This window comes from Endozoicomonas sp. ALE010, assembly GCF_049310165.1.
In the GTDB taxonomy this organism is placed as follows: Bacteria; Pseudomonadota; Gammaproteobacteria; order Pseudomonadales; family Endozoicomonadaceae; genus Endozoicomonas.
Map to the genome: position 1 here is coordinate 1 of NZ_JBLYNV010000010.1, position 57,671 is coordinate 57,671.

At 50.0% G+C, this 57,671-nt stretch carries 45 protein-coding genes, 1 pseudogene and 1 riboswitch (1 of these 47 running past the window's edge); of the genes and pseudogenes, 28 read left to right on the forward strand and 18 right to left on the reverse strand.

Annotation, left to right across the window (positions count from 1 at the left end; all coding sequences use genetic code 11):
* Window positions 1–131: 131 nt before the first annotated feature.
* The 6 genes from ACO6UY_RS06425 to aroQ all read right to left on the reverse strand — a co-directional run bounded on the left by ACO6UY_RS06425 (window position 132) and on the right by aroQ (window position 9,787).
* Complete coding sequence (locus tag ACO6UY_RS06425; protein WP_422465593.1) at window positions 132–1,385, reverse strand: MFS transporter; 1,254 nt, start codon at window positions 1,383–1,385, stop codon at window positions 132–134.
* A gap of 174 nt (window positions 1,386–1,559) precedes the next feature.
* A complete protein-coding gene (locus tag ACO6UY_RS06430; protein WP_422489408.1) occupies window positions 1,560–4,664 on the reverse strand; it encodes a hypothetical protein in 3,105 nt (1,034 codons plus the stop codon).
* Between the two features lie 199 nt (window positions 4,665–4,863).
* The gene (locus ACO6UY_RS06435; protein WP_422460687.1) at window positions 4,864–6,777 is read right to left on the reverse strand and encodes a hypothetical protein; all 1,914 of its coding nucleotides are present in this window, start codon (window positions 6,775–6,777) and stop codon (window positions 4,864–4,866) included.
* 30 nt (window positions 6,778–6,807) lie between these two features.
* Window positions 6,808–7,530, reverse strand: a complete 723-nt coding sequence (locus ACO6UY_RS06440) for an epoxyqueuosine reductase QueH (protein ID WP_422446100.1) — start codon at window positions 7,528–7,530, stop codon at window positions 6,808–6,810.
* 97 nt (window positions 7,531–7,627) lie between these two features.
* A complete protein-coding gene (locus tag ACO6UY_RS06445) occupies window positions 7,628–8,875 on the reverse strand; it encodes a hypothetical protein (RefSeq protein WP_422446098.1) in 1,248 nt (415 codons plus the stop codon).
* 102 nt (window positions 8,876–8,977) lie between these two features.
* Complete coding sequence (gene aroQ / locus ACO6UY_RS06450) at window positions 8,978–9,787, reverse strand: gamma subclass chorismate mutase AroQ (RefSeq protein ID WP_422489410.1); 810 nt, start codon at window positions 9,785–9,787, stop codon at window positions 8,978–8,980.
* Between the two features lie 192 nt (window positions 9,788–9,979).
* Here aroQ and ACO6UY_RS06455 point away from each other — a divergent pair, with 192 nt between their 5' ends.
* A complete protein-coding gene (locus tag ACO6UY_RS06455; RefSeq protein WP_422460690.1) occupies window positions 9,980–10,927 on the forward strand; it encodes a 1-aminocyclopropane-1-carboxylate deaminase/D-cysteine desulfhydrase in 948 nt (315 codons plus the stop codon).
* Window positions 10,928–10,943: 16 nt separating this feature from the next.
* Complete coding sequence (aceK, locus tag ACO6UY_RS06460) at window positions 10,944–12,749, forward strand: bifunctional isocitrate dehydrogenase kinase/phosphatase (RefSeq protein ID WP_422460692.1); 1,806 nt, start codon at window positions 10,944–10,946, stop codon at window positions 12,747–12,749.
* Between the two features lie 19 nt (window positions 12,750–12,768).
* On the opposite strand, the gene ACO6UY_RS06465 is transcribed toward aceK, so the two are convergent.
* Complete coding sequence (locus tag ACO6UY_RS06465; RefSeq protein ID WP_422446090.1) at window positions 12,769–13,341, reverse strand: PhnA domain-containing protein; 573 nt, start codon at window positions 13,339–13,341, stop codon at window positions 12,769–12,771.
* Window positions 13,342–13,490: 149 nt separating this feature from the next.
* On the reverse strand, window positions 13,491–14,495 hold the full coding sequence (locus ACO6UY_RS06470) for a DUF1853 family protein (protein WP_422489412.1): 1,005 nt from the start codon (window positions 14,493–14,495) through the stop codon (window positions 13,491–13,493).
* A gap of 148 nt (window positions 14,496–14,643) precedes the next feature.
* On the opposite strand from ACO6UY_RS06470, the gene ACO6UY_RS06475 reads away from it, so the two are divergent.
* From ACO6UY_RS06475 to pepN, 7 genes are all read left to right on the forward strand, one after another.
* On the forward strand, window positions 14,644–17,121 hold the full coding sequence (locus ACO6UY_RS06475) for a ShET2/EspL2 family type III secretion system effector toxin (RefSeq protein ID WP_422489414.1): 2,478 nt from the start codon (window positions 14,644–14,646) through the stop codon (window positions 17,119–17,121).
* A 91-nt stretch (window positions 17,122–17,212) separates the two neighbouring features.
* Complete coding sequence (locus ACO6UY_RS06480) at window positions 17,213–19,729, forward strand: ShET2/EspL2 family type III secretion system effector toxin (RefSeq protein ID WP_422460698.1); 2,517 nt, start codon at window positions 17,213–17,215, stop codon at window positions 19,727–19,729.
* Window positions 19,730–19,910: 181 nt separating this feature from the next.
* Window positions 19,911–20,795, forward strand: a complete 885-nt coding sequence (locus ACO6UY_RS06485) for an NAD(+) kinase (RefSeq protein WP_422489416.1) — start codon at window positions 19,911–19,913, stop codon at window positions 20,793–20,795.
* A 21-nt stretch (window positions 20,796–20,816) separates the two neighbouring features.
* A complete protein-coding gene (locus tag ACO6UY_RS06490; protein WP_422489417.1) occupies window positions 20,817–21,698 on the forward strand; it encodes a rhomboid family intramembrane serine protease in 882 nt (293 codons plus the stop codon).
* A 15-nt stretch (window positions 21,699–21,713) separates the two neighbouring features.
* The gene (locus ACO6UY_RS06495; RefSeq protein ID WP_101747473.1) at window positions 21,714–21,983 is read left to right on the forward strand and encodes a YeaC family protein; all 270 of its coding nucleotides are present in this window, start codon (window positions 21,714–21,716) and stop codon (window positions 21,981–21,983) included.
* Between the two features lie 75 nt (window positions 21,984–22,058).
* Window positions 22,059–22,937, forward strand: coding sequence for a DUF2797 domain-containing protein (locus tag ACO6UY_RS06500; RefSeq protein WP_422446079.1), 879 nt, complete (start codon window positions 22,059–22,061; stop codon window positions 22,935–22,937).
* Between the two features lie 49 nt (window positions 22,938–22,986).
* Window positions 22,987–25,644, forward strand: coding sequence for an aminopeptidase N (gene pepN / locus ACO6UY_RS06505; protein ID WP_422460702.1), 2,658 nt, complete (start codon window positions 22,987–22,989; stop codon window positions 25,642–25,644).
* Window positions 25,645–25,774: 130 nt separating this feature from the next.
* Here pepN and ACO6UY_RS06510 read toward each other — a convergent pair whose 3' ends face one another.
* On the reverse strand, window positions 25,775–26,275 hold the full coding sequence (locus tag ACO6UY_RS06510; RefSeq protein WP_422446075.1) for a lipocalin-like domain-containing protein: 501 nt from the start codon (window positions 26,273–26,275) through the stop codon (window positions 25,775–25,777).
* A gap of 359 nt (window positions 26,276–26,634) precedes the next feature.
* Between ACO6UY_RS06510 and ACO6UY_RS06515 the strand changes: the two genes are divergently transcribed.
* The 4 genes from ACO6UY_RS06515 to ACO6UY_RS06530 all read left to right on the forward strand — a co-directional run bounded on the left by ACO6UY_RS06515 (window position 26,635) and on the right by ACO6UY_RS06530 (window position 32,457).
* Window positions 26,635–27,636: a YCF48-related protein gene (locus tag ACO6UY_RS06515; RefSeq protein WP_422489419.1), complete on the forward strand. Its 1,002-nt coding sequence runs from the start codon at window positions 26,635–26,637 to the stop codon at window positions 27,634–27,636.
* An 89-nt stretch (window positions 27,637–27,725) separates the two neighbouring features.
* On the forward strand, window positions 27,726–30,095 hold the full coding sequence (locus tag ACO6UY_RS06520) for an efflux RND transporter permease subunit (RefSeq protein ID WP_422460706.1): 2,370 nt from the start codon (window positions 27,726–27,728) through the stop codon (window positions 30,093–30,095).
* 181 nt (window positions 30,096–30,276) lie between these two features.
* The gene (locus ACO6UY_RS06525; RefSeq protein ID WP_422460708.1) at window positions 30,277–31,575 is read left to right on the forward strand and encodes an OmpP1/FadL family transporter; all 1,299 of its coding nucleotides are present in this window, start codon (window positions 30,277–30,279) and stop codon (window positions 31,573–31,575) included.
* 156 nt (window positions 31,576–31,731) lie between these two features.
* Window positions 31,732–32,457 carry a hypothetical protein gene (locus tag ACO6UY_RS06530; RefSeq protein WP_422446069.1) on the forward strand — a complete coding sequence of 242 codons (726 nt, stop codon included), beginning with the start codon at window positions 31,732–31,734 and terminating at the stop codon, window positions 32,455–32,457.
* Between the two features lie 47 nt (window positions 32,458–32,504).
* Here the strand turns inward: ACO6UY_RS06530 and ACO6UY_RS06535 are convergent, their stop codons facing one another.
* Complete coding sequence (locus ACO6UY_RS06535) at window positions 32,505–33,263, reverse strand: sulfite exporter TauE/SafE family protein (protein WP_422446067.1); 759 nt, start codon at window positions 33,261–33,263, stop codon at window positions 32,505–32,507.
* Between the two features lie 181 nt (window positions 33,264–33,444).
* Between ACO6UY_RS06535 and ahpC the strand changes: the two genes are divergently transcribed.
* From ahpC to ACO6UY_RS06565, 6 genes are all read left to right on the forward strand, one after another.
* Entirely contained in the window at window positions 33,445–34,014 is a 570-nt protein-coding gene (gene ahpC, locus ACO6UY_RS06540) for an alkyl hydroperoxide reductase subunit C (RefSeq protein ID WP_422446065.1), read from the forward strand.
* Window positions 34,015–34,207: 193 nt separating this feature from the next.
* Complete coding sequence (ahpF, locus tag ACO6UY_RS06545) at window positions 34,208–35,791, forward strand: alkyl hydroperoxide reductase subunit F (protein WP_422446063.1); 1,584 nt, start codon at window positions 34,208–34,210, stop codon at window positions 35,789–35,791.
* Between the two features lie 160 nt (window positions 35,792–35,951).
* Complete coding sequence (locus ACO6UY_RS06550; protein ID WP_422446061.1) at window positions 35,952–36,245, forward strand: DUF1016 N-terminal domain-containing protein; 294 nt, start codon at window positions 35,952–35,954, stop codon at window positions 36,243–36,245.
* Window positions 36,227–36,532 carry a PDDEXK nuclease domain-containing protein gene (locus tag ACO6UY_RS06555; RefSeq protein WP_422446059.1) on the forward strand — a complete coding sequence of 102 codons (306 nt, stop codon included), beginning with the start codon at window positions 36,227–36,229 and terminating at the stop codon, window positions 36,530–36,532. Before ACO6UY_RS06550 ends, ACO6UY_RS06555 begins: the two co-directional genes overlap by 19 nt.
* Entirely contained in the window at window positions 36,529–36,876 is a 348-nt protein-coding gene (locus ACO6UY_RS06560; RefSeq protein ID WP_422446057.1) for a hypothetical protein, read from the forward strand. Before ACO6UY_RS06555 ends, ACO6UY_RS06560 begins: the two co-directional genes overlap by 4 nt.
* 29 nt (window positions 36,877–36,905) lie before the next feature.
* Window positions 36,906–37,310 carry a hypothetical protein gene (locus ACO6UY_RS06565; RefSeq protein WP_422489420.1) on the forward strand — a complete coding sequence of 135 codons (405 nt, stop codon included), beginning with the start codon at window positions 36,906–36,908 and terminating at the stop codon, window positions 37,308–37,310.
* Between the two features lie 14 nt (window positions 37,311–37,324).
* Here ACO6UY_RS06565 and ACO6UY_RS06570 read toward each other — a convergent pair.
* Both ACO6UY_RS06570 and ACO6UY_RS06575 read right to left on the reverse strand, forming a co-directional pair.
* Window positions 37,325–37,456 (reverse strand): annotated as a pseudogene (locus tag ACO6UY_RS06570) (SDR family oxidoreductase); the annotation flags it as partial.
* Window positions 37,457–37,614: 158 nt separating this feature from the next.
* Window positions 37,615–37,947, reverse strand: coding sequence for an SDR family NAD(P)-dependent oxidoreductase (locus tag ACO6UY_RS06575; RefSeq protein WP_422446163.1), 333 nt, complete (start codon window positions 37,945–37,947; stop codon window positions 37,615–37,617).
* Window positions 37,948–38,060: 113 nt separating this feature from the next.
* On the opposite strand from ACO6UY_RS06575, the gene ACO6UY_RS06580 reads away from it, so the two are divergent.
* From ACO6UY_RS06580 to ACO6UY_RS06595, 4 genes are all read left to right on the forward strand, one after another.
* Window positions 38,061–39,122, forward strand: coding sequence for a homeobox domain-containing protein (locus ACO6UY_RS06580; protein ID WP_422446053.1), 1,062 nt, complete (start codon window positions 38,061–38,063; stop codon window positions 39,120–39,122).
* A gap of 101 nt (window positions 39,123–39,223) precedes the next feature.
* Window positions 39,224–40,249, forward strand: a complete 1,026-nt coding sequence (locus ACO6UY_RS06585) for a homeobox domain-containing protein (protein WP_422446051.1) — start codon at window positions 39,224–39,226, stop codon at window positions 40,247–40,249.
* 478 nt (window positions 40,250–40,727) lie between these two features.
* Window positions 40,728–42,296, forward strand: coding sequence for a long-chain-fatty-acid--CoA ligase (locus tag ACO6UY_RS06590; protein WP_422460714.1), 1,569 nt, complete (start codon window positions 40,728–40,730; stop codon window positions 42,294–42,296).
* A 228-nt stretch (window positions 42,297–42,524) separates the two neighbouring features.
* Complete coding sequence (locus ACO6UY_RS06595; protein ID WP_422446047.1) at window positions 42,525–44,741, forward strand: YgiQ family radical SAM protein; 2,217 nt, start codon at window positions 42,525–42,527, stop codon at window positions 44,739–44,741.
* Between the two features lie 306 nt (window positions 44,742–45,047).
* On the opposite strand, the gene ACO6UY_RS06600 is transcribed toward ACO6UY_RS06595, so the two are convergent.
* The 4 genes from ACO6UY_RS06600 to ACO6UY_RS06615 form a co-directional block, all read right to left on the reverse strand.
* Window positions 45,048–45,785 carry a hypothetical protein gene (locus tag ACO6UY_RS06600; protein ID WP_422446045.1) on the reverse strand — a complete coding sequence of 246 codons (738 nt, stop codon included), beginning with the start codon at window positions 45,783–45,785 and terminating at the stop codon, window positions 45,048–45,050.
* Between the two features lie 120 nt (window positions 45,786–45,905).
* Window positions 45,906–47,669, reverse strand: a complete 1,764-nt coding sequence (locus ACO6UY_RS06605; protein WP_422489421.1) for an RING finger protein — start codon at window positions 47,667–47,669, stop codon at window positions 45,906–45,908.
* 82 nt (window positions 47,670–47,751) lie between these two features.
* A complete protein-coding gene (locus ACO6UY_RS06610; RefSeq protein ID WP_422446041.1) occupies window positions 47,752–49,242 on the reverse strand; it encodes an ankyrin repeat domain-containing protein in 1,491 nt (496 codons plus the stop codon).
* A gap of 129 nt (window positions 49,243–49,371) precedes the next feature.
* A complete protein-coding gene (locus tag ACO6UY_RS06615; RefSeq protein ID WP_422489423.1) occupies window positions 49,372–51,837 on the reverse strand; it encodes an ATP-dependent helicase in 2,466 nt (821 codons plus the stop codon).
* Window positions 51,838–52,007: 170 nt separating this feature from the next.
* Here ACO6UY_RS06615 and ACO6UY_RS06620 point away from each other — a divergent pair, with 170 nt between their 5' ends.
* Complete coding sequence (locus ACO6UY_RS06620; RefSeq protein WP_422446037.1) at window positions 52,008–52,595, forward strand: thymidine kinase; 588 nt, start codon at window positions 52,008–52,010, stop codon at window positions 52,593–52,595.
* Between the two features lie 193 nt (window positions 52,596–52,788).
* Here the strand turns inward: ACO6UY_RS06620 and ACO6UY_RS06625 are convergent, their stop codons facing one another.
* On the reverse strand, window positions 52,789–53,394 hold the full coding sequence (locus ACO6UY_RS06625) for a MarC family protein (protein WP_269674865.1): 606 nt from the start codon (window positions 53,392–53,394) through the stop codon (window positions 52,789–52,791).
* A 354-nt stretch (window positions 53,395–53,748) separates the two neighbouring features.
* Between ACO6UY_RS06625 and ACO6UY_RS06630 the strand changes: the two genes are divergently transcribed.
* The 4 genes from ACO6UY_RS06630 to ACO6UY_RS06645 all read left to right on the forward strand — a co-directional run bounded on the left by ACO6UY_RS06630 (window position 53,749) and on the right by ACO6UY_RS06645 (window position 56,734).
* Entirely contained in the window at window positions 53,749–54,033 is a 285-nt protein-coding gene (locus ACO6UY_RS06630; RefSeq protein ID WP_422446035.1) for a hypothetical protein, read from the forward strand.
* Window positions 54,012–54,087, forward strand: a riboswitch (SAM riboswitch). (Overlaps the previous gene by 22 nt.)
* Window positions 54,088–54,136: 49 nt before the next feature.
* On the forward strand, window positions 54,137–55,189 hold the full coding sequence (locus tag ACO6UY_RS06635; protein WP_422465647.1) for a methionine ABC transporter ATP-binding protein: 1,053 nt from the start codon (window positions 54,137–54,139) through the stop codon (window positions 55,187–55,189).
* A complete protein-coding gene (locus ACO6UY_RS06640; RefSeq protein WP_422446033.1) occupies window positions 55,179–55,835 on the forward strand; it encodes a methionine ABC transporter permease in 657 nt (218 codons plus the stop codon). Before ACO6UY_RS06635 ends, ACO6UY_RS06640 begins: the two co-directional genes overlap by 11 nt.
* 74 nt (window positions 55,836–55,909) lie before the next feature.
* The gene (locus ACO6UY_RS06645) at window positions 55,910–56,734 is read left to right on the forward strand and encodes a MetQ/NlpA family ABC transporter substrate-binding protein (RefSeq protein ID WP_422446031.1); all 825 of its coding nucleotides are present in this window, start codon (window positions 55,910–55,912) and stop codon (window positions 56,732–56,734) included.
* 35 nt (window positions 56,735–56,769) lie between these two features.
* Here the strand turns inward: ACO6UY_RS06645 and ACO6UY_RS06650 are convergent, their stop codons facing one another.
* A protein-coding gene (locus tag ACO6UY_RS06650; RefSeq protein ID WP_422489425.1) for a hypothetical protein crosses the window boundary here: on the reverse strand, window positions 56,770–57,671 show its 3' portion. Its footprint extends 592 nt past the window's final position; 902 of the gene's 1,494 nt are visible here — the last part of the coding sequence; its start codon lies off the right edge, out of view; the stop codon is at window positions 56,770–56,772.

Below are 57,671 nucleotides of genomic sequence, written 5' to 3' on the forward strand. Positions count from 1 at the left end.
ATTTGGATTCATGGGCGACACTGGATTCATTGGCGACAGAGTCAGAACTGGTCAACAACGATGACTGGATGGAAGAGTTCCTACAAGGGCTATGTTGTGTTTAAGGGTTGAAAGTGATTAAAGGCAGTTCCTCAGCATGCCGGTTTAGCCGTATCTTCGCTTTCCAGGAACTCCTCGGCATCAGAACGCGGGTCAATCTGCGCAACAATGGGTGTTGTTCGGGGTACTGGAATAAAGTGCTGCTCTTCGCTGGTGTAGATCGCAGGACGGTAAGCCATCCGAATCAGGAAGAAAAGACCGGTAACGCCCATCACCGTGATGAAATACAGCATCAGGCCTTCAGGAATATGGCTCATAAACAGTGAAGCGAAGATCGGGCCGATACACGAACCAAGGCTGTAGGCCAGCAGAAGTCCCTGGGTGCCGGCAACAATATCATCCGGGTGCATATGATCACAGCCGTGGCTGATGGCCAGTGGATAGAGCGTGAAGGTAGCGCCGCCAAACAGAAACAGTGCTGGATAATACAGCCAGCTCTCGTGGGAACTGAGGATCAGGGCAAAGCAAATAGCACAGCCAGCCAGGGCAACCAGAACCAACATTTTACGCCGATCAATAATATCGGACAGGTAGCCTACTGGAAATTGCAGTGCCATGCCGCCAATCATGGTGATGGCCAGAAAGAGCGCTACGGTGTGATCATCACTGCCGCTGAGATCGGCCAGGTAGATGGGCAGCATTGAATACAAACCACCCAGTATCAGGCCACCGGCAAAACAGCCGAGTACTCCGGAGGGTGTCAGTTCAAACAGCTTTCTGAATCCCAGGGTAGAAGCCTCTTCAATTTCCGGTGTCGGGATTCGGGTCATGGCCGGTGGGAAGATCGATAATGACAGCAGAATCCCGATCAGGATAAACGGCATCAGACTACTGCTATCCAGGAAGCCAACAAACAGCTGTCCGATAGCGTTGGCACCATAGAGTGACACCATGTAGAAAGACAGCACTCTGCCCCGGTTGGCGCTGTCGCTTTCACAGAGCAGCCATGACTCAACCACAACAAATATGCCCGCCACCGCCATGCCATTAAGGAAGCGCAGTACCAGCCAGCTGGTGGTATTCTCCGACAGTGCCAGGCTCAGTACGGTGGCACAGAGCAACGCCATAAAGCAGGCAAACGAGCGAATATGACCTACCCGGCAAACAATACTTTCTGAGCGAAATGACCCGGCCAGTAATCCCAGATAGTAGGCGGTACCCATAAGGCCGGCCAGAAAGTCATTGCCATCTGTCGCATTGATTCTCAGGGGAATCAGAGTCGTCAGGTATCCGCTGGCCAAAGCGAAAATAAACATGCCTGACAGTGGCGCAACAAAACGTATCATAGTTTGTAGCCCGATAACGGTGTTAACCAAATGAGCGATCTATTCCGGGTTTTATCGGCCTGACAGGAAAGCGGAATAGAGCAGCTCGAAGGGATTGCAGATGTTCTCAGCAACGAACGGGTTAAGATAATATTAGGGTTCAGAATCCGTTATTTTGAGGAACTCTGCAACTGATCAAAGCATTGTACATGCCCACCCCGCTGGAGCATTTTCATGGGCACCAGGCTTCAATATCTTCTTTGGCACCAGCATTGGCCACTCTTTCAGGCGGCCATTGTCGGTGAAGTAGGGGCGCTTCTCGCCGACCACGGTGATACCACGTTTCTTCAGTACTTTCCGGGCTTCCTCCGAAGCCAGCGTTTCCTGCGTCAAGGTGCCCGGATTCATCCGTATACCTTCACTCTTCAGCCGCTGCACCTCTTGCGCCAGTGCCTTTTGCGTTGCCGGGCTCAGCAGTGATGGGTCATGTTCGTACTGCATCTTTTCCAGCAGCGTCATTCCCGCTGGAATCGCCACCTGCCCCAGATCATACCAGCTGTTATGAATGCCATAAGTGACCCCTTTGTTCTGATCAGCCTTACAGGCCAGGTGGTCGGGGTCTGAACAGACAATAATGCCAGCCTCCCGGGCTGTTTTGCGCCGAACATTGTCATTAATAATCTGGTTCATTCTCTGCATTGGCTCAGTTGTCAATTCAAAGTTTTCAGAGATCCCGGAGCCGCAATGGTCATTCAGACCATAGGCTTTGGTGTAGTCTTTTTTGCGATGATCCTGAAGTCGCGTGGTTATCCGCGCCAGATCAGCCGCACCGTGCATGGCGGCTTCCAGGTGACGTTGGAATTCACTCTTGTTGCCAGACTCGGAGGCAAACTCGCCAGTCAGCTTCGCTGGTAAATCAAGACGTGCAGCATCAAAGCCCGGGGGCTCAGTCACCGTGAATCCGGGAAAATCAGCCCCGACCCCAAAACAACGGATAATGTCCAGTCGATCCGCAAAGCGTAATATACGCAGATACCAGCGCACAGGGTCAGGCAGGTTCTGCTCGTCTTTACCCCTGTTATCGTTTTCCTTGCTGACCATCGCCTGGGCCATATTACCCAGCAGCGGTTCAGGGTAGTGCCCGGTCAGGTCCCGTATGAAATAGCCCGCAGACCTTGTTTCTTCCGCTGATTTGTCGACATCTTCGGCAGCGGCATCATGGTAGATAATCGCCAGTGCCAGAAGTTCTTTTTCTATTTTTTCCAGGCGACGCAGCTGAAATTTTTCCAGCAATTCCATATACCAGAGCCCATTATTCCTGGCCCGCAGAACATGACTGCAGCTGTGCAGCGGTTTCCACACGGTTGGCATGGTCTGTCTGCCAAGGCTCTTGATCACCCGTTCCGGTCCCGGGCGGCGGTAATAATGCTGCAACACCGTCAGGATGGTTTTTTCATTATCACCGACATGATCAGGCAGGACCGGCGGTTCGCTGAAAGCGTTCACCACAAACTGTAACGCTGTGGGTGTCTCAGCTGCCAATGATGTTGGCGATGCGCCGGAATCGTTCTGATGGAGCGATTGTTTCAGGCGTGCATTTTCACGCTGAGCCCTCTGGACATACGTTGGCCAATTCCGGTACAGAGGATATGTTTCCCGTTGCTCCCATAGATTATCAAGCCATTTGATAAAATCATTTGGAGAAAAATCATCAACAAGCATCCTGTCTTCACGATACTGCCTCTGCATATTGGATGTTAAAGATTTCATGAAGCTTTTGTTCAGGGAAGCTCCTGAGTAAAACAGGGCCAGTAAGTGAGACCGGATGGTGTCGAGAGCCGGGAAGCTGCAATCTCTCACATATTGTTGCACTGTTTTTTCCAGAGCGTCCTGCCGTTGCTGTTGACTAAGCCCCTGGCAAATGCGGTCAAATTCAACAACGGCACCCGGACAGAAGGTCAAAGGTATCTGTCTGAGATGGAGCAGAGTCAGGAAGTCAAATGGACTAAAGGCAGCCAGCATGCAATTCATTATGTCCAGAGGCATTGTGTTACTGTCAAAACGGTCCATCCAGTACATGAATGACACGCACCACTCTTTCGGCAGACTTGCCCCACTGTGCAAAAGCAGCTGAAACATCCGGTAAGCTTCTTCCTCCTGTTTCTTGATGTGCTTCTGCTTGGGATGTGAGTATCTGCACATTTCGGAATCCAGGAGCATTTCGAGCAAAGATTCAAAACTTCCTTTATGAAAAAAAGGCTGGTGGATTGGCAAACCACTCTGTTTTAATCCCAGAAGTTTCTCGTAACTGTAAACACGGGGATCACTCACCAGCTGGATGGCCTGTTGCAATTTGTGCTCAACATCTGGTGAGACGGTTAATTCCGAGCTCAGTGCCTGTGTCCGCAGAGACATTGGCAGCAGATTTAACATGGCTCTGAAATTTTCTGGGGGTATGCCCTGTGAAATCGCAAAATAATCCAGAGAATCCTCATTCGTGGCCAGGTGTTTACTGTCCAGCTCACCATCAAAATAGACCTGAACAGAACCTGTTCGGTGGCAATAAACAACCAGCGGCAATGATTCAAGCTCCAATGCCTCCTCACACTGACGCTTGTGCCGCAGGGTCTCGGCAATATTTATCTGTGCATCAAGGTATACAACGAAGCATTTGATGTCTTCTTTGCCATATTTGGTGAGCACCAGTTCCGGGTAATCCAGTTCAGGGGTGTCATTGCCGGGTTTTAATTTTGGTAAACTGAACGTTCCATCCTTTTGCAGATGTCCCGAGGTGAAACGATGAGGATACGCTCTCCAGGTGACTTGTTCGCCATGCTCTCGACGTCTATGAAACATTGTTGGCAGATCAGGCAGTAGCTTTGCTCGCAGTTGTGCCGGAGTCAAGCCAGGCTCCAGCAGCAGACGTTGAGTAAAAGCATCACATTTATAGACATACAGGCATTGTGGATCAACAATGCCTACCATCCATTGGCGATACCTCTTTGGTATGGGCTTGGTGGGCATCATTCCCCCCGGCAGGACGAGGGAGAAGGGTCTTGGTGACCCCTTACCTGAAAAGTACTGTTTTTCTGTATTTAAATAAATTCGCCGAAACGCCAGACGCCCACTCCTGGCGGCCCACTGTAGCACTTGTCGCTCAGGCTCCCTGGGATGAGGGGGTCGCCGCTTGCAGCTCGATTTGTCGGCGGTCCATTGGCCAGAGGCTGTTACGGACTGGGTGTCAGACTTTGGTTGAGGGTACAGGCTTGCGTAATTCCCTGTTCCGTAGTCAACATCCATGGCAATACTCCATTAAAACTTGTCCTTCATGAGAGTAATTGGTTGGTGAAAAGTTCCATCACGGCCCTATGGATCAGGCTTCTCTATCTTTCCAACGGTGTCATAACCGATTGAATTGGCTGAACAGGCCAACGAGTTAAGGAATGGAGCGAGTGGTAATTATGCGACAACTTCTAACCACAGAATTGACAGCAAACAATCAGTCAGACATCCGTAGTTCAGTGATCTTCGCTGTGTTACCGCCATGGATGGTCAACACATGGCCATTGATGCTAAAGGTGGCTGATATGATTGCACTATGATGGGAAGTGGTGGCTTTTTCTTCCCATGATCCATCGCTGTTCAGACCATAAACTTTCACTGTTCCATCGAAACTGGCAGTGACCACATGGCGGCCATCGACGCTAAAGGTTGCTAATCTAATATCGTTACCATTGGAGATGACGGCTTTTTCTCTCCATGATCCATTGTTCGTCAGGCCATAGATTTTCACCGTGCGATCTATGCTGCAGGTGATGACATGACGGCTATCGGGGCTGAATGTGGCATAGTAGACACTTTTGTTATGGGTAATGATGTTTTTTTCTTCCCATGATCCATCGTCCTTCTTGCCATAGATTTTCGCTTTGCCATCCGAACTGGAGGTCACCACATGGCGGCTATCGGCGCTGAATTTGGCTGAGTAGACTGTCTTGTCATGGGAAATGATGGCTTTTGCTTTCCATGATCCGTCTTTATCCTGGCCAGAGATTATCACCTTGCCATCGTCACTGGAGGTCATTAAAAAACAGCGACTATCGGGGCTGAATGTGACTGAGTTAACCTTTCCATTGCGGGAAATGATGGCTTTTTTTTCCCATGATCCATCGGCATCCAGTCTATGGATTGTTGCACTGCCCTTTTTTCTGGTGATCACCACATGGCGACTATCAGAGCTGAAGGTGACCGAGACAAAATGGGAAATAATGGCTATTTCCAGCCATGACCCATCGTCCTTCCTGGCATGGATTTTCGCCTTGCTATCCATGCTGGCGGTCACCACATAGCGGCTATCGGGGCTGAAGCTGGCTGTGTAGAGAAGGTCATCATGTGGAATGATGGCTTCTTCTGCCCATGACCCATCGTCTGTCAGGCCATAGATTTTTGCCCTCTTATCCCAACTGATGGTTACTACATAGCGACTATCTTTGCTGAAGGTGGCAAAATCGACCGTATCATCATGGGAAATAGTGGCTTTTTCTTCCCATGATCGTTCGTCCTTCTTGCCATAGATTTTCGCTGTGCCGTCGTTACTGTAGGTCAACACATGGCGGCTATCGGGGCTGAAGGTGGCTGAGCGTACCCAGTGACTGTGGGAAATAGTGGCTTTTTCTTCCCATGTTTGTTCGTCCTTCTTGCCATAAATTTTCGCATTGCCATCCATACTTGCGGTCACTACATAGCGGCTATTGGCACTGAAGGTGATTGATCTGACTTGCTTATCATGGGAGATAGTGCTTTTTGCTACCCATGATTCATCGCTCTCCTGGCCATAGATTTTACAGGCTCCAGAGTCACAGGCGATCACCAGGTGGCGTCCATCGGCGCTGAAGGCAGCTAAGTCCTTTAAACTATGACAGGGGATGCTGGCTAAAGTCTCTAATTTAAATGCTTTACATTGACACATCAGTTTAGTGAGAGTGGAAAAGAACAGAGCAGGAAAATAAAAACACGCCTGGCGATCCATAATTGACTTGACTAATGCCTTATCCTTTGTAAAACGGCTCAACCAATTCTCGAGTTGACCTTTATTTTTTGCAGTGAGGATTGTTTCCGTAATGGCCAGGTGTGATGAGGCAATCTGGCGATACCACGCCCTTATCATTGATGCATCTTTTTTGAGCGTGTTGTAAATGCATGAATTCACCTGTGTTAAACGGGCAATATCACGAGTCTGCAAATAGGTATAAATTTTGGCTTGTATTTCAAAGGGTAAATCGAGCAATAACGAAAGCTCATCCTTGTCACGAACAATGGCGTCCCTACGCGTGCTGATACCACTTCGTGTCCCATATTGAGATTGAACTGGTGTTGATGAAAGTGCATGACCGGAACTACTTTTTATGCAATCCATAAATAGTCGACATTATTTGGCGGATGGTTTTCACGAAGATTTAGCGATAATAGCACAGTCCTCTTTCCCGTCCTGCGCATTGTTACTCTGGCCGTAAAAATTCACCAGTCTTTTTATCCGGTTGCGTCCCTGGGCCATTCGGTAGCGGTTGGTGTCTCTCAGGCTGTATACGCAACCGCAGTATTCTTGTTGATAGAACGCTTCCCGTTTGGACAGCTCAATCATTCTCTGGCTGCCCCCCTGTTTACGCCAGTTGTAAGTCCAGTAGGAAACACCGGGGTAGTGCCCGGCAGAGCGGATGCCGCAGTCATTGATCTGTTCCATGTTCTTCCAGCGTGAAATACCCAGTGTGCTGGAGATCACCGTAAAGTGGTGTTCATAAGCATAAAGGGCGGTTCGTTCAAAGCGCATATCAAAACAGACGGTGCAGCGTTTGCCCCGTTCCGGCTCATTTTCCAGGCCCCGGGTGCGGGCAAACCAGTTGTCGGTATCATAATCAGCATCAATAAACGGAATATTGAGTTTGTCACAGAACCGTTTGTTTTCATCCTTGCGAAGCCGGTACTCCTCAGCGGGGTGGATGTTTGGGTTGTAAAAGAATACGGTCTGCTCAATACCCGATGCCTGAATCGCTTCCATCACTTCACCGGCGCAGGGGGCACAGCAGGAATGCAGCAGGATTTTTTCAGCACCATCAGGAATATTCAGAACAGGACGTTGATAATTTTCCAGGGAGAGAGGGGTGTTTTTCATGGCAGCCATACCAGTCTGACAGGTAGAGTGTTTACACAACCGGTAAGCATAGCAAAATATTGTCGTAAACCTGCTATCCAGCAGCAGAACCGATGGTTTAATCGCTCCTATTGGTAAACAGCATTTGTAATGCCCCCTGATGAGCCTCAAATAATTGATGGTAGTTTTGACAAAAGGCGTCTTCATTCGGTTCCACCAGTACCTCAATGGAAGGCGCTATACCTTTTGCCCAACCGGGTAGGTAGTACCCTTTGGCAGCACACAGTGCATGAATGATCATTTCTACAGTACCACCGGGTCCTCTGGCCGTTGGTGCCAAGTGCACATACCACCAGTGAATGCGAGGGATTACCGAAAGGTCGCCAGCCATCGCCTGATCAATTAAACCCTGAACATGCTGTAACCCCGGATTCAGTTGATCAGGATCCGTATGGATAATTAAAGCAGAGCGCTTATTCTTGCCAACATAATGCAAATAACAGTCACCAAAAAAATATTCAATTCCATAATTCTTGATTCTGGGGCTGGTCACTATTTGGGTTAGATAAACCTTATTCTCTCCTGCATTACCCACAACCACGCCATAATGTATATGATCAATTTCAAGGGGGTTTAGTTTATATTTGTCAGAGATGTGCTTGATAAACCTTTCTCCTGCCTTGGTTATGTGATTGATAAAGGATTTATTATAGGTCAGTTCAACCGCACGTTGTTTAGCACAGGAATAAGTAGAGTCTAGTGGGGTGTGGGTACAAATGGGATAATTACTCACTAATTGCAGATTATTACGAAGAAGGCCAAATTCTTCAGCACAGTCATTATTTCTGGTAATCTCAATGTGTTTACGAGTATTAATTGCTTTCTTAATTAACTCTTCAGCAGTGATTGTTCTTTTAATAATACTGTCTTTTACCCGATCAACAAATAATCTGAATTCTGAGTTAAAAACATCTGGATCACCATATGGAAGCCAATTATCTCTTTTAACCAGATGATTGGAATTTTCCGGCGGAATCATCAAAGGTGACAGCAATTGTTCATTTTTTACTGGCAAAACCTCAGTTTCTGGCGTTTTTTCAGGGATCTTGCTGGACTGCAGAGGATGGTCCAGGGGATTTTCCAGCCTTTTATCAGCAGTTACTGCTATTTTCCTAAGTGCGCCATTATCGGCTTGAGTGCATTGTTCAGGGGAATTACCGGTGGCATGCTGGATATTGACCATTAAATTTCGATTCGATAACTGTTTTACCGGTATTTTCTGATGTTCAACCGATGATGGCTGAGGGGGCAATAAAGATGACTTTGTCTGACTTGCAATAGGGGGGGGATGATTAATTGTGTTCACAACTTTGAATCCTTTGTTTTAGTGGTTATAAAAAATTTTCTGGATTTCAAGTCATCTTCGGCTTAAAAAATTCTTTTAATGTAAGCTGTCAATCAATCAGTTTTAAATCACACGTATCCTCTGAAGACATTCAAACATTTTTTCTTTGTCGTCTTCGGACAGGTGCGTTGCATTTACTAACCTGACAAAGTCTTGCTGCATGTTATTATCAAACTTTCCTCCATTGTAAAGATATGCGCTGATTTGACTCACGATCTGTTTACCAAGCTCTATCAGCCTGGGCCTGACCTCAGAATCCAGGTCACGGTATTTTTTATTTGCTGGCCTGGCAGAAGACCATTGATCAATATACCCCTGTTGAATAGCCTTGGCCGCATTCATCTGTGCCTGAAAAAAATGTTTCATGGAATCCGGGTCTAAACCAGCATTTTCAGCATCACACATGGCCTTCTTAAGCACCATTTTTTCTCTGGTCAAATCTTCAACAGCCCGATTCTCCCTGACCTTGAATAAGGCTACATCTTTCATATAAGTCAGCCGCCGGTTGATTAACTCAAAGATTCCATGTAATTGCTGATTTTTGTCTGGCAAAACCTCGGTTACTGGTGTTGTTTCAGGGGGGGTATCGGGCTGTAGAGTAAAGCCTGTAGAATTTACCAGCCTGTTTTGTTCAGTTATTGCAACTTTTTGAAACGTGCCATCACTGGCTTGGGCACATTGTTTCGGAGAATGCTTGATATTTACCATTAAATCTGGATCTGTTAGCGGTTTTACCGGTTTTTTTTTATCTTCAACCGATGATGGCGGAGGATATTTGGAATTTGTCGGACTTATCGTAGTGGATGCTTGATTAACCGGGTTCACAGATTCGAGTCCTTTGTTTAAGGGATGTAATAATTTTCTTTGATTCAAACCATTTTCAGGCTATCAGCAATACAGCTTAACAGGAGCTATCAATCAACAAACTAACTATGTTGTCAGTAACTCTAACGGACTGTCATTTATGAGGCAGGTTTCGGCGCACATTCAGTGAGATAAGCAGAATGAGCAAGCAGCAGTGCACAAGGCAGGAAATGGCTGGATTTTCATCGGTGGGGCAGGAATATGGTATTCGAATCTATTGAGCAATTGGCCAGGCGGGTTCCTGTTCAGCCAGTGAATACCGGGTGGCTATATGAACTGGGCGTATCCCTGGATATTTTGCGCCTGGATCAACTTGACCCCGAGATCAGCGGTAACAAGTGGTACAAGCTGAAACACAATCTTATTGCCGCGCAGCAGGAGGGCAAATCGGCCATTCTCAGCTTTGGTGGTGCCTGGTCCAACCATATTCATGCACTGGCTGCGGCGGGTCATCGGTTTGGCATGCCAACCATTGGCGTTATCAGGGGGGAGCCGGGGGAATCTCTGTCAGCAACCTTGACCGATGCGGTTAACTGGGGAATGCAATTACACTACCTGTCCAGAAGTGATTATCGTCGAAAGAATGAAGCCGGCTTTGTTCACCATCTTTTGCATCAATCAGGTTTGTCAGCCCGGGATGTGCATGTTGTACCGGAAGGCGGGAGTAATGTGTCCGGTGTGCAGGGTTGCCGCGAAATTCTGGCCGCAGGGGGCATCACTGCGGGGAGCTATGATGAGATCTGGCTGGCTTGTGGCACGGGGGCCACGCTGTCAGGGGTGGCGCTGGCTGCGGCAACAGAGATGCCACAGACGCAGGTGACCGGTGTCGCCGTCCTTAAAGGAGGCGATTTTCTGCGCGGTGATATTCATCACTACACCGGGCAGGCATTGGCTAACTGGACACTGTTGACGGACTATCATCATGGCGGTTACGCTCGCACTACCGAGGCGTTGCTGTCGTTTATCAAATCCTTTGAGATGGAGACGGCAATCCCTCTGGATCCGGTATACACCGGCAAGGTCATGTTTGCCATTAGGCATTCACTGGCGGAAAACCTGAAGCAAGGCCTTCCCTGCCGGGGCAGACGGCTGTTAATGGTTCATACCGGAGGGCTTCAGGGGCGGCGCGGAATTGATATAAAAATATAAGAGCAATGGTGCAGTGATGAATACTTCAATAGCCCGACAGATTGCCAGAATTGTTCTTGAAGGGTTCAGTGACTATCGAACACGCTTTACTGACATCACCCTGGGGGCTCGGGACCGTTTTCTGAAGGCGGACTGGAGTGCTGCACAAAATGCTGCCTCAGACCGGATTAACCTTTACCATGTTGCCGTCACTGATGTGATGACAACCCTGGCATCCCGGATTGAAGCGTCCTATCTCAGCGACAGTAGCTGCTGGCAGGATGTGCATGACGCTTACCTGGATTTGATCTCTTACCGGACCGACCCGGAACTGGCGGAAACCTTTTATAACTCCATCTACCGCAAGTTGTTCAGGGGCGAAGCGGTGAACCCCCGTCACTGTTTTATTCAGTCGGAATTTGATGGTTTTAAGGTGCACAGCGCCAGGGGCATTTATCGATCCTATGCTTTTAATGATAAAAGTAATGACCAAAGCCAGCAGCAGGGGCTGGTCAGCCAGGTTGGCCAGATACTGGATGATTTTCAGTTTGAACTGCCCTGGGAGTACCGGCGCAGGGATATTCGCAATATTATCCATGCGTTGCAGAAAGCTCAGCCATCATGGGTTCGGCGCAGTAATGTTCGGGTGGATGTGCTGAAGTGGGTCTTTTATCGGAATAAAGCCGCTTACCTGGTGGGAAGGCTGGTGGCCGGTGACGACCTGCAACCGTTTGTTCTGGCGGTTCTGAATAATGAACAGGGCGCGCTCTACGTTGACGCCCTGCTCTGTGAAAACGACAGCGTCAGTGTGCTGTTCAGCTTTACCCGCTCTTATTTCCTGGTTGATGCCCGGATTCCCTCCGAGTGTATTGAGTTTTTGCACACGCTGGTGCCTGAAAAAAAACGTGCCGAGCTTTATAACTCCATCGGTTTCTTCAAGCATGGTAAAAGTGTCTTCTATCGGGATTTTCTCCAGCATTTGCACCATTCTGCTGATCAGTTTGTCATTGCACCGGGTGTCAAGGGCATGGTGATGTCGGTGTTTATGCTGCCTTCCCTGGATATGGTGTTTAAAGTCATAAAAGATCATTTCGCCCCGCCCAAAGATATCAGCAAGGCCATGGTTAAAGACCGGTACTATCTGGTAAAAACCCATGACCGGGTAGGGCGGATGGCCGATACTCAGGAGTACTCCAATCTGATATTGCCCCGTTCCCGGTTCAGTGATGAGTTGTTGCAGGAGTTGCGGCAGGTAGCGCCCTCTACCGTTCTTGTCTATGACGATAAGGTGCTGATTCGCCATCTATATACTGAGCGGCGAATGATGCCCATGAATATCTATGTTGAACAGTTGGTTGACCATGGCAACGAGCAGGCACTGGAAGCGGTGCTTGATGAGTATGGCCGGGCGATCAAGCAACTGGCCGCTGCTAATATCTTCCCGGGCGATATGCTGCTGAAAAATTTCGGGGTCACTCGCCATGGTCGTGTGGTTTTCTACGATTACGATGAAATTATCTATCTGACCGAGTGCAATTTTCGCGAGATACCGGAGGCGCTCTATCCAGAGCAGGAAATGTCCGCTGAGCCCTGGTATTCCGTTTCACCGGGGGATATTTTTCCGGAAGAGTTTCCGGTGTTTCTGTTTCCTGATCTGGCCATCCGCAAACGTTTTACCCGTCTTCATGGTGATCTTTTTACCGCCAGCTACTGGCGCAGTGTTCAGCAGCAGATTTCCCAGGGGCAGGTGATGGATGTATTGCCATACACGCCATCACTGCAACTGAAAAAACACCATGTTGACCGGGCTGCGTCCCGTCAAAAAACAGCGCCTGTGGTTTAACAGGCGCTACTTATGGTGTTCACGCTTTTTTCAGGTACTTGGTCAACAGAACAATTCGGACACCATTGACACGGCCTTCGATCTGTTCAGGATTACCGGTCAAAGAGATATTGCGTACAGCTGTGCCGCGCTTGGCAGTAAAGCCAGCACCTTTGACCGGCAGATCCTTGATCAGCGTGACTGTATCGCCCGCATTCAATACACTGCCGTTGCTATCCAGTGTGGGGGCTGCTGATTCTTCACTGCTTAATCCGGACTCTGCCCACTCACGGGTCTCATCATCCAGATACATCATATCCACCAGGTCCCGGGCCCAGCCTTCCGATGACAGACGGTTGAGCAGACGAAATGCCATGACCTGAACGGCGGGAACCTGGCTCCACATACTGTCATTCAGACAGCGCCAGTGATGAGTATCCATGGTATTTGACTGGTTGATCTGCCCAAGGCAGTTATCACAAACCAGAAGGCAGTGGTCCGGATGGGATGCATCGCTCTTTGGCGGCACAGGGTAAACGCTCAGGTCATTTTTTGAACTGCACAGTTCACATTGAGCGCCGCTGCGCTCCATCAGAGTTTGTTCGGTAGTCATAGAAGGGAATATTTGACCAAATGGAGGGAAGGCTAGTATGCCTGTAATTTCAGAAATCTCCAATCAGGGACTTATCAAGTACTGCTGTAGAAATTTGCAATTTTCCTTTGAGGTATGAGTAATAAATCAGGTCAGTTCGCCATTGATTGTCACTCATCGGTTTTAGCCACTTTCATCGCTCTCTCAGGCCAGTCATCAGGCACAATAAACAAATGCATCTGCTGTTGCAGCGCCTGATGGATTGCCCTGATATACACCGGTCGTTTTTGCGGTTGCAGCTGGCGTATCAGCGCATCCTGATCGAGCAACTCTGCAACAGGGTTCTGATTCAACCACTGCACTTTCTGAGGTATCTGGAAGCGGATATCCCTGCTGATGGACCGGGTACCCAGAAGGAAATGGCTTTGGGTTAACCAATAACCTTTCAGGTGATTCTGGTTGCAATACTCCGGTGGCGGGCATTGCGCTGTTATATGCTGTTCTGCCTGAGTTATCAGTTGGATGTCGTTCAGTTGCGGTATGGCTGTTTTATCTGTGCGGTACAGGGGATAAAAAAGCCTTCCCTGTATCAGGATCTCTTTAGCAACCGGCTGGACAATACCCAGCGTTAATAATGTTTCCCGCCCTTCATGGCTATCACTCAACAGGGCTTGATGATGGAGCAGGCAATCCATCTTGCGATCCAGCCGGTCCCTGAGCCCGGGGCCGACCCAATGTTGCCATGAAGACCCCACGGCATTGTCAGCTTCACCAGGCATACCCAGATAAAATTTAACGGCCAGCTCCCGATGGATAAACCGGTTTTTCCGCTGGTAGATAAGGTCATATTCACCCAGTGTGGCAGGCTGACCATTTTTCTCACCATTCACCTGCAGGTTAGCGACGATGGTCTGGCTATCAGGCAGCTGGCTCAGCAGGAATTGCCATAAGGTTTCGTTGAAAATGCCGAGCAGGGGATTGCCTTTTTGGTTAACCAGACTTTCCAAAAGGGCCAGTTGCTGTTGATCAAGAATCACCGGGGCTGTTCCGGCCGGTAAGGGGGAGTCCAGAAATAGAGGACTGGCCGTACTATTAAATAATGGCGGGCTGTTTTGTACCCATTCTACTGCCTGTTGTAGAGTGCGATGTATGCTTTGATGTGAAAATCTGTTCATACTGACGTTTATATACTATTACATGGTTTCAATGTAATTGATGGGTTCTTTTTATCAATGGCCTCCAAACTCTGTTCGTCCTGAGGAGCAGAAGTACGCTAAGGGTGAGCGGAGATTGTACACATCAAAATCATCGAAATAATGTACTATGGATAATATCAGTCAGAATCCACCTTGTTCATCTGCTGAAATACCTCAGAAGGATTCTCAATCTGTCAAGACAATCCTCACTGGATTTTCGCGAGCTGTTAAGTCTGTTGATCCAAAAAACATTCCCGGTGAAAAGAAAAGTAAGTCAGTAAATGTTCCCCAACATGTATCTCTGATTAGCCGTAAAGTCGAACAACTTAACCATCAGGGACGCACTTACCTGTTGCAGGTGGATAAGCCCCTGGATAGTGGCAATACAACCACAGAGTCTTCGGCCCTGCCTGTTAATACCTCCGGGATTTTGCAATACGTATCAAAGGGCGACATGAGAAGATTCAACGGCAGGGCGAACAGTCTCTTTGATCATAAACCGATTGCTTGCAGGCATTTGGCCTATGCGTTTGCTACAGGCAAGTTTGGCACGAAAGATGGTGGCAAATTCACGTCCATTGATCGGCTTGATAAAATTTCCCGTCACAGCGGTATTAAAATGGATCAGGCCCTGAATGACACCACGGCTCATGGATATAAAACTGCACAGGAAGGTTATTACTTTGACCGGGCTGGCTTAGGCCAGGCACTTTATGCGGCTTGTCAACAGCAGCTGGTCGATAGCGAACAAAATAAAACCTATCTGTTTTCGTCACCGAACCATTTGATGGCTCTAAAGATAAACTGGTCGCCTGAGCGACCGGAAATAAAACTGGCCTTTTATGATCCCAACGACACCCTGAGAGTCCGACGACTCATCGTCCCTGACCTGCAAACCCTTAAGGCAATTAAAATAGAGCACCTTTTCCCGGATTCTTATTCAATCAAATTATATTACCCCGAGCCTTCTTTGGGGGGATGTTTAACTACGACAACGGTTGAGAGCCGGGCCGGTAACTCGTTGGTCAGGATTCTGGCGGATATGAATTCGTCCATCCTGTTTTTAATGCTCAGGAATGGACATTTTTCTTCGAAAACGGTGGATCAATTCATGGGGCAACTGAACCGGCTTGATCCATATAATCAAAAGATTGCCCTGATGGCGAAATCCGACAGTGGTTTTTCCGGGCTCTACGTAGCACTGCAAAATGGCCATGGTGAGTGTGTGGCGAGTTACCTGGATCGGGTCCTGGCCAGCTCCCTGAGCGACGAGGTCAAACTGAATCTGCTGATGGCGAAGTCCCCCAAGGGTTTTTCCGGGTTCTGTGTGGCGTTGCAAAACGGCCATGGTGAGTGCGTCAGGATTTACTGGGATCGGGTGATGGCCAGCCCCTTCAGCGAGGAGGTCAAACAGGGCTTGCTGAGGGCGAAATCCGACTGGGGTTTCGCCGGGCTCTGCCTGGCATTGCAAAACGGCCACGGGGAGTGCGTGAGGAGTTACTGTGATCGGGTGATGGCCAGCCCATTCAGCGACGAGGTCAAACTGGATCTGCTGATGGCGAAATCCGATAGTGGTTTTTCCGGGCTCTACGTAGCACTGCAGAATGGCCATGGTGAGTGCGTCAGGATTTACTGGGATCGGGTGATGGCCAGCCCCTTCAGCGAGGAGGTCAAACAGGACCTACTGATGGCGAAATCCGACAGGGGGTTTCCCGGGCTCTGCATAGCACTGCAAAACGGCCATGGTGAGTGCGTCAGGATTTACTGGGATCGGGTGATGGCCAGTCCCTTCAGTGACGAGGTCAAACTGGACCTGCTGATGGCGAAATCTGACAGGGGTTTCCCAGGGCTCTACGTAGCACTGGAAAAAGGCCATGGTGAGTGCGTCAGGATTTACTGGGATCGGGTGATGGCCAGCTCCTTTAGCGAGGAGGTCAAACAGGACCTGCTGATGGCGAAATCCGAGTGTGGTTTTCCAGGGCTCTGCGTGGCACTTAAAACTGGCCACGGGGAGTGCGTGAAGAGTTACCTGGATCGAGTCCTGGCTAGCTCCTTCAGCGACGAAGTCAAACAGGGCTTGCTGCGGGCGAAATCAGGCAGTGGTTTTCCCGGGCTCTATGTAGCACTGGAAAGTGGCCATGGTGAGTGCGTCAGGATTTACTGGGATCGAGTGATGGCCAGCCCCTTCAGCGAGGAGTTCAAACAGGACTTGCTGAGGGCGAAATCCGACAGTGGTTTTCCCGGGCTCTCCATAGCACTGCAAAATGGCCATAGTGAGTGCGTCAGGATTTACTGGGATCGGCTGATGGCCAGCCCCTTTAGCGACGAGGTCAAACTGAATCTGCTGATAGGGAAATCCGACAAGGGTTTTCCGGGGTTGTTTAAGGCGCTGCTAAATGGCCATGAGGCGTGCGCCAGGGATTACCTGAGTCTGGTTATGGCCAGTCTCTTCAGCGATGAGGTCAAACAAAACCTGCTGATGGCGACCCGGGGCAATGGTATTTCCGGACTCTACGTGGTGTGGGAAAATGGCAAACGGGAATGCTTCAGGACCTATGTTACAGAGGTTATCTATAGCAGCTTCAGTAACCTTGTTCAGTCTTGATAATGGTTTCGAAGCTTTATTGTGGCTGTTCAGGATGAGTTCTGCACTGTAAATACTGCTTTATTGGCCTTAATGTCTACCCTGAGAGCCTATGTATAGTATCAGGCAGAATCCTCCTCGCTCATCTGCTGGAACACCACAGAAGGATTCTCAATCTGTCAATGAAGCGACAATCCTCAATGGATTTTCGCGAGCTATTAAGTCCGTTGATCCAAAAAACATTCCCGGTGAAAAGAAAAGCAAGTCTGCCAATGTTCCCCAACATGCATCTCTGATTAGCCGTAAAATTGAACAACTTAACCATCAGGGACGCACTTACCTGTTTCAGGTGGATAAGCCCCTGGATAGTGGCAATACACCCATAGAATCCTCGACAGAGGCCCTGGCTGTTAATCCCTCCGGGATTTTGCAATACCTGTCAAAGGGCGACCTGAGAAGGTTCAACGGCAGGGCGAACAATCTCTTTGATCATAAACCGATTACTTGCAGGCATTTGGCCTATGCGTTTGCTACAGGCAAGTTTGGCACGAAAGAGGTTGGCAAATTCACGTCCATTGATCGGCTTGATAAAATTTCCCGTCACAGCGGTATTAAAATGGATCAGGCCCTGAATGACACTGCGGCTGATGGCTATAAAACGGCACAGGAAGGTTATTACTTTGACCGGGCTGGCTTGGGCCAGGCACTTTATGCAGCTTGTCAACAGCAGCTGGTCGATAGTGAACAAAATAAAACCTATCTGTTTTCGTCAATGAACCATTTGATGGCTCTAAAGATAAACTGGTCGCCTGAGCGACCGGAAATAAAGCTGGCCTGTTATGATCCCAACGACACCCTGAGAGTCCAACGGCTTATCGTCCCTGACCTGCAAACCCTGAAGGCGATTAAAATAGAGCACCTGTTCCCGAATTCTCATTCAATCAAATTATATTTCCCCAAGCTTTCCTTTGGTGGATGTTTAACCACGACAACGGTTGAGAGCCGGGCCGGTAACTCGTTGGTCAGGATTCTGGCGGATATGAATTCGTCCATCCTGTTTTTAATGCTCAGGAATGGACATTTTTCGTCGCCAATGGTGGATCAATTCATGGGGCAACTGAACCGGCTTGATCCATATCATCAAAAAATTGTCCTGATGGCTAAAAATGACAATGGTGTGCCAGGGCTGAGCATGGCATCACACAGGGGGAATGTTGAGTGTGTCAGGAAATACCTGGATTGGGTCCTGGCCAGCGCCTTGAGCGACGAGGTCAAACAGGATCTGTTGATGGCGAAATCCGACAGTGGTTTTCCCTGGCTCTGCGTGGCAATGCAAAGTGGCCACGGGGAGTGTGTGAAGAGTTACCTGGATCGGGTGATGGCCAGCTCCCTGAGCAACGAGATCAAACAGAATCTGCTGATGGTGAAATCCCCCAAGGGTTATCCCGGGCTTTTCGGGGCGCTGCAAAACGGCCACGAAGAGTGTGTGAAGAGTTATCTGGATCGGGTGATGGCCAGCTCCCTGAGCGACGAGGTCAAACAGAATCTGCTGATGACGAAATCCCCCGGGGGGTATCCCGGGCTCTTCATGGCACTGGAAAATGGCCAGGCGGAGTGTGTGCAGAGTTACCTGGACCGGGTCCTGGCCAGCTCCTTAAGCGACGAGATCAAACAGAATCTGCTGATGGCGAAGTCTCCCAGGGGGTTTTCCGGGCTCTGTGTGGCGTTGCAAAACGGCCAGGGGGAGTGCGTCAGGATTTACTGGGATCGGGTGATGGCCAGCCCCTTCAGCGAGGAGGTCAAACAGAACCTGCTGATGGCGAAGTCCGACTGTGGTTTTCCCGGGCTCTACGTAGCACTGGCAAAAGGCCATAGTGAGTGCGTCCGGATTTACTGGGATCGGGTGATGGCCAGCCCCTTTAGCGAGGAGGTCAAGCAGAACCTGCTGATGGCGAAATCTGACTGTGGTTTTCCCGGGCTCTGCGCGGCACTTAAAAATGGCCACGGGGAGTGCGTGAAGAGTTACCTGGATCGAGTCCTGGCCAGCGCCTTCAGCAACGAGGTCAAACAGGACCTGCTGAGGGCGAAATCCGACAGTGGTTTTCCCGGGCTCTATGTAGCACTGGAAAATGGCCATGCTGAGTGCGTCAGGATTTACTGTGATCTGGTGATGGCCAGCCCCTTCAGCGAGGAGTTCAAACAGGACTTGCTGAGGGCGAAATCCGACAGTGGTTTTCCCGGGCTTTACATTGCACTGCAAAATGGCCATGGTGAGTGCGTCAGGATTTACCTGGATCGGGTGATGGCCAGCCCCTTCAGCGATGAGTTCAAACTGAATCTGCTAATGGCGACATCCGACACGGGATTTTCGGGGTTGTTCAAGGCGCTGAAAAATGGCCAGGAGGCGTGCGCCAGGGATTACCTGAGTCTGGTTATGGCCAGTCCCTTCTGCGATGAGGTCAAACAAAACCTGCTTATGGCGACCCTGGGCAACGGTATCTCCGGACTCTACGTGGTCTGGGAAAATGGCAAACGGGAATGCTTCAGGACCTATGTTACAGAGGTTATCTATAGCAGCTTCAGTAATGATTCAAAACAATCAATGATATCGTCGACTCAGGCTAACTGAATGACCTTGCCCCGGATTCTGATTGCTTCAAATTATATTATCCCGGGCCTTCTTTGGGTGGAGCACCACTCTACTTGTCTTTTGTAGAACCTGTTGAAGAGTATGATGTATGCTTTGATGTAAAAATCTGTTCATGACTAACGTATACTAACTCACATTCTAAGGCGACATCACTGAGTTTATGGAACACTTCAAAATTGTCGGAGTAACCGGCCGCCAGGGGCGTATTCAGGTGGAGGATACTCTGAGACATCTGGCAGACTTTCTGCAGCAGCGGGGGGTGACCGTAGTTCTGGATGAACAGCTGGACGGTCTTTTGCCAGGTCACTCCTTTTCCATGATCAGCCGTGAGCAAATGGGGCAGCAGTGTGACCTGGTGATCGTGGTGGGTGGTGATGGCAGTATGCTGGGCGCTGCCCGGACACTGGCGCTGTACGATATTCCCGTGATCGGTATCAACCGCGGGCGGTTGGGATTTTTGACCGATATCTCCCCGGATGAGCTGGATGACCAGCTGGCAGAAGTGCTTGAGGGACGCTACCTGGCCGAGAGTCGTTTTCTTCTTGAGGCCCGCGTTCGCCGCCAGGGCAAGGTGATCGGCCAGGGGGATGCGCTGAATGATGTAGTGCTGCACCCCGGTAAGTCGACCCGAATCATTGAGTTTGAACTGTATATCGATGGGCAGTTCGTCTATAAGCAGCGGGCTGATGGACTGATTATTGCCACGCCAACCGGTTCAACCGCCTACGCGCTGTCCGGCGGTGGTCCCATTATGCACCCGAGGCTGGATGCCATTGTTCTGGTGCCCATGTACCCCCACATGTTAACCAACCGTCCCCTGGTGGCGGATGGCGATAGCGAGCTGAAACTGGTGATTCGCCATGAAAACACCATATCCCCGCAGATCAGCTGTGATGGACAGATTCATATCACCTCGGCACCGGGGGATGAAATCACGATTCATAAGAAGTCTCAGCGTTTAAAACTGCTGCACCCTCTGAACCATAATTTTTATGAGTCCTGTCGTTCCAAGTTGCGTTGGAACTATCAGGAAGAGCGCTGTTAATTCAAGGACTTTTGTCACATTATGCATAGGGCATTGGAACTCCCCGGAGACATCGACCTGAGCGACCTATCCTACTTTCTCTATGCCCGGGGGATTCCCCATAAGGTCACAGAAGAGTCAGGCAAACAGGTGGTCTGGACTGAGAATGAGGAAAAGTCCCGTATTGTCACCAGCCTTTACCAGCAGTGGCAGTCCGGTGATTTAAAAGTGCTGGCAGCGCCCCCCAGGGCCGGTGTGAATGTGGGTGCTTTGCTAAAGAGTATTCCCTGGCAGAGCGTACCGGTCACCTTGCTGTTTATGGTGGCCTGTATGGTGGTCGTGCTGATCACCCGGGCCGGTGCCAACTGGCAGGCAATAGCCTGGTTCTCCTTTATTCCCTTCGAGGTGGCTAATGGTTATCTCTACTTTGGCAGTTTTGGCATGGGGCTTGAGCGGGGGGAGTACTGGCGGTTGATCAGTCCGATCTTTCTTCATTTTGGCCTGAGCCATCTGGCGTTCAATATGCTGGCTCTGTATATTTTTGGCAGTCGGCTGGAGACTCGTCAGGGGGGCATTCATCTACTGGCCATCATCGTCTTTACTGCGGTGATTTCCAATGTTACCCAGTACTTCTGGGCTGGGGATGATACTATTTTTGGCGGCTTTTCCGGTGTGGTGTATGGCCTGATGGGGTATTGCATGACCCGGGAAAAGGTAGACCGGAACTGGCAGTTTGGACTCCCGCCGTTTTACTACGGCTTTATGCTGACCTGGCTGGTGGTGGGTTATACCGGCGTTCTGGGCAGTATTGGCTTTGGTAATATGGCCAATGCCGCACATACCGGCGGCCTTGTGGCAGGTTGTCTGCTGGGTGCCATTGCCGGTTTGCTGTTTAAAGAAAGACGCTTTATAGAAAAGGATTGAAAAGGATTCGATACCATGCAGTTAGATGCTTTTCTGGAGAAGATGACGCCTGCTATCCATCAGGCATTGAAGCTGGCCCTGGAACTTGGTAAGTGGCCTGATGGACGGGCCATGACCGAAGAAGAACGGGATGTCAGCCTGCAGGCGGTGATTGTTTATGAACACGAACACCTGCCAGAGTCACAACGGGTCGGCTATATGCCCGGCAAGTGCAAATCCGGTGGTACATCTTCTAAAGAGGACAGCTCTGCTGAAGAGGCCACCATCCTTCGTTTCAGGAACTGAAGACTCTCTATTTATGTTGATGTCGCTCTGTTGGTTAATAACAGGGCCGTTCTTACCCTACACAAGAGTACAACTGTGTCCGAAAGTACCATCACCGGATCGCTCAGCAAAATGCATTCAGACCTGTTGACCGGGACTGACAACAGCAAGAGCCAGGTTACCTACCAACTGCCCGTTGGCGATCAATTGCTGCCATTGAATGAGCTGCTGGGACAAAAGTTGTCCATGCAGTACCAGGGGGAAATTCATTGCTGCCACTGTGGCCGGAAAACCAAAAAGAGTTTTAACCAGGGCTTCTGCTATCCCTGTTTTAAAAAGCTGCCCCAGTGTGACAGCTGCATTATGAGCCCGGAAAAGTGCCATTATCATCAGGGCACTTGCCGTGATCCCGCCTGGGGAGAAACATTCTGTATGACAGATCATGTCGTCTATCTGGCCAACTCATCCGGTTTGAAAGTTGGCATTACCCGGGCAACCCAGGTGCCAACCCGCTGGATTGACCAGGGTGCCACGCAGGCCATGCCATTTATTCGCGTGGCGACCCGTCAGCAATCGGGGCTGCTGGAAGTGATCTTCAAGGAATTTATCAATGACCGGACCAACTGGCGGGCTATGCTGAAGGGGCCCGCTGACCCTCTGGACCTGCAGGATACCGCCCGGGAACTGTTGGACATGAACCATAGTCGGATTACCGCATTGCAGGAGCAATTTGGCATTCAGGCGATACAACCTTTGGCAGGTGTCAAGTCAGTAGATATCGACTCTTCTGCCGTACTGAATATTGATTACCCGGTGATTGAATACCCCGCCAAAGTCACATCCCGATCCTTTGACAAGGAGCCGTTGATTGAAGGTACGCTATTGGGTATCAAGGGACAGTATCTGATTTTTGATAATGGTGTGGTCAATATTCGTAAACATGCCGCCTATGAGGTGAGCGTGGCTGTAAATTAATCACAGTCCCTGTGCAAACGCTTATGAAAAAGACAACAGGATGGACAAGATGAAAGACTCGCAACCAAAAGCGATTTACCTGAAAGATTATCAGGCACCTGACTACTGGATTGATCAGACCAACCTGACCTTTGATCTCTTTGAAGACCATGCGATGGTTACCTCAGTGCTGAGTATTCGTCGTAATCCTGATAATCCCTCAGCCAGCGCTGCAGAAAACGCTCGGGAGAACATGCTTCCTGAGCTGGTACTGGTGGGGGATGACCTTGAACTTCTTTCTCTTGAAATTGATGACCAGCCATTCACGGACTTCAGGGAAGAGGATGGTTTTCTCAGGATTGCCTCACCCACAGAAGCGTTCACTTTAAAAACCGTCTGCCGCATCAAGCCCCAGGAAAACACCTCCCTGGAAGGGCTCTATAAATCCAATGGTATGTTCTGTACCCAGTGTGAGGCAGAAGGTTTTCGCAAGATTACCTACTACCTGGACCGTCCTGATGTGATGTCCCGGTTTATCACCCGAATCACCGCCGACAAGGCAGCGTATCCGGTGCTTCTCTCCAATGGTAATGATATTGAACGTGGCGAACTGGACCATGGCAGGCACTTTGTCACCTGGGAAGACCCCTTCAAAAAACCAAGTTACCTGTTTGCTCTGGTCGCGGGTAATTTGCAGTATGTGGAAGATCACTTTACCACCATGAGTGGTCGTGAGGTGAAGCTGAGGCTGTTTACCGAAGCGCACAATATTGACCAGTGCGATCATGCCATGATCTCTCTGAAGAAATCCATGAAGTGGGATGAACAGGTCTATGGTCGTGAATACGATCTGGATATTTTCATGATCGTCGCCGTTGATCATTTCAATATGGGGGCCATGGAAAACAAAGGGCTGAATATCTTTAATTCAGCCTGTGTGCTGGCCAGCCCGGAAACGGCGACAGATGCCCGCTTTCAGCGGGTTGAAGCGATTGTTGCCCACGAGTATTTCCACAACTGGTCCGGTAACCGGGTGACCTGCCGGGATTGGTTTCAGCTGAGCCTGAAAGAAGGTTTTACCGTGTTCCGGGATTCGGAATTTTCCGCGGATATGAACTCCCGGGGGGTAAAACGCATTGAGGATGTCAATATTCTCCGTACCGCCCAGTTTGCCGAAGATGCCGGGCCAATGGCGCATCCGGTAAGACCTGAGTCGTTTATTGAGATTTCCAATTTCTACACCGTCACCGTTTATGAAAAAGGGGCGGAAGTCGTACGGATGATCCATGGTATTCTCGGGCCAGAGGATTTCCGCAAAGGGTCAGATCTTTACTTTGCCCGCCATGATGGTCAGGCCGTGACCTGCGAAGATTTTGTCAAAGCCATGGAAGATGCTTCTGGCCGCGACCTGGGGCAGTTCCGTCGCTGGTACAGCCAGGCAGGTACTCCAGTACTTAAGGTCAGTGATGAATACGATGAAGAGAACAGGCAGTACCGGCTGACCATTGAGCAATCCTGTCCCGCGACACCGGGGCAGAAGGAAAAGCTGCCGTTCCATATTCCGGTACGTATTGGCCTGCTGGACGGAGAAGGTGAGGATCTGCCGCTTAATAACGCCGGAGACACCGATCAGGTAGTGGATGTCAAACAGGAAAAGGAAACATTCACCTTTGAAAATATAGAAGAGCGCCCACTGCCTTCTATATTAAGAGGGTTCTCTGCGCCGGTGCGGGTCAGGTATGACTACTCCCGTGATGACCTGCTGTTCCTGATGGAAAACGACAGCGATCACTTTAACCGTTGGGATGCCAGCCAGCGTCTGGCCAGTGGTGTGATTGATGAAATGGTGGCGGCCCTGGAACAGGGCAGGGAGTGCAGCCCGGATGAAAGCCTGATCAAGGCGTTTGGGACGGTTATCACCGATGAGTCACTGGATCTGGCGGTAAAAGCTGAGATGTTGTCATTGCCATCGGAAGCGTCCCTGGCGGAACAGGCGATTGAGGTTTACCCGCAGTTTATCCATCAGGCACGCTTGACCGTCAAGAATGCGATTGCCTCTGCGCACCGTGAGTCGCTGGAAACTCTGTGGCGCTCTTTAAGCATCAATAAGCCTTACCGACCTGAAGCAGAAGATATTGCTGAACGCACGCTGAAAAATATCAGCCTGTCCTATCTGACCAGTCTGGATGATAAAGGCATGTTGGCGCTGGCGGAGCAACAGTATCACGGCGCGTCCAATATGACCGATCGTTTTGCGGCACTGGTCAGTATCGTTAATGCTGGCTGTCAGAATCGTGAGCTGATTGACGAAGTGCTGGCGGATTTCCTGGAACGTTATCAGGATGATACCAATGTTATGGACCAGTGGTTGTCGGTACAGGCCGCCAGCCCATCACTGGGAACCCTGGAACATATTCTGGCACTGATGCAGCATGAGATTTTTGATGCCACCAGTCCGAATAAACTGCGTTCTGTGCTGGGTGGTTTTGCCGGCAATATGAAGCAGTTTCACCGTGTGGATGGCCTGGGGTATGAGTTTCTGACGGATCAGCTGCTGGATCTTGATAAGAAAAACCCGCAGATTGCTGCACGGCTGATGACGCCTTTAACCCGCTGGCGTAAATTTGAGCCTGGCTGTCGTGAACGTATGCGTAAGGCATTGGAGAGAATTAAAGCAACGCCCGGCCTTTCTTCTGATGTTTATGAAGTAGTCACCAAGAGCCTCTGAGGTTTCGATTTAAGCCGGCTTCCTGAATAAGGTGCCGGCTTCCACAAGAATTCGCCCCATTCGTCCGGCGGCACAATAGCAGCGCTGGTTACATGACCCCAGCTTTTGGCATGTAAATCGATGGCAATGATTAAGCCGTGCGTTTCCACACCAGCTTATCGGCGAAGTCACCATCGGTGGCGCTGAGGGTTAGCAGGTCACCGTCAAACTCATACTTTCTTTCCAGAACAGTACCTGTCCACTGGGGTATCAGACTGTTTTTAATATGGTGTTGTACCATATCTCCGTTCACAGTAAATGGGCCACAATAGGCAACATAACCCATGCCGGAGCGGCAGAAGAGTTCTTTCAGTCGATCAAACTTCTGTTGTTTTTCAGCGGTCAATTCTGGTGCCTGGATACCTGCCGGGGGGGCGAGTTGCATACGAGCGGCAAACAGATGGCGACGATCCTGCGGTACGGGTGGACGATCTGTTTCCATCAGTGTGGCTGATACCCAACCGTTTTCAGTGTAGATAATATGGCCTTCGGAATTACCGTCAAATGGGTAGACAACATAGCCGGATGGTTTGTGGGTAACGGACCATTCCTCAAGAGCCCAGACGCCGACAAAGTCGTTAGTGTCAATCATTCTGTGTTCTCCTGCCAGGGGCTGTTGCCACCTTGGTGCCTTGATAGGACGAGCTGTTTATTATTCATGACAGGTGCCTTTTTTTATTGTTTTTTGCAAATATAAAACCGTTGGCTCGGCTAAAGCAGCCGTATACTAACACAAATTGCCGTTTATTATGCTCAACAGCCGCTGACAAAGCTGGTTGCTATCGGCAGCGATACCCTGCAATGAACACAACATGTTCAAGCGGGCAGATGGCTTTTTTTATCCACAATCGTTTTATTTTCACTATCTGCACCCGGATATACTTCGCTGTTCAATAATGTTTGTTTATACTCGTCTCACTAAAAAAATAATATAAAAAGAAGGGAAGTCGTATGCCTGTTGCCATTCTGTCTTTCGTATTACTGTCTGTTGCAATCTTGTCAGCCGAATCGGTGTATGCCTTACCTTCAAAGTCTCCTGTTGACCGCCCGGCGGTCCAGTCCATAAAGGCAGCCAACAGTCTTCTACTGGATGTGACCCGCACTGATGGTGGTGTAAGGCTGGTTTCTGTCGGTGAGCGTGGTCACATTGTCTACTCCGATGATCACGGGGTCAGCTGGCAGCAGGCCAGTGTGCCAACCATGCAAATGCTGACGGCGGTGCACTTTCCCTCAGAAACGATTGGCTATGCCGTCGGTCACGATGCCATAGTACTGAAGACAGAAGATGGTGGCGAAACCTGGCAACAGGTGTATGTTGATCGTGAGGCAACAGTACCACTGCTGGATGTATGGTTTAGCGACAGCCTTCACGGCTTTGCCGTGGGTGCGTACGGTTACATTATTGAAACGGTAGACGGCGGCAGGAGCTGGGAATTTATCGATGACCGTATCGCCAATGACGATGAGTTTCACTACAACGCTATTAACGACGATGGTCAGGGCAACCTGTTTCTGGCCGGTGAGGCCGGTATCCTCTTTCGCTCTTCTGACGCGGGCCATTCCTGGGTAACTTTGGAGAGCCCGTATGAAGGTTCCTGGTTTGGTGTAAGTGGCGGGCATGGTCGTGTTCTGGTTCATGGTTTGCGGGGGAATATTTATCAGAGTGCGGACCTCGGGGAGACCTGGCAACCACTCAGCTCCGGTACCGATCAAACCCTGTTTGGTTCCACCAAACTGACCGATGGCAGTATTGCGCTGGTTGGCAATTCCGGGGCGGTACTGACCGGGTCTGGCGCGGAGCTGGCTTCAGGTACCAACAGTGGTCTGTCGGTTTCACACCGGCCGGACCGGATGACACTGAGTGCACTGGCACCCAGCAGCGATGGGTTTATTGTGGTTGTTGGCCAGGGTGGTGCCTACCGGATGACCCTGGAAGGCAGGGTGTTGGAGTAAAAACAGCTTTAAACGGTTTTATATTGTACGACTGTGAACGTGTTTGAACCAGACCATAAAAATAATTAAAAAATCCGGGGCAGCCAGTTATGTCGTCTTTTCATCATTCATCCCAATCCTCTCTATCCAGAGAAGGCAGCGAACCAATAGTGGAACGGATGATTTTCAATAATCGTCTGCGGGTTTGCCTGTTGTTCCTGCTGGTATCACTGTTTCTCACCTGGCAGCTGGTGACCGGACTGCGGATGGATGCCAGTTTCCAGAAAATGGTGCCACTGGAACACCCTTTTATCCAGAATATGCTTCGTCACATGGAAGAGGGGGGCAACTCCGGAAATACCATTCGCATAGCGGTGGCTCCCCGGGATGGCGATATTTTTTCCGCTGAGTATATGGAGTTGCTCAAGCAGATTAATGATGAAGTGTTTTATCTTCCGGGGGTTGATCGAAGCAATCTGAAGTCCCTCTGGACGCCATCGGTTCGCTGGATTGAAGTAACGGAAGAAGGCTTTACCGGTGGGACGGTGATTCCTGACACCTATGACGGCAGTCGGGCCAGCCTGGACCAGCTTCGGGAAAATATTCTGAAATCCGGCCAGGTCGGAAGGATCATTGCCAACGATTTCCGCTCCAGTATCGTCAGTGCCCCGTTGTTTGAGAAACATCCGGAAACCGGCGAAAGCCTGGATTACCAGCACCTTTCTGCCCAGCTGGAAGTACTGCGCAGCAAATATGCGGCACAGGGTGTTGATCTGCATATTACCGGAATTGCCAAGATTTTTGGGGATCTGTTTGAGGGTGTGAAAGCCATTGTCTGGTTCTTTATTATCGCCCTTGGCGTTACCAGCCTCCTGTTATTCCTTTATTCCCGCTGTCTGAAAAGCACTTTTATTCCGCTGTTGACGTCCATCATAGCGGTGGTCTGGCAGATGGGTCTGTTGGCTACCCTTGGCTATGGTCTTGATCTTTACTCGGTCCTGGTGCCTTTTCTGGTGTTTGCCATTGGCGTGAGCCACGGTGTCCAGATCATTAACAGTATCAGTGCCGAAACGGCCCGGGGGGCAAACGCCCTGACCGCTGCCCGCCGGACATTCCGAACCCTGTATATTCCCGGTATGGTGGCACTGATTTCTGATGCCATCGGTTTCCTTACCCTGCTGGTGATTGATATTCAGGTGATTCAGGATCTGGCGATTACCGCCAGTATCGGGGTTGCGACCATCATTTTAACCAACCTGGTTCTGCTGCCTGTGCTGATGTCGTTTATCACAGTCAGCAAACGCTCCGTTGACCATGCCAGAAAGAGCCAGCAGAAGGAGTCCCGGGTCTGGCAAGTGGTCGCCAAACTGGCCAGCCCGAAGGTAATGCCGGTGTCTATCCTGATTGCCCTGCTGGGCTTTGCTGCGGGCGCTTACAAGGCAACTGACCTGAAAATTGGTGACCTTGACCCCGGTGCCCCGGAGTTTCATCCGGACTCCCGCTACAACCTGGATAACCTGTTTATTAATAGCCATTACGCCACCAGTGCCGATCTGTTCGTCACCTATCTGGAAACTCAGCCCGAAGGTTGTAGCCGTTATCCGGTGATGGATGCCATCGACCGATATATGTGGCATATGGAGAATGTGCCGGGGGTTCAGTCTGCGCTCTCGCTGGTCACCGTGTCCAAGCAGGTGATTAAAGGGCTGAATGAAGGAAGTTTGAAATGGCAAAGCCTCTCCCGTAATCCTTATGTGCTGAACAACTCGGTGGGGAATGCGGCTGCACTGTTTAATGCCGACTGTTCCAGTGCACCGATTATCCTGTTCCTGGATGATCACAAGGCCGAAACACTGGAGCGGGTGGTTCAGACAACTCAGGCGTTTGCTGCTATCAATAACACCGAAGAGTTCCAGTTTGTGATGGCCAGCGGTAATGCCGGAGTAGAAGCGGCCATCAATGAGATTATTGCCCAGGCGCAGAATAAAATGCTGTTCTGGGTGTATGCGGTGGTCAGTATTCTCTGCCTTATTACCTTCCGTTCTGTGAAAGCGGTGCTCTGCATTATTATTCCACTGGGGCTGACTTCGGTGCTCTGTCAGGCGCTGATGTCCTACCTTGGGATCGGTGTGAAAGTGGCGACCCTGCCGGTTATTGCCCTGGGTGTGGGGATTGGCGTGGATTACGGAATATATATCTACAGTCGTTTAGAGAGTTTTATGAGGCAGGGTATGTCTCTGGAAGAAGCCTATTACGCAACGCTGAAAATAACCGGTAAGGCTGTCACCTTTACCGGGGTGACACTGGCCATTGGGGTCGGTACCTGGATCTTCTCGTCGCTGAAGTTTCAGGCGGATATGGGGATTTTGCTGACCTTTATGTTTGCCTGGAATATGGTTGGGGCTATTTGGTTGTTGCCTGCTTTGGCCAGGTTGTTGCTGGTGCCTCGGGTTGGGGGAGGGGTTTTGGCTGAAACATAAAAAAGTTGGCAGTGGGCAGTTGGCAGTGGGCAGTGGGTAGGTTTTTGTTGGGTAGTTATTTGTTGGTGGTTCATTGCTTTTCAAATTGAAACAAATGTATTAGTATCCGATCACGAAAAGTCACACGACATTCGCACAATAATAAAAATGCACCTTAAGATGTGCCTGAAGGGAATTACTAATGAAAAAAATCAATCAATCCCTCTTTGCCCTGTCGACACTGACACTGGCCATGCAGGCTGGTGCTGCTGGTTTTGCTCTGAATGAATCATCAGCGGCTGCAGCAGGTACGGCTTATGCGGGGCGGAACTCCAATGCGCAAGATGCTTCTATTTTGGCGGCTAACCCTGCGGGAATTGCACTGCTGGAAGAGCGGCAGGTGACTGTGGGTGGCGGTGTGGTTGTGCCAAAAGGTGATTTTAAGGGTACAGGTACCACTCCTTTAGGACCTACTAGCAGTAGTAACGATGAGTTTTTGAATACTTCTGTTATCCCATTTGGCTATTTCTCAATGCCTGTGGATGATCAGCTCTCGTTTGGTTTCGGTATATATGCGCCATTTGGTTCGTCCACAGATTATGATGACGACTGGGCAGGGAAATATTTTGCCGATGAAACTCAAGTTACTATCGTTAATTTCCATCCAACAGTCGCCTATAAGTTTTCTGATCAGCTCTCTTTGGGTTTAGGTGTTTTCGCTACCTATGGAGAAGGAGAACTCAGCCGCTTTGTTAACCCTCTTTCACCCACTGATAATGTTGTGATCAAAGGTGATGATGTGGCTTATGGCTGGAATATTGGTGCGATTTGGCAGCCACAAGAGTCAACATCCATGGGTGTTAGCTATAGATCAAGTATTAAGCTGAAGCTAAAAGGAGATGCTACTGGAACTGGTTCTATCTGGAATGCTTTAGGAGGTAGTGCAACGGAGAAAGCCAAGCTAGACATAACCTTGCCAGAGACCCTGGAGTTCAGTGCTACCCACGAGCTGGATGATCGGTGGACAGTAATGGCCGGAGCAACATGGACTCGATGGAGCCGGTTTGACAAGCTGGTCATTAGTTCTGATCAAGGAACTGGCCCTGTTTCTGGAGGTGATCCTTCAGATGCAGCAGTAATAACATATGTACCTGAAAACTGGAAAAATGTGTGGGCGTTCGCTGTTGGCGGTAGCTATAAATATGATGATAATCTCACCTTAAAAGCAGGTTATGCATTTGATCAAAGTCCAGTTAAAGATGAGTTCAGAACAGCTCGGATTCCTGATAGTGATCGTAACTGGCTGACACTTGGTGCCAAGTATGAGTTGGGCAATGACTGGACGGTAGATGCTGCTTATGGATATATGTTCGGATCCAAAGTAGAGATTGATGAGAAAAACTATCGATCTAATGGAAGCCCCGCAGGAAACCTGAACCTCAAAGGCGAATACAACAACACCGCCCACGTATTCAGCGCATCGGTAACCAAACGCTTCTAAAACCAAAGGGGCTTGTCTGAGCCTGTAAAAGTGATTGTAAAAGAAAAGCCCGGCCGTCGCCGGGCATTATTTTTTCTGCGGGTGGTGAATTTGTTGACTACTTTGTTGATATGAATAAATTAACAAAAGAAATCCCATGGGGGGGTATGAGTGCTAATGTATACACCTGCTTCACTTCAGCTCACCCTGGCGGCGCAGTCACTCCCTTCCGATAGTGAGATTGCCAGTGGCAAACAGGTATCTTCAAGGGCTGAAAAAAATGCTGGTACGTCTTTTTCAGGTCATATAATCAATGATTTCTCAGAGGCATGTTCAGGTACATCGACGTTAATGCCTGACTCAGATGGTGTTGCTGAAGCAAAGTTGGAAACCCCCAGTGACGAGCCAATAGTTTGCCGTTCTGTTACCTCTGCTGACGAGCTTTGCAGGAGAATCCGCCTGTTGACTCATTCAGCTTCCAGACCGTCCACCAGTGCAAATATTTCGCTTCCGGACATAAGAGAAGAGTGTGCTCATGATCCTCAGCCAGATATGGTACAGAAAAAGTATGTCCAGAATTTACATGGAAAATACGATTTCCAAACGCTGCGCATTAGCTTGATTCGGCAACATTTACACCAGGCACTGGAACCATTGCTATCTCTGTTGGCTGAGGACAAAAATGTAAACGGCGTCGTCAGGCATAAGGAGGATCCCCTTGTCGTATCCGTCGATATGGGGGCTTATAATCAGGGAAAGCTCCCTTCCTTAGGGCCCCATTTTGCTTCTCTGCTTATATACGAGGCTGATGATTCCCGCTACCCCTATGTATTCTGGGATACTGAAGGTTGCATTACGGTTAACAACTTGCTTCTGATCCGTTACAGTACGCCGGCTTTTTAATTGCCTGTTGCCGTTAAAAAACCTGTTCCCGTTAAAAAACCTTCTCGTTAAAAGAATAACGCCGCAAAACACCCGCAAACGGTCATTACCAGCAGTAGCTTTTTCAGTGTGTCTGGTTTGGCCTTAATGGCAAACTTTACGGAAAGATGTGCGCCAATGATATAGCCGATGGACAGAACCAATGCCGGAATCCAGGCCACCTGGTCACGGGCAATAAAGACGACCAGGGCCACTACCGTAAAAGCCAGGGTGCAGACCAGTTTCAGGGCATTGCCCCGCACCAGATCGTAACGGAGAACGCCACATACCGCCGCCAGCAAAATAAAGCCGACACCTGCCTGCACAAAGCCGCCATAGAATCCGGCTATGGCCAGGCCGACCCACGATTTCGGTGAGTCTGCCACTTTCAATGGCACAGTGCCTTCAGGTGGAACAATCATGGCTGGCCGCAGTACCATAATCAGGCTCATGGTGACCATGGCTCCCAGCAGCATGGGCTTTAATGCCCACTCCGGGCTGTAAGACGCGGTCACTGCCCCCGCCAGACCTCCCGCCAGGGTAGGGATCATCATGGGCAGAATCTCTCCAGTCTCCAGACGATTATGTTGCCTGAAGCCCAGGGCACCGGTCAGGCTCTGCAGGAAAATGCCAACCCGGTTGCTGGCATTGGCAATATCAGCGGGCATGCCCATGACCATCAGGGCTGGCAGCGTCAGGTTGGAACCTCCCCCTGCCAGTGTGTTGATGATGCCTGCCAGTATGCCCAGTGTAATCAGTATTGCGGATGATACTACCGTGACTTCCATAAATCGTTCCTGTTGTCGCCTTTTTGTTCGGGGAACCGAGGCTTTGTCAATTAAGTAAATCTATTAGGGGTATTCTTTTAATTAATTTTGATGTTCGATGGTTTGGCCGTAATCTTTATCACGTGAAAGACAAACGTTAAACCAGAAAACACTCTCCAAGAGAAGCGAAAAGGAAAATCAAATGACTCAATCTCTGATTAACACTGTGATCAAGCCATTCAAAGCCACTGCTTTCCACAAAGGCGAGTTTATCGATGTGACCGAACATAGCCTGCTGGGCAAGTGGTCAGTGGTCTTCTTTTACCCGGCTGACTTCACCTTTGTCTGCCCAACGGAACTGGGTGATCTGGCTGACCATTACGAGAAACTACAGTCCCTGGGCGTCGAAGTGTACTCCGTGTCAACGGATACCCACTTCACCCATAAGGCATGGCATGACAGCTCTGAAACCATCAAGAAAATCCAGTTCCCGATGATCGGCGATCCAACCGGCACCATCACCCGCAACTTCGGTGTGATGATTGAAGAAGACGGCCTGGCACTGCGTGGCACCTTTGTAATCAATCCTGAAGGTGAAATCAAGGCCATCGAAACCAACGACCTGGGCATCGGCCGCTCAGCCAAAGACCTGGTGCGTAAGGTACAGGCTGCCCAGTACGTCGCTGAGCATGACGGCGAAGTTTGCCCGGCCGCATGGCAGCCAGGTGAAGAGACTCTGGCACCGTCCCTGGACCTGGTTGGCAAGATCTAAGTAATAGATTACCGCTGATAGCCTGCCCGGACAGCCTGTTCGGGCAGGGCTCAAAGGCTGACCAGGAATACTGAATAAACCGTTGTTCAATATTCCTGGTCAGCTTTACAGAGGCTTGTCTGAGAAGCCCGGTCAGAACAAGCCTGATCGAAGCAAGTAAGACACCATTTTTATCATAAACAGGGGTGCGACCATGCTCGACACAAATATGAAAGTCCAGTTACAGAGTTACCTGCAAAACCTGAAAACAGCCGTTGAGCTGATGGTATTTCTGGACGACAGCGATAAGTCAGCGGAAATGGCCGCCTTGGCCAACGACATTGCCAGCCTGTCTGACAAGGTATCTGTCACCAAATCAGACAGCAGCAATGAGCGCAAACCCTCCATGCTGGTTCGCTCGGCGGCAACGGGCAGTGAAATCCGCTTTGCCGGCCTGCCCATGGGCCATGAGTTCACCTCCCTGGTACTGGCGCTGCTACACAGTGGAGGTCACCCCATTAAGGTGGATGATTCCGTGGCAGAGCAGGTAAAAGCACTGGAAGGTAACTACCGCTTTGAAACTTACGTTTCCCTCAGCTGTCAGAACTGCCCGGATGTGGTGCAGGCGCTGAATATCATGTCAGCCCTGAATCCCAACATCACCAATGTGATGATCGATGGTGCCTTGTTCCCGAACGAAGTGGACGAACGGAAAATCATGGCCGTACCCTCGGTTTACCTGAACGGTGAACTGTTTGCCCAGGGTCGTATCTCTCTGCAGGAAATCCTGAACAAGCTGGATACCGGGGTAGCAGCGCGTCAGGCCGAAGCCATTGCTGAAAAAGCACCGTTTGATGTGCTGGTGGTTGGCGGTGGCCCTGCCGGTGCCTCTGCTGCCATCTACAGTGCCCGAAAAGGCATTCGTACCGGTATTGTGGCGGACCGTTTCGGTGGTCAGGTGATGGATACCGTTGGTATTGAAAACTTTATCTCCGTTAAGGCGACGGAAGGCCCTAAACTGGCCGCAAGCCTGGAAGAACATGTCCGCGACTATGACGTGGATATCATGACTCAACAGCGTGCCAGCCGGATTGTGGCGGCGGAGCAGGTCGGTGATCTGATTCAGGTTGAGCTGGAAAGTGGGGCAACATTGCACAGTCGCTCACTGGTTATCGCTACCGGTGCCCGCTGGCGGGAAATGAACGTGCCCGGTGAGCAGGAATACCGGGGTAAAGGCGTCGCCTATTGCCCACACTGTGATGGCCCGCTGTTCAAAGGGAAAAAAGTCGCCGTCATTGGTGGTGGTAACTCCGGTATTGAAGCAGCAATCGATCTGGCAGGTATTGTTGAACATGTCACTGTTCTGGAGTTCGACAGCAAACTGAGAGCAGATGAAGTGCTGCAACGCAAGGCCCGCTCCATGGGTAATATCGATATCATTACCGAAGCACTGACCACTGAAGTGCTGGGCGATGGTGAGAAAGTGACCGGACTGCGTTACACCGACCGGGCAACGGATAACAGCAATACAATTGAGTTGTCGGGTATTTTTGTCCAGATTGGCCTGGTACCTAACGCCGAGTTCCTCAAGGGCACTCTGGAGTTAAGCCCACGTGGTGAGATTATCACCGGTGCCCAGGGGGAAACGTCTCTGCCCGGCGTGTTTGCGGCCGGTGATGTAACCACCGCACCTTACAAACAGATCATTATTGCAATGGGCGGTGGTGCAAATGCGGCGTTGGGTGCCTTTGATTACCTGATCCGGACGCCAGAGCCACAGCAGCAGAAAGCGGCTTGATTGTCGGTACTTTGGTATTTTGACATAAAACTTTTGAAGTTGTCATAAAGCTTTATTTTTGACCAAACAGACCTCGGTAACAATACTTCACGTGTTGTATAACCGAGGTCTTTTTTTATGTACTGCAGAAAACCCGGGAAATCCAGGGTTAACAATATTCATGTCGACGACAAATAAACAACCATATTTTGACTGGCCAACCTTGTTTCCCACGGTTATGTATTTCAGGGCTTTTTCACATCATCAAATTGTCTCGACACTGTCTAGACAATTGCACTGGAGCAATTTTCTGGAGCTGATCTACCTGAAAGAGCCGTTGGCACGAGACTTTTATGTGCAAATGTGCGGCATTGAGCGCTGGAGTGTTCGCACCCTGCGAAAACAGGTGGGAAGCTTGCTTTTTGAACGGACTATGGCTGCAAAACAGCCCGAAAAGTGCTTGAGGCGCGACTGAATGCCCTGCAAGAAACTGGCAGTATAGAGCCCGAGGTTTTGCTGAAAGACCCTTATTTACTGGATTTTCTCAATCTCAATGACCGCTACCTGGAAAAAGATCTTGAAGATGCCATTTTGTTGCGGGATATGGAGCAGTTTCTATTGGAGCTGGGCAAAAGCGGTATTCATGTGGCTGACTATCTGACCAGCCTGCCTCCCAGAGAATTACTGGAAGCCCGGTTCCAGCAAGCCATAAACAACGCTCGCCAGCGTCTGGCCAATAAAACCAGTGAGTCGTCTTCATGAGCATGGATGTCAGCAAAGAGATCGAGTTCCAAAATGACATTATCGCCCGAATGCAGGCCAATGGCTGGCAGCTGGGCAAGCCGGAACATTATGATCGGACGACAGCACTCTATACCGCCGATGTACTGTCGTTTGTTAAAGGCACCCAGCCCAAAGAGTGGCAGAAGTTCTGCAAGGTTTATCTGCAGGATTCTGAGGCGCACTTTATCAGGCATCTGGAAGGCACAGGCAGTGTTCAAGTAGAGCTTCTGCAATTGCTGATGCTGTTTTGCGGCAGCTTAAGTAATAGGTTTTATCAAAACCGTCCAGCGTTAATACAGTGCGTGCTGTTTTGTCATGATTAGCAACTCAATATTTTCATGATTGATCAGTAATGGTCTATGTTTATTTGGATTATAAAAAAATTATTCCAATTGCATGTAAAGGTTATATTGATATGAACACTGTAATAACCAAACAATCCGTTCCAACAAGTCAACCCGATACAACAAGTCAACCCGTTATAACAAGTCAACCCGTTCCAACAAGCCAACACATGCTGCAAAAAGTAAGTGAAAGCCGTGTCAAAAAGGCCGGTAACTGCTTGGCCAATACCGGCGGTGGAGTATTTTTTGGCTGGGTGTGTGCAATGTATTGGGGCGCTAGCTATCCTGCACCCATACTTACCGGGGTACTTGTCGGCTGCTTAGCTACCAGTGGCTCCGAAACAATAACAAAAATTTATAACAGAGTCATAACTTCAAAACCCCCGGCCGAGCAAGCACCTGAAACGGTTTGAACATTTGTTATGGGTTATTGCACCGGTTGACCGGTATGGAGTTCCAGACCGCCTGACACCGGCAGGTTAACGCCATTGCAGGAGCGGGAGGCATCGGAGGCGAGGAAGTACATGGCCTCGGCCACCTCTTGCGGGGTGCAGATGCGTCCTAGGTGGCTGACCGAGAATAGACTGCCCTACTGCGGTGGCAGCAAATTGGTCTAAAAATCCGCTTTTGTTCGGCAAATAGCCCCGCTATTCACCTCACAAAACCGAATTTTTATCCTCAATTTTCTGCCATTCTCGTTACGGGCGCTATTCTCGGTCAGCCTCCCAGGGGGTTAGCCTGGTTGAACTGATCGACGACATCGGTCGGGTTGGCCAGAAACATCGGCGTTGCACTGGCAGAAGGGCAGACATTATTCACCCGAATATTGTACTTGCCATAATCCAGGGCCATTGCCCTGGTCAGATTGACCACCGCTCCTTTTGCAGCATTATTAGCGGCCATGTTGTAGTCACCGTTCAGTTCGGACACCGAAGCGGTGTTGACGATAGTACCACCGCCGTTGGCAATCATGGATGGAACAAAGTATTTACTGGTCAGGAAAATGGATTTCACATCCACAGCGAACAGCGTGTCCCAGTCCTTGTGAATGGATCTGAGTCAGCACAGTGTCACCTTAAATACAGAAAAAACTTTTACAGCTCATTAGATTTTTTGACGCACGCGTCTAGTATGGTTCTACCTACAACAAATTGGCTGATGTTATGGATCCAGCAGCGCTTTCTAAAAAATCACCTGACATGTTGTCTGATGTAGTTAGCTCATCCAGAACAGTTGATACTCGTCTAGCCAGTACACCAGAAGTTAGAAATACGGCAGTTTATGGCAGGTTTTCCATAGCACGAACTTCTGATGCGCAGCCAGTCCATGGCGTGGATAGTGTAATACCCATGGTACCACAGGTAAGGGAACTTTCCCCTCTTTACATGTTTGGTTACGGAGTTTCAAGTGTCGATAATATACCAAGGAATTTGTCCCTGTATAATCATTATGCCATGGCCCCGGCGCTTGACCATTATCACCTGGGAGTACAGGCAGGGTTTGATATGGGCTCTGTTTACCGGTCACCTTATCGGATTGCTACTTCTACCCAGGTAGTGGATGTGGGTGGGGAGCCTTGTTCGTCAGCTTCTGCTGATACGGTAAAGAGCAAAGCTGATACGGTAAAGAGCAAAGCTGATACGAGCGAAATGGATGCCCAGCCAGTAGAACCTGAGTTTCTGGCACGTAGATTGCGGACCACCTTTCAGGATTGGCAACTTCAGAAACTTAATAATGCTTTTAAACGCAACAAGTATTTAACAACGTTTCAAAAGTATTCATTGGCTTCAAAGTTGAAGGTAAAAGAATCACAGGTACAAATATGGTTTCAGAATAAAAGATCGGCCATGAAAAAGCAGGCCTCTTTAGCCAGAGAAAGCAAAAGTGCTCGGTCTGTCACGGCATCGAAAGCAGCTGCTTCCCGGGTCCGTTCGACGAAGCAGCCAATGCCTTCAGCATCACGGCAGGAAGTTGGTGCTCAGCAGAGATATGAATTACTGCGCGAGAGGAAAGTAATCAGCTCGGCTATGGCTCAATCACCAGATGAAGCGTTGCAGTTAATATCAGCGAATCTCAAAGATATTCCTCAGGCACAATCTCCCCTTTCACTTGCTGACTATAGTCAATCCGGCAGTTCCGGGCCCGGACTTCCTGCAACTGCTCCAAGGGTTGAATTAACTGATGCTGATGATGAGTCATATTCTTTCACCTCAACTGAAACATGAGCTGGCAACTAAACGTCAACAGGCTTTACAGAATAACTTCTACCTGTTGACTGGATTTTTTGATGCTTGTATCTATTACCTATAACTAACTGGCTGATTTCATGGACCCTGCAGTGCTTTCCCCCGACCAATCTGGCACATCGTTGCGTGGCGCAGTTAGCGCATCTGAAAATGCTGACCCTCGTTCAGCCTCTGGACCAAAACCTGAAAATGCGACTTTCTGCGGCAGGTTTGCTGCAGCCCATCCTGATACTGAGCCAGTTTATTCCGGGCAAGAACCAGTTTGTTCTGTGGATGGATTATTACCCTGGACGTCACAGGCAAGGGACTTTATTGCGCTGGATAGATTTGGTATGGGAGTTGCCAGTATTGGTAATGTGTCAAGGAATATTCCCCTGCTTGACCAGCCTGCCATGGCATCAGCGTTTCCTCCTTATCACAATAGGCATCAGGGACTGGCTGGGCCTGATATGAGTTCTAGTCCCTGGCCTTTTGACCGGGCCGTTACTTCCACCAGAACAGCGGATGATCCGGTAGGAAGTTGCCAATCAGTTCCTTCAGGGAAGATAACGAGCCAAGCTGATACGAGTGAATCATATCCCCGGCAGGCAAGCACGGAACCTGCAGTACTCAGAAAACGATCATATGTGCCTGAATGGAAAGCTAAACAACTTGATAAGGCATTTCAATGCAGGGCTTATGTAACAATCCAGGAACGAGCTTTTCTGGCTTCAGAGCTTGATATGACAGAAGAGGAGGTTAAATTATGGTTTCAAAATAAAAGAACGAATATTAAAAAACGGTGTTTGTTGGATAGTGTAAAAAACAGCGCTCAAAATATGATGCCATCAAGAGCGGTTTCACGGGCCTTGGGGGATCAACAGCAAAGTGCTTCATTGCCCTGGCGTGGGTTTGGTGTGAATCAGACATATACATTATCTTGTGAGAAGTATGTAATCAGCAGTACTGTGGCTAAATCACCAGTTGAAGCGTTGGAAGATATGTTAGTACACATCGAAAGGAGTCCCGCAGTACGATTTTCCCGTTCAGTCGCTAATTACTGCCAATCCAGGCTTGCTCAACCTGAATCCTCTGCAACGACTTCAAATACTGCTCCGGGGAACTGAATAAGGTTGGTAATAAGCCAACTGTCGGCTTATCCATGATGGGCGACTGCAAAGGGAACACCAGGTGGCTGATAGCCATCTGACCTTTCTCACTGAATCAAGGTAAGGTAGCACTATCTTCATTTTCCACAATCTTCACAATGGCATCAGGGCAAAAAGGATTTCTTTTAAGTCGGCAGAGTTCAGACCGGCGTAATCAGACGGAAATGGTCTTCTGGGTAGTGACTGATGGGCAACCGGTATGCCTGTGATAGATAACGAGCTGGCCATCTTTTTTCTGCCAAGTCTGCTTTTCAGCAGGCTGAAGCATTACTGCTCCATGCTCAGATAACCTTTACCTTCCTGCCGTTTGTTGATATGGATTTTGACAACATCATCACGTCACAAACCAGTCTGTTTTAAAGTGTCAATTTGAGCTTTCACCGGTAGGTGTCTATGTTCTGGGGAGTCCATTTTATTTCCCCGGGGTGTTGGTTTCATGCCCAATCTTGCTGATTTCCTGTTCCGGAGCGCTGCTGTTTATCCCGATAAAACCGCCATTGTTGCGGGTGAACGGCGTATCAGTTATCAGGTATTAAAAGATACGGCAGCCACTATTGGTCAGGGGTTGCAGCAAACAGGTATCCGGCCCGGTGACCGGGTGGCGGTCAGTTGCCCGAATATTCCCCAATTCATGATGGTTTATTACGGTATTCTCAGTGCCGGTGCGGTTGTGGTGCCGTTGAATATTCTGCTGAAGCCAAAAGAGATCGCCTATCATCTTACCGACAGTCAGGCTGTCGCCTATCTGTGTTTTCAAGGTTCGGATGAACTGCCATTGGGGCAGTTTGGACTTGAAGCCTGTCAACGGGTGAGCAGCTGTGAACACTTTTTTGTTATTACCGTAGACCTCAGCCAGGATGAATGGCGAGGTGAGTCCACGCTATCCGCATTGCTATCCGGCGGCTCAATGGCCGACCCGCAGGACAGGGCCCCGGAAGATACTGCCGCCATTCTCTATACGTCCGGCACCACCGGACGGCCAAAAGGTGCTGAGCTGACTCACTATAACCTGTCGATGAATGCGCTTATCTGCTCGGCCTTATTGATGACCGGTGTCAATGATAGTCATCTGGTGGTTTTGCCGTTGTTCCATAGTTTTGCCCAGACGGCCCATATGCTCCATGCCGTGGCATCAGCATCCACCATGGTGTTGATGGTTCGTTTCGAGGCATTGACAACCCTGAAGCTGCTGGCGCAGGAGCAGATCAGCTATTTCGCTGGTGTACCCACCATGTATATTGCCCTGAATGGTGCGCAGGCGGAGTTGTCTGCCGGTGAACGACAGGCCATTACCGATAAGTTGCGGTTGTGTGTCAGTGGTGGAGGCCCTATGCCTGTAGATGTTTTGCAGGCATTTGAGGGCAATTTCAACGTCACCCTTCTTGAAGGTTATGGTCTCTCGGAGACGTCGCCGGTCGCCTGTTTCAATACTCTGGATCAGGCACGCATTCCCGGCTCCATTGGTCGGCCGATTCCCGGTGTAGCACTGAAAGTGGTTGACGATGAGGGAAATGCTCTGCCTTTTGGTCAGGATGGTGAGCTGGCCATTCGTGGTCATAACGTGATGAAAGGGTACTTTAACAAGCCGGAACAGACGGCAGCGGTGTTGCAAGATGGCTGGTTCCGAACCGGCGATATTGCCCGCTGTGATGAAGCGGGTAACTACTACATAGTAGACCGGAAGAAAGATCTGGTTATACGTGGCGGTTTTAATGTTTACCCCCGTGAGGTTGAGGAGGTGTTGCTCGCTCATCCCGATATTATGCAGGCGGCGGTCATTGGGGTACCTGATGATTATTACGTTGAAGAGATTATGGCCTGCCTGATCCTGCGTGAAGGTTGTGAGCTGTCGCCGGAATTGGTGAAGACCTGGGCACGGCAACAGCTTGGGGACTACAAATACCCGCGCTATGTACGGATTTTTCAGGAATTCCCGCTCAGTGCCACGGGTAAAGTATTAAAGAGAGCGTTGCGAGAGCAGGTGAAGGGAGAGCACTTACGGTAGACATTAAAAAGTAACCGGTTTTCTGACATGAATTCCTTAATGTCTACCCTGAGAGGGAGAGCATAAAGGGCTGTAGTCTTCGTTGTATTGACAGTTTTTTATGGCAATGGGCCGGTTTGTCTTATTAACCTTTCGCTATTTGGTGGTTGTTGATTTAAATACCGGGGTAGGACTGACGGGCGATTTCTGTGAAAATAGCCGGTTTTTCATCACAGCACCCAAGAATCCATGCCCACACCGAAAACCGCACCGGACCTTTTCTCCTATCCCAAGTACTGGGCTGAATGCTATGGCACGTCGCCCTGGTTGCCCATGTCCCGTAAAGAGATGGATGCGCTTGGCTGGGATTCCTGCGACATTATTATTGTGACCGGCGACGCCTATGTTGACCACCCCAGCTTTGGTATGGCGGTGATTGGCCGTTTCCTGGAATCCCAGGGTTTTCGGGTTGGGATTATTGCTCAGCCGGACTGGAGCAACCCGGAAGATTTCAAACGGCTGGGCAAGCCAAACCTGTTCTTCGGTGTGACTGGCGGCAACATGGACTCCATGATTAACCGCTACACTGCCGACCTGAAAGTGCGTAATGACGATGCCTATACACCGAACGCACAGCCGGGCAAGCGACCGGACCGGTCGGTGATCGTCTATAGCCAGCGCTGTAAGGAAGCATACAGTGATGTTCCGGTGGTGCTTGGTGGTATTGAAGCCAGTTTGCGTCGTATTGCCCAGTATGATTACTGGAGTGATGAAGTGCGTCGTTCCGTATTGATCGATGCCACCGCCGATATTCTGCTTTATGGTAATGCCGAGCGGGCGCTGGCCGAAGTGGCGGATCGATTGGCGAAAGGCATGACCATTCGGGAGATTGATGATATCCGGGGAACCGTGGTGATAAAACCGGCGCTGCCTTCCGGCTGGACTGAAATTGATTCATCACGGATTGACTGGCCCCGGGATATTCAGTCCCTGGAAGAAGCTTATGGCCTGAGCCCTTATGCTGAGGTAGAAGAGACGGTTTGTGATAGCAAAACCGGCAATCAGCCTGAGTCAGCGGGTGAGAATGACGTGCAGCCGGTGCGCATTATCCCCATGCCTCTGCATCGCAACCAGCAGCTGGACCCGGCCTCCACCTGCATACGGTTGCCATCATTTGACAAGGTGCGCAAAGACCCGGTGCTTTATGCCCATGCTTCCCGGGTACTGCACCAGGAATCCAACCCCCATAATGCCCGGGTGCTGGTACAGAAGCATGGCAACCGTGAACTCTGGGTGAACCCGCCACCCATCCCCCTGGCAACCCCTGAGATTGATGGTGTGTTTGGCCTGTTTTACCAGCGTCGTCCACACCCGTCTTATGGCAATGCCAATATTCCGGCCTACGAGATGATCAAAACCTCGGTCAATATCATGCGTGGCTGTTTTGGAGGGTGTTCTTTCTGTTCCATTACTGAGCATGAAGGTCGTATTATCCAGAGTCGCTCCCATGAATCGGTGATTGCCGAACTGGAAGATATTCGGGAAAAAGTACCGGGCTTTACCGGGCAGATATCCGACCTGGGTGGTCCAACCGCCAATATGTACTATCTCAATTGCAAGGATGACAAGATCCAGGCCAGTTGTCGTAGACTTTCCTGTGTCTTTCCGGGGATTTGTAAAAACCTGAAAACCTCCCACAAGAAGACCACAGAGCTGTATCGGAAAGCCCGTGCCCTGCCGGGTATCAGGAAAATTGCCATTGCCTCCGGCCTGCGCTATGACCTGGCGGTGGAAGACCCGGAATATGTGGAAGAGCTGGTGACGCACCATGTGGGTGGCTATTTAAAGATTGCCCCGGAACATACGGAAAAAGGCACCCTCGATCTGATGATGAAGCCGGGGATGGGCACCTATGACGCCTTTAAAAAGATGTTTGAACACTTCTCCCAAAAGGCAGGTAAAAAACAGTATCTGATTCCTTACTTTATTGCCGCTCACCCCGGCTGTGAAGATGAAGATATGTTGAACCTTTCTTTATGGCTGAAGAAAAACAAGTTCCGTGTGGATCAGGTGCAAACGTTTTATCCATCGCCCATGTCGCTGGCCACGGCCATGTATTATGCCCAGAAGAATCCGCTGAAGCGGATCAGCTACAAAAGCCCCCGTTTGTATACGCCAAGAACATTGGATCAGCGTCGTTTGCAAAAGGCCTTTCTCCGTTACCATGATGCGAAAAACTGGCCCTTCCTGCGCCAGGCCCTGCGGGATATGAATCGTTCCGACCTGATTGGTTCCGGTAAGCATCAATTGATTCCGGAAGAGGAAAACAAGGGGCAAAGAAGATCTGGCCAGCGGATACAATCGCAGGGTGATTTCCAGAAAGCCCGGGGCGGTCAGTGGGATAATCGCAATTCCAGAACATCAAAGAGTCCAACATCCCGGCAGAAAAAAGGTCGGGGCAGGTAAACTTAATGACCGTTTAAATATCTCCCGGGCATGGGAATGAACATTGTGTACATGGTTTCAATGAGTTTGACGAGCACAATCTCCGTTCACCCTGAGCGGAGTCGAAGGGTGCTTGGCACGATCTATCAGAGTCCGGAGTTTCCGCCTTTAGGCCCTATGGGTCCTTTGACAGGCTCAGGACGAACGAAGTGCGGAGGCACGACAACCCGTCAAACTCATTGACACCATGTGTCAGGCCAGTCCGGATGTCCGGACTGGCCTGTCTGTTAAAATAGCGCTGATTTTTCATTCTTAATGATATGCGCTTTATCTTCCTTGCATGTTCAGTAATCTATTCAGCAGATTGATTGCATAGTTGTGGGAAACAGCGCAGTTGACCGGATTACTCAACATGATGTCCCCTTTGTAATGGAACAGGTATTGTTCTGCGGGATTACTCTCGTCCGGAGTGTACTGGGGGTGAACAAACAGGCATGAATCTGCCGGATTCAGTTGTTCTGTTGCCAGGTACTGCTGATAGATGTCGGCCGCGTAATTGATCAATGTGTTCATTGTTTCAGGTTTTCCCAGCATAATTTCCAGAACACTGGTACGCTGTATGGGTGGGTACTGGGAAGGGCTGGCATTGGAATTTTCCCGTAAAGACACAGTTAGTCCCAATTCCTCTGCTTTTGCCTGCAATACATCGTATAACTCATCAAATCGGCCGTTATCCTTGTGCTGATGGTCGAGGTGCATGTGTATTGCATCCGGTTCCCGGGGGGTAAAACCGGAAATCAATTGGTTGATTTGATGATGGACCTGTTTGGCTTCGGCACTGTCCACTTTTGTCATGGATTCAGCTTCAACATGGGCGTAGTAGGCAAATAGCTGGGATTCAGATGGATAATACACTTGGCGTTCAATACCAAGCTTTGCCGCAAAGGATTCAGTTTCAGGGCTTTGTCCATGAAAGATTGGCTCTGATGCGAAACTGATACTGATCAGGGCAAAGGTACTTAGAAGGCCCAGGGCAAGAGATTTCATCTTGATATAATTCAACATATTAATGTTCCTTTTTGTTATCTATTTAATTATTTTTTCCAAGCTATTATATTTTTTGAGATTTTAAACTGACCTCCTGGTTAGTATTGCTAACAATCAATCCGTCAGTGGCAGTAACCGCTATAGGTATTGCCGGATCATAGTGTCCAAATCCTCAGCAGAAGATGGAATCCCGCGCCCGTGCATGGCGACAGCCATGTTGCATAACAGGAACAGGTTCAATGTGCCATTTTCCTGCAGTTGAGGGTGATCGAGGAGTTGTTCCAGTCCTCTTAATTGGGGTAACCCCTGTTTGTGCATCATGCCCGCAATGGCGCTGAAAAGGGTCATGTTCACTGCGCCATTTTCCTGCAGGTGAGGGTGATTGAAGAGTTGGTCCAGCTCCCTCAACTGGGGTAACCCCTGACTGTGCATCATGCCTGCAATAGCGCTGAAAAGAGGTATGTTTAATGCACCATTTTCCTGCAGGCGGGGGTGATTGAGGAGTGGCTCCAGCTCCCCCATGCGGGGTAACCCTTGATGGTGCATCATGCCTGCAATGGCGATGAAAAGGGGCATGTTTAATGCGCCATTTTCCTGCAGGCGAGGGTGTTTGACCAGTCGTTCCAACTCACGCAATCCAGGAAACCCGTGCCCATGCATCATGCCAGTAATGGCGTAGAATAGGGGCAGGTTATATGTGCCGTTTTCCTGCAGGCAGGGGTAATTAAGGAAGCGGTCCAGCGGACTCATTCGGGGCAACCCGTGATAGTTCCTCATGCCCGCAATGGCCCTGAAAAGGGGCAGGTTCAAGGTGCCATTTTCCTGCAGGCGAGGGTGATTGAGGAGTGCCTCCAGTTCCACCATTTGGGGTAGCCCACGACGTGGCATCAGTTCTGAAATGACTCTGAAAAGGCGCAGGTTCAATGCGCCATTTTCCTGCAGGCGGGGATGATTGAGGAGTTGCTCCAGCTGCCCCGTTCGAGGTAACCCGCGCCCGCCCATCATGCCTGCAATGGCTGTGAAAAGGGGTATGTTCACTGTGCCATTTTCCTGCAGGCGGGGATGATTGAGGAGTCGGTCCAGCTGCCCCATTGGGGGTAACCCACGCCTGTCCATCATGTCTGCAATGGCTGTGACAAGGGGCATGTTCAATGCGCCATTTTCCTGCAGCCGGGGGTGATTGAGGAAACGGCCCAGCTCACTTATTCGAGGTAACCCACGCTCGAACATCATTTTTCTAATGGTGCAGAAAAGTGACAGGTCCACTGCGCCATTTTCCTGCAGGCGGGGGTGATTGATGAATAGTTCCAGCGCCCTCATTTGGGGTAACCCTCGCCCTCGCATCATGCTTGCAATGATCATAAAAAGGGGTCGGTTCAATGCGCCGTTTTCCTGCAGGCAAGGGAGACTGAGGAGTTGGTTTACATGCGTCATCCGAAGAGAGCTGCGCCCGCTAGTCATGCTGGCCATGGCTCTCATAACGTCATGGTCCTGCAGGCTGGGGTGAGCGCCGGTTTGGCTCAACCAACTCATCAGGCCGGAGGGGAACCAGCGCCCGGGGCGGGCGGCAAATAACGAACGGGTGTTTGGATCTGGATAAGGGGTGTAGCGCTCGACGATAGGCCTTTGTTGGGCGCTCCTCTGGTTAAGAGTGGCTCTACATAGAGGACAGATATTTTCTTCCAGCCGCCAACGCCTCAGGCATTTTCTGTGAAACATGTGACGACAATCAGTCACCACGACTCTTTTTCCTGCAAACGGCGAAAGACAAACAGGGCAGTTGTCCAGCTCAGTTTGATAAGAAGTCGCTGGCTGGTTATTTTGGGCCGAGCCTGGTACTTGCATGTGCTTTATCTGACTTGAATCGGTTTGCGTTATCTTATTTGGTTCCCCGGGAGGCATTTTTCTGTGGCAACCAACGCTGAATGAATGCAATGCCAGTGTTAACCGGGTCCCGCTAATTTGTCGGCTGGTGTTCCAGATGTCAGGCCCCGAATACAATCAGGAGATCCATGCACCGTCTGTGGCCATGGATGGTCGCCAGGCTAAGAGCCGACATACCATCGTCAGTATGCTCATCGATCTGGATGCCCGGAGTGAACAGCATCGCTTCGATACACCTGAAGTGGCCGTGTGTTGCCGCCAGGTGGAGAGCCGTCCTGCCATTAACCTTTTTATTGACCTGGATACCGGGAGAGGCCAGTAACGCTTTGAGAGATCCTGTATTGCCGTGTTTAGCAGCGATCTGGAGAGCGGTCCAGCCCTTGTTGGTTTTCATATTGACCCGGATGTCTGGATTGGCCAGTAGTGTCTCGACGGACTTTGTATTATCGTATTTTGCAGCGATGTGGAGAGCGGTCAAGCCCTTGTAACTCCGCTTATTGACCCGGGAGCCGGGAGTGGCCAGCAACACCTTGAGGGACTCTGCACAGTTATTTATGGCCGCTAAGTGGATAGCCGTAAAACCATAAATATCCTGCCTGCTGACCTTGTCGCGTTGAACATGGGGCAGTAACAAATCGATGGCGTCTGGACAGTCGCTTAAGGCAGCGAAATGGAGAACTGTCCAGTTTATATTATCGGCGATATTGCTATCTGCTCCTGCGTCGAGCAGCAATTTCAGATGCTCGGATTTGCCCCATAATGCTGCGATCATCTGGGGCGTGACGCCATCGTAATTACTGGCATTGGTATTTACTTCGCTGTTAGCAAGCAGCTCTTTCAGGCATCCTGTGTCGTTTTCTTTTTTGCTGGTATACGGTTTGAGCATCCGGTAGCCAAAGAAGGCTTCATTGATATTTAAGCCCCTGGCAACGTATTGTTGACGGACCTCGGTGATGCCGATTTTGGTGGCAATATGCAGGGGCGTTTCGCAGAACTTATTGGTGGCATTGACACTTGCTCCATGGGTAACCAACCATTTCAGGCACTGGACGTTGCCATTCTCAGCCGCAATGTGCAGGGGCGTCCGACCCTCCTGATCAGCGGCTTTGACATCGGCCTGGTGGTTGATCAGTGCCTGGGCGCAATCGATATGGCCGGAATCAATGGCGATAGCTAACGGGTATACAGCCCAATCGGTGACCGCCGAGAGGTAAATCTGTGCTGCCAGACTGGCATCAAGGGCCAGAAGCTTGTTCAGTGTTGTCAGATCCCCGGTACGACAGACATGAAGCACCAGGGATTCACAATAAAATGAATCATTTTCCAGGATGCGGCTCCCGTTCACACGAACCAGCGGCAGTGCCGGTTGTTTGCAATCACAGCATTGGCGTTGATCGAGGCTTTTTCCCTTTTGCAGGTCACCGTCAAGCCATTCGGTGATGCATCCCAGGTGGAAAAAATGAGGTTTTGGTTGGCAGGAAGTTCGGACCGGTGTTTTGTGCCAGGCAGATTGCCCTGTGGTGACTTCGTTGCTACCAAGGCAGATAGAACAGGTAAATGAGGGATTTGTGTTGCTGCTGACGCTATTCATTTCTTTGGGCTGTTTTGATGCAGATAATGACTAGGACTGAAAACAGCAGGAAAAATTCCATAAAACAGCATTATGAACAAGGTGTTTCTGGATAAGCGTTTATAGTCGTATAAAAACAGCCACGGTAATTCAGAGCACGCTGAATAGATGGCGAACCTCTTCAATTCTGGCAAACCGTTTGACGCCGTGTTGGCGACTGTCAAAACGGATGGAGAAATTACGGTCATTAACCTCAATCACTTCTCCGCGACCAAAGATGGCATGATCAATAATGGCCTTGAGCTGCCATGGCGCGTCGGAGGGTATACTGGCTCCTGTGTTGGCAGAGCCCGTGGATTCGTCGTTTATCGCAATGTCGGGCACTGCTTCCAGTCGTTCGGCCAGTGTCGCCCGGGCTGAGCAGACGTAACGTCTTGATACTGGCGTAAGACCGATTTTATCGATGGCTTCAGCCAGGTCGTCATCGGCATCTTCATGGAGCAGGTTGCCCAGGGATAAGACATGGGGCAGGTTCATTTCCAGTAAAAAGGGGCTGATGCTGTCCTGGTGATCTTTTCCGGCAAGGGGTTGGCCATCAGCTGACCGTGAACGTTTTCCGGAATCTTTTTTGGCATCTTTGTTGGCATCTTTGTTGGCATCTTTGTTGGAAAGACGGGTGAGCTCGCCCTGTGCGGTAAACAGGTGTAATTGCTGTCTGGCACGGGTCATGGCGACATAGAGCAGGCGACGCTCAGACTCAATAGCATTACTGGTCCTGGCCGACAGGTTAGCCATTTCATCTTCCCTGAGGAACGGCCAGTATTGGCGGGTCAGTCCCGGGATTAACACAACCGGCCATTCCAACCCCTTGGAACGATGGCAGGAGCTGAGCTTGATGCCGTGAGTCGATCGTTGTCTCTGATCTTTCTGTTGCTTCTGCTTCTCGATTAATTCAGCAATGTGCAGGCAACAGTGGGCGGTGTCTTCGTTCAGCTGTTTGAGGAAACGATGAAAACCTTTGATTGCCAGAATCTGTTCATCCGTTCTCTGTTCATTGAGGCTCATGGATTTGAGGCTGTCGTATATTTCGGATTGTTGAATATACCGGGCGATCAGCGTATGGGCCTTGTGTTTGTTGCCATTGTGCTCCAGCCATGAGAACAGTTCTGCCCTTTGTGTCAGTTTTCGCACCTGAAAGTCACTGATGTCTTTGATGTTGGTTGCTAGCTTGCCCAGGGTTTTACCCAATTGGTGGCTCTGGTCCTTCAGCTGCTGGCAAAGCCAGTCAATATACTGTTGTTTAAGGCCGATATGGGGCAGGGTCAGAAGTCTTGCCAACTTATGGGAACGAACCTCTGGCAGTAGCCCGGCAAAGCCACCACTGGCCAGGGTCATGGCATCGATCAGTGAGGCAATTTCCGGCCTTTGAAACAGCGAGGGGCCGTCACTGCTGTAGGGAAGGCCCATTTCCAGCAGGTTCAGCTCAATGGGCACGGCCTGGGCCCAGACCCGCACCAGAATGGCAATATCTTCCGGTGGTGTTCCGGATGCCAGATATTCGGTCAGCGCCTCAACCACAAAACGACTGTCGTCTGCACCCGGTTGACTGATGCGAATCAGGGAGGGCGCGTTGTCCGGATGGGCAATGCAGAGCACATTTTTGCGGGACCGGTTCTGGCTGATTAAATGGCTGGCAGCCAGGGCAATACTGTGACCATAGCGAAAGGTGTGGGGCATGGTGAGTTCTTTAACGTCACCGGTAGTGCCATAGTCCTGCTGAAAATGGTTCAGAATGTTGTCGATATTGGCACCGGCGAATTCGTAGATCGTCTGGTCGGGATCGCCAACGGCAATCATTCGGGCGCGCTGTCCGGCAATCAGCCGGGTAAACTGATGCTGAAGGGTTGAGGTATCCTGGTATTCATCAACGATGATAAAGTCCATTTTATCAGCCACTTTGGGCACCAGTTCCGGATGTGCCCGGATCAGTGTCACCGGGTCGTACAGCATATCGGTGAAGGTGATTGATCGCTGTTGATGGCGCCACTGCTCAAACTGATGAAACAGTTTGATGAAAAAGCGATAGTCATCGGTATAACCGGATTGCTCAAACCATAGCTCAGGGCTGGTTAAATGGGCTTTGACCGATTCAATAAAGCTGATGGCCGCTTCGATCAGACGGGCAGCATCCGAGCGCATCCGGTCCTTAATGGTTTCCGGTGCCAGTTTCAGGATCAGTGTCCTGACCTGTAGCTCAACGACTTTCTCCGATAACGGTTGTTTGTTGTAGGGGGGTCTTATCTGCCAGCCTTCCAGAGTTCTGAGCAGTTTCAGCCCTGTGGCGTGGTAGGTTCTGATTTCCGGGAGCTGCCGCTGGTTTTCCGGCAAGTCTGCCAACGGACTACTGGTCAGAGTGCGAAGCTTTTTGGCAAAGTCGATCTGGGCCGCTTTGTTAAACATCATCACCATCAATCGACGCGGGTCAGCCCCTTTGCACAGCAGGTTGCTGACCAATTGTGCCAGGGTTGAGGTTTTGCCCGAGCCAGCCACGGCAATACAGAGGGCATGGTCTTTATCGTGGTCGGCAACTGCTTGCTGGTGGGGCGTCAGTTTCATTCAGTCAGGTGCTGTTGATAGCGTTTGGAAAGTGCAAGGCTAGCAAAATTTGCGCGACTTCCATAGATAGCGCATGCGTCATCTTCCGAAGCCGGGGTACGGAAATTTCGGTGGAGATAAAGCGACAATGACGGAATAATGAGGCCATCAACACCAAGGATCACCGTGTAATGGCTTCACTTTATTTCTATTTTTCTTCCATGGATTCGGGCAAGAGTACCTACCTTCTGCAGTCAGCTCATAATTATGAGAGTGCCGGTAAACGGGTGTTGTTGCTGGCTCCGGTGATTGATGACCGTTTTGGTGTCGGCAGAATCACCTCAAGGATTGGCCTGCAAAGTGAAGCGGTGGCCATTTCCCAGAGTGATGACCTGAAGCAGCAAATTGCCAGAGAGCACAGTGAAGACTATATCGCCTGTGTTATGGTCGATGAAGCACAGTTCCTGACCCCGGAGCAGGTGTGGCAACTGTCGGATGTGGTGGATGTGCTGGGTATTCCGGTACTTTGCTTTGGCCTGCGCACCGATGCTTTTGGTAAGGCGTTTGCCGGCAGTGAAGTGTTGCTCAGTATTGCTGATGAACTTACCGAGCTGAAAAGCATCTGCAAGTGCTGTGAGAAAAAGGCCAATATGCAGCTGCGTCTTGACGGTGACGGTAAGCCGGTAAAAAGCGGCAGCCAGGTGCAGATAGGGGGCAATGACCGCTATCTTTCTGTTTGTCGAAAGCACTATAAGTCGATGATGGGGCTTGGGAGCTAAGGAAATAACTTCCCTATTTTCATTGCCTGACTCCGTTCGGACTGAGCTTGTCGAAGTTCGGTGGCACGACCCTTCGACAAGCTCAGGGTGAACGGAAATAAAAGACAATTCCTAAGCGCTTCCCGTTGCCCGCCTCCCGCATAAGCATAAGCAGGCTGTCTTTTTCGGGCGGCAGGCAGCTTATTGACCATTCCTAACTCATCCAGCGCTGAACCCCTAGGGCGGTCATCACCAGTTCTACCGACAGTGCGGCCAGTATCATGCCCATTACCCGGATGATAATGGCCGAGCCATTGTGGCCAATCACCCGAAAGATCCGGTCGGCAAACAGCATCAGGCCACAGGTGACCAGTAGTACCAGCGTCATGGCACCGGCGGTCATGGCCTGCTGGCTGAAGGTTTTGACGTGATTGTCGGTCAGTACAATCACCGCCATAATCGCCCCGGGGCTGGCAATGGAGGGGACCGCCAGAGGGAATACGGCCAGTTGGTGACCGGGTTCCCTGGACCCGGAACTGTCTTCAGGATCAGAAAAAATCATCTGCAAGCCGAACAGAAACAGGATGATTCCGCCTGCCAGCTGCAGGGAGATCAGCTGAATGTTCATCGCCTTTAGAATAATCTGACCAAGAACCAGTGCCGAAAGGAGGATGACAAAGGCGTAAATGGTTGCTTTCAGGGCGACTCGGCGTTTTTGTGTTTCTGACAGTCGTGCCGTCAGTCCAGTGAACAGTGCCAGAGTGCCGACCGGGTCAATGGTGGACCAGAGCATGATAAAGTCTTTGAAGAAAAGCTCCATAATAGTACCTGCCCAGTTGGTTATGGGTGTTATAGGATGAAGCCGGGCAGCCATTCCTGGGAATAGCGGTCAAACTGCGCAAATACCTGACGACATCTGTTCGTTATTTCATGGTTCCTGTACACATCCAATATCTGGTAGAATGGCAACCATGACTGAATAAAAATATTCCTTCTTCTTCAATTAAATAAGACAAACGTCAATTGTCCAGTGATTAGGTACACAGCAGGAAAAAAAAGTGACCAGTACCTATGTTTTGGCTATCGCTAACTATATATAATTTATTCTTATTTTTTTATTCGAAAAAACAATATAACAGAGCCTGAGTTAATTTCTAAGGCTGGATGTCGTTGCATGGAACTGTCACTTCTGCACGTTGTTGCTGCCATGGGGGTTGTTGGCCTGGGGGCTATTGTCCAGGGAACCATCGGCTTTGGCATGGCGGTTGTTGCCGCACCTTTTCTCTATCACATAGATCCTGCCCTGATACCGGGACCGCTGATTTTTTCCGTGCAGTATTTCAGGTATAACCGCTATTCTGTCTGCCGTTTGAAGGTATCCGGAGGTGAGACCGGGAGAGTGAGAAAGTTGACAGAAATCACTATTTTGGATAGTTTGTCACGCCATGCGCTGATTTGACCTTGGCTTGCGGGCGCATTACAAATTCCGCTAAAAGAAGGGTTTCAATTAAGAATTCCTTATGAAACCACTCTGTTAGCATCAGGGTGGTTTTTTTATGCATATGATTGAATTGAATAACCTGACCAAGGTGTTTGCCGCCGGGGACACCGAGGTCAAGGCCATTGACGGAGTAAATCTGTCGGTGCCTGAAGGTGCCATCTACGGTGTGATTGGCTCCAGTGGCGCAGGGAAAAGCACGCTGATTCGCTGCGTCAACTTACTGGAGAAACCGACTTCAGGCCAGGTGCTTGTGGATGGTCAGGACCTGACTCTGCTACCTGAGAAATTATTGCGCCAGGCCCGTCACAACATTGGAATGATTTTTCAGCATTTCAATCTGCTGTCCAGCCGCACTGTGTATGATAATGTCGCTCTTCCCCTGGAGTTGGCCGGTGCCAGCAAATCAGAAATAGAACAGGCCGTTCTGCCCCTGCTGGAACTGACCGGGCTGGACTCAAAAAGAAACAGTTATCCTGCCCAGCTGTCCGGCGGTCAGAAACAGCGGGTGGCCATTGCCCGGGCCCTGGCCAGTAAGCCGAAAGTGCTGTTGTGCGATGAAGCCACGTCCGCACTGGACCCGCAGACTACCCGGTCAATTCTTGCCCTGCTGAAAGACATCAACCGTCAGCTTAAAATTACCATTCTGATCATTACCCATGAGATGGATGTGGTGAAAACCATCTGTGATCGAGTGGCCATTATGAGCTTCGGCAAGATCATTGAAGAGAATGAGGTAGAGCAGTTCTTTCTCAACCCCCGGACGGATCTGGCCAAAGAGTTTGTGCGCAGTGCGATTCATGAAAAGCCGGTGGCAGAAATTGAAGCCCGGTTCCAGTCTGAACCCTGTGAAGGTGCCAGGCCGGTGGTGCGCATTACCTTTGTCGGGCAGGGGGTTGTCCAGCCGTTGATTACCAGGGCGGCAAGACAGTTCAACACGGACTTTAATATCCTGCAGGCAGATATTGAAACGGTCAATGAAAAAGCCATGGGCTTTTTGATGGTGGAAATTATGGGTGAGCCGGAAGGCATTGAGCAGTCGCTGCAGTTTTTGCAGGGCTTGCATAACTCACCAGACAATACGGTCCAGGTAGAGGTGATTGGTTATGTCAGCTGATGCATGGTCACTGTTGTTCAAGGCGCTCTGGGAAACCCTCTATATGGTGGCCTTTTCCGGAGGCATCAGCTTTCTGCTCGGTATCCCGCTGGGAGTGCTGCTCTACGTGACCCGGGAAGGGCGTATTCTGGAAAACCGCATTGCCAACCTGGTTCTGGGCGGTATGGTCAACGCCGGGCGTTCCATTCCTTTTATTATTCTGATGGTGGCTATCATCCCGTTGACGCGACTGTTGACCGGTACTTCCATTGGTACCACCGCCGCGATTGTGCCACTGACCGTGGCGGCGATCCCGTTTGTTGCCCGCATTGCCGAAGGTGCCTTGAATGAAGTGCCTTCCGGATTGGTGGAGGCCGCCCAGTCCATGGGGGCCAGCCCGTTGCAGATTGTTACCCGGGTGTTGCTGCCGGAGGCCAGGCCCGGGCTGATTAATGGCATGACCATTACGCTGGTAACGCTGGTGAGCTACTCGGCCATGGCCGGTGCCATTGGTGGCGGAGGCCTTGGTGACCTGGGCATCCGTTATGGCTACCAGCGGTTTGATGGGGTCATTATGCTGGCCACGGTGGTGGTGTTGATTGCCCTGGTGCAATTGCTGCAGATGGTGGGTGATCGCCTGCAGCACTATTATGATCGCAGTCACTAATAATCATTTGTAAGGTGGGAATCCATCAACGTCACTAATGTTGATGGCATGTTGTTAAAGTCCGGGAGTAATCAATGACTTTTAATATTCTAAAAACAGTAAAAATCCTGGCCAGTTCGGCGGTATTAGCGTCAGCAGCATTGCTGGCAGGCTGTGGTCAGTCGGATGATCCAGAAGGTCCGCTGAAGGTGGGGGTGATGGCGGGGCCTGAGGCCGATGTGATGAAAGTGGCGGTAGACATCGCCAGACAGGACCATAATGTGGCTGTGGAGCTGGTGGAGTTCTCTGATTATGTGTCGCCAAACGTAGCGCTGTCGGACGGCAGTATTGATGCCAATGCATTCCAGCATCGCCCTTACCTGGACAGTATGGTGCGTGACCGGGGCTTTAAGCTGGTTGCCGTTGGTAACACCTTTGTTTATCCCATTGCCGCTTACTCAAAGACGTTGAAAGACATCAGTGAGTTGCAGGATGGAGCCAAAATCGCTATTCCCAATGACCCAAGTAATGAAGGCCGTACACTGATTCTTCTGCATCAGCGTGGCTTTATTAAGCTGAACGATGTGAATAATCTGGAAGCAACACCGGCAGATATCATTGAAAATCCCCGTGACTTCCAGTTTATTGAACTGGATGCGGCTCAGCTGCCCCGCTCACTGGATGATGTGGATATGGCCTTTATCAACAACACCTATGCGGTACCGGCGGGTTACACCCCAACCCGTGATGCCCTGCTGGTGGAAGATAAGGACTCTCCCTATGTGAACATCATCGTCACCCGTGAAGATAATCAGGCAGACCCGCGTGTACTGGCCCTGGTTAAGTCGTATCAGACGGATGCGGTGGAAACCAGGGCTGCGGAGCTGTTTAAAGGGAGTTCTGTGGCTGGCTGGAAGTAAATGTTCTACATGCTGGAAGCGGTTTGCTTCCGGCATTATTTATGCTTTATGGCCTTGAGGCCGTTAATCATCGTTACCCCTTCGTGTAAAGTGACCATCATCTGCCTCTTCTGGGATACTGATACCACTGGCCGGTTGGTTTGCGTTTGCGTTTGCTTTAGACGCTCAAGGTTCTTTATGACTTGTTGAGAAAGATGGTTGACCTTTAGAATCGTTATTTCACTTTCACTTTCACTTTCACTTTCTTCTCTTGTTTCTTTTTCTATAGAATGGCTTTGTGCAGTTTGGCTGCCAGTGTTGTCACAAGTGACCTCATCCGTATCATCAACAGTTGATTCGTCGCTGTCGTAATCAGTTGATTCGTCGCTATCATAAACAGTTGATTGGTCGCTGTCGCAAACAGCTGAGTCGTCGGTATTACTGCATGATGGCACATAATCTTTGGCATTTATCTCTAAGAAGGTACTGTGGTTTTCTCGCAACTGCTCATTTCTGACGGGTAAAACCTCAGTTTCTGTCGTCAGTTTATTGATTTTACTGGGCTGTAGAGGATCGCATGTAGAATTTGTCAGTCTTTTTTGAGGCGTTACGTTTTCTCTACACGAAGAAGCATCCACCAAAGGTTCTTTATTGTTCTGGCTGGTTGGCTGTTCAATTCCGGCATCATGCTCAGCATCGGGCTGTGCTGAGGTTCTCTCCAAATCTGATGGTTTTTGTGTATCGGCCTTTTTCTGTTGATTATCTGGCAAACACTGATGATTGTTACCGGAACCTGAAAGCGTAATGTTTACGGCTGAGGGGGAGGCGTCGTTTTTTTCTTCAACTCTCAATTTTTTGCGCGGCCGTGGTATGAGTATTTCAGGAATTGGTTTTCGTTTATGTCTTTCAGGTCGACATTTTACAACGGCAAAATCTCTCCATTTGAACAGATCTTTTC

Bases quoted from the DNA above. Each gene is read 5' to 3' on its own strand.
- ACO6UY_RS06600 (WP_422446045.1), bottom strand. From the start codon at position 45,785: ATGTTGAATTATATCAAGATGAAATCTCTTGCCCTGGGCCTTCTAAGT.
- ACO6UY_RS06475 (WP_422489414.1), top strand. From the start codon at position 14,644: ATGGATAATATCAGTCAGAATCCACCTTGTTCATCTGCTGAAATACCT.
- ACO6UY_RS06430 (WP_422489408.1), bottom strand. From the start codon at position 4,664: ATGGATGTTGACTACGGAACAGGGAATTACGCAAGCCTGTACCCTCAA.
- ACO6UY_RS06630 (WP_422446035.1), top strand. From the start codon at position 53,749: ATGGAACTGTCACTTCTGCACGTTGTTGCTGCCATGGGGGTTGTTGGC.
- ACO6UY_RS06620 (WP_422446037.1), top strand. From the start codon at position 52,008: ATGGCTTCACTTTATTTCTATTTTTCTTCCATGGATTCGGGCAAGAGT.
- ACO6UY_RS06470 (WP_422489412.1), bottom strand. From the start codon at position 14,495: ATGAACAGATTTTCACATCAAAGCATACATCGCACTCTACAACAGGCA.
- ACO6UY_RS06495 (WP_101747473.1), top strand. From the start codon at position 21,714: ATGCAGTTAGATGCTTTTCTGGAGAAGATGACGCCTGCTATCCATCAG.
- ACO6UY_RS06515 (WP_422489419.1), top strand. From the start codon at position 26,635: ATGCCTGTTGCCATTCTGTCTTTCGTATTACTGTCTGTTGCAATCTTG.
- ACO6UY_RS06530 (WP_422446069.1), top strand. From the start codon at position 31,732: ATGTATACACCTGCTTCACTTCAGCTCACCCTGGCGGCGCAGTCACTC.
- ACO6UY_RS06610 (WP_422446041.1), bottom strand. From the start codon at position 49,242: ATGAATAGCGTCAGCAGCAACACAAATCCCTCATTTACCTGTTCTATC.
- ACO6UY_RS06640 (WP_422446033.1), top strand. From the start codon at position 55,179: ATGTCAGCTGATGCATGGTCACTGTTGTTCAAGGCGCTCTGGGAAACC.
- ACO6UY_RS06485 (WP_422489416.1), top strand. From the start codon at position 19,911: ATGGAACACTTCAAAATTGTCGGAGTAACCGGCCGCCAGGGGCGTATT.
- ACO6UY_RS06605 (WP_422489421.1), bottom strand. From the start codon at position 47,669: ATGCCTCCCGGGGAACCAAATAAGATAACGCAAACCGATTCAAGTCAG.
- ahpF (WP_422446063.1), top strand. From the start codon at position 34,208: ATGCTCGACACAAATATGAAAGTCCAGTTACAGAGTTACCTGCAAAAC.
- ACO6UY_RS06455 (WP_422460690.1), top strand. From the start codon at position 9,980: ATGGTATTCGAATCTATTGAGCAATTGGCCAGGCGGGTTCCTGTTCAG.
- ACO6UY_RS06510 (WP_422446075.1), bottom strand. From the start codon at position 26,275: ATGATTGACACTAACGACTTTGTCGGCGTCTGGGCTCTTGAGGAATGG.
- ACO6UY_RS06580 (WP_422446053.1), top strand. From the start codon at position 38,061: ATGGATCCAGCAGCGCTTTCTAAAAAATCACCTGACATGTTGTCTGAT.
- ACO6UY_RS06590 (WP_422460714.1), top strand. From the start codon at position 40,728: ATGCCCAATCTTGCTGATTTCCTGTTCCGGAGCGCTGCTGTTTATCCC.
- ACO6UY_RS06645 (WP_422446031.1), top strand. From the start codon at position 55,910: ATGACTTTTAATATTCTAAAAACAGTAAAAATCCTGGCCAGTTCGGCG.
- ACO6UY_RS06635 (WP_422465647.1), top strand. From the start codon at position 54,137: ATGATTGAATTGAATAACCTGACCAAGGTGTTTGCCGCCGGGGACACC.
- ACO6UY_RS06465 (WP_422446090.1), bottom strand. From the start codon at position 13,341: ATGACTACCGAACAAACTCTGATGGAGCGCAGCGGCGCTCAATGTGAA.
- ACO6UY_RS06585 (WP_422446051.1), top strand. From the start codon at position 39,224: ATGGACCCTGCAGTGCTTTCCCCCGACCAATCTGGCACATCGTTGCGT.
- ACO6UY_RS06615 (WP_422489423.1), bottom strand. From the start codon at position 51,837: ATGAAACTGACGCCCCACCAGCAAGCAGTTGCCGACCACGATAAAGAC.
- ACO6UY_RS06525 (WP_422460708.1), top strand. From the start codon at position 30,277: ATGAAAAAAATCAATCAATCCCTCTTTGCCCTGTCGACACTGACACTG.
- ACO6UY_RS06625 (WP_269674865.1), bottom strand. From the start codon at position 53,394: ATGGAGCTTTTCTTCAAAGACTTTATCATGCTCTGGTCCACCATTGAC.
- ACO6UY_RS06560 (WP_422446057.1), top strand. From the start codon at position 36,529: ATGAGCATGGATGTCAGCAAAGAGATCGAGTTCCAAAATGACATTATC.
- aceK (WP_422460692.1), top strand. From the start codon at position 10,944: ATGAATACTTCAATAGCCCGACAGATTGCCAGAATTGTTCTTGAAGGG.
- ACO6UY_RS06520 (WP_422460706.1), top strand. From the start codon at position 27,726: ATGTCGTCTTTTCATCATTCATCCCAATCCTCTCTATCCAGAGAAGGC.
- ACO6UY_RS06490 (WP_422489417.1), top strand. From the start codon at position 20,817: ATGCATAGGGCATTGGAACTCCCCGGAGACATCGACCTGAGCGACCTA.
- pepN (WP_422460702.1), top strand. From the start codon at position 22,987: ATGAAAGACTCGCAACCAAAAGCGATTTACCTGAAAGATTATCAGGCA.
- ACO6UY_RS06435 (WP_422460687.1), bottom strand. From the start codon at position 6,777: ATGGATTGCATAAAAAGTAGTTCCGGTCATGCACTTTCATCAACACCA.
- ACO6UY_RS06480 (WP_422460698.1), top strand. From the start codon at position 17,213: ATGTATAGTATCAGGCAGAATCCTCCTCGCTCATCTGCTGGAACACCA.
- ACO6UY_RS06595 (WP_422446047.1), top strand. From the start codon at position 42,525: ATGCCCACACCGAAAACCGCACCGGACCTTTTCTCCTATCCCAAGTAC.
- ACO6UY_RS06425 (WP_422465593.1), bottom strand. From the start codon at position 1,385: ATGATACGTTTTGTTGCGCCACTGTCAGGCATGTTTATTTTCGCTTTG.
- ACO6UY_RS06535 (WP_422446067.1), bottom strand. From the start codon at position 33,263: ATGGAAGTCACGGTAGTATCATCCGCAATACTGATTACACTGGGCATA.
- ACO6UY_RS06550 (WP_422446061.1), top strand. From the start codon at position 35,952: ATGTCGACGACAAATAAACAACCATATTTTGACTGGCCAACCTTGTTT.
- ahpC (WP_422446065.1), top strand. From the start codon at position 33,445: ATGACTCAATCTCTGATTAACACTGTGATCAAGCCATTCAAAGCCACT.
- ACO6UY_RS06565 (WP_422489420.1), top strand. From the start codon at position 36,906: ATGGTCTATGTTTATTTGGATTATAAAAAAATTATTCCAATTGCATGT.
- ACO6UY_RS06440 (WP_422446100.1), bottom strand. From the start codon at position 7,530: ATGAAAAACACCCCTCTCTCCCTGGAAAATTATCAACGTCCTGTTCTG.